The sequence below is a fragment of the Microbacterium sp. NPDC087868 genome (assembly GCF_044900755.1).
Classification (GTDB): domain Bacteria; phylum Actinomycetota; class Actinomycetes; order Actinomycetales; family Microbacteriaceae; genus Microbacterium; species Microbacterium galbinum.
In genome coordinates, this window is the sequence record NZ_JBJDNO010000003.1 from 660,603 (window position 1) to 715,001 (window position 54,399).

Genomic DNA, 54,399 nt, shown 5'->3' on the forward strand with positions numbered 1-54,399 from the left:
ATGTATCCCGTGACCGTGTTCATCTACGCGCTCGCGAACTCGAACATGAACACGTGGGCGGCGACGATGGGGGCATCCCTCATCGCGAGCCTCCCGGCGCTCGTGCTGGTTCTCGCCGCTCAGCGGTACGTCAAGGAGGGCGTCATCGCCGGCAGCGGGCGGTAGCGCTTCGGCGGCACGTGGCACTAACTCAGGAAGAATGCCCCCGAATCCGCGGAATCGGGGGCATTCTGGCGACTTCGAGGCGGTTTGTCCTGAGTTAGGTACGGAGTTCCGGGTGCACAACTCCGGAAGAAAGCCCCCGGAACGCTGGTTCCGGGGGCTTTCGCAGGCTCAAGGCCCGATTCTCAGGAGTTATGAACGCGCGAGGCGTCAGACTCCGACCGGCGCGGTGTCGCGGGCGAGCAGTCCGCCGAGGAAACTCGCGATCGTGCGCGGGCCCGAGACGGCGGCGGTGGCCTCGACGTCGGGGTTGTAGTTCGTGTTCGTGTTCACGTCGTAGGTGACGAAGCGGCCGTCGACGGTCTCGATGAACTCGATGCCCGCGACCGTGATGCCGGCGTCCTTCAAGAATGCGAGGTACTGCTGCACGAGCGGATGCTGCGCCGTGATCTCCTCGCGGATGCGGAACAGCGGCTCGGGCTCGACGCCGTCGGCGCCGGGCAGCGCGCACGCCTCGGCCGGGCACAGCTCGAAGCTGCCCGCGCTGGTGTCGACGCGCACGGCGTAGACGAACTCCCCACCGGCGAACTCGACCCGGGTGACGAACGGGGCGGCGGCGAAGAGGTTCTCCTGCAGCAGCGTGATGCCGTCGGGCGAGGCCTCGAACTCGGGGCCGTCGACCCAGGCGTCGAACTCGTCGTGGCTGTCGTGGCGGCGCACGCCGAGACCCTTGCCGCCCTGGTTGTGCTTGCTGATGAAGGGGGCGGTGAACTCGCGGGCGCGCTCCTTGAGCGCGGCGGTGCCGAAGACGGCGATGGTGCGCGGCACCTCGATGCCGGCGCGTTGCAGTGCGGCGTGCTGGGCGGCCTTGCTGACCTCGAGCTCGAGCACGGGGCTGCCGTTCACGACGGTGCGACCGGATGCTTCGAGCCACCGCAGCACGGCACGGCCGAACTCCTTCGAGTCGCCGTGGTCGCGCGTGTGGGCCGAGGCGCTCAGCCGCGACCAGAACACGCCCGCGGGCGGTTCGGCGTTGAGGTCGATCGACCCGTCGGTGAGCAGCCATTCCTGCGCGGGCACGCCTTCGGCCTCGAAGGCCGCGGCGAACGGCGGGAACCATTCGGCGTTCTCGTGGATCACGTACACGCGGGGCTCTGCAGTCATACCCTCACGCTAAATCACCCCGAAGCCCCGAGGGTCGGTCGCCGTGATGCAGCGTAATGCGCGCTACCCCTCGCCGCCGAGCTGCCCCGTCAGTCGCCCGTGGAACGCACCGCTCGCCTCGTTCAGCCCGACGAGTTCGACGGACGTGCCGTGCCGGGCGTACTTCGTCTCGATCGCGTCGAGCGCGGCGACGGTCGAGGCATCCCACACGTGCGATCGGGACAGGTCGATGACCACCCGTGCGGGGTCGGCGGCGTACTCGAACATCGTCGTGAGGTCGTTGCTCGACGCGAAGAACAGGGCTCCGTCGACCACGTAGGTCGCGACCTCGCCGTCGTCCGAGACGGTGCGGGTGACCGAGACGACGTGCGCCACCCGGCGCACGAACAGGACGGATGCCGTGATCACTCCCGCCACGACCCCGACCGCGAGGTTGTGGGTGAGCACAACGGCGACGACGGTGACGATCATGACGAACGTCTCGCTCTTCGGCATCCGCTTGAGGGTCGACGGACGGATGCTGTGCCAGTCGAACGCACTGATCGAGATCATGATCATGACGGCGACGAGTGCGGCCATCGGGATCGTCGAGACGAAGTCGCCGAACACGACCACGAGCAGGAAGAGGAAGACGCCGGCGAAGAACGTCGAGATGCGGGTGCGGGCGCCGGAGCGCACGTTGATCATGGTCTGGCCGATGACGGCGCATCCGCCCATGCCACCGAAGATGCCCGACAGCATGTTCGCCGCGCCCTGCGCCCAGGCCTCGCGGGTCTTGCGGGAGTGGGTGTCGGTGATCTCGTCGACGAGCTTCGCGGTCATCAGCGACTCCATGAGTCCGACGAGTGCGACGCCGAGCGCGTACGGCGCGATGATCGTGAACGTCTCCCACGTGAACGGCACGTTCGGGATGAAGAGTTCGGGCAGGCTGCGCGGCAGGGCGCCCTGGTCGCCCACGGTGGGCACGTTGATCGCGAACACCAGCACGACGGCGGTCACGATGACGACCGACACGAGGGGCGCCGGCACCAGCTTGGTGATCTTGGGCATGAAGATCATGACGAGGATGCCGAGCGCGACGAGCGGATACACCAACCACGGCACCCCGATGAGCTGCGGCACCTGGGCGCTGAACACGAAGATCGCGAGCGCGTTCACGAACCCGGTCATGACGCTGCGGGGGATGAAGCGCATGAGCTTCGCGACGCCGAGCACGGCCATCAGCACCTGGAAGACGCCGGCGAGGATGACGGTGGCGATGAAGTAGTCCATGCCGTACGTCGGGGCGACGGGCGCGATCACCAGGGCGACGGCGCCGGTCGCGGCGGTGATCATGGCGGGGCGTCCGCCGAGGAACGAGATCGCGATCGCCATGATGAACGACGAGAACAGACCGACGGCCGGGTCGACGCCGGCGATCACCGAGAACGAGATCGCCTCGGGGATCAGCGCGAGACCGACGACGAGGCCGGCGAGCACCTCGCGCGTCAGCAAACGGGGGCTCTTCAGCGCGGTGAGCACGGAGGGATTCGCGCGATAGCGCGCGCGGTCGTCGACGGAGGTCACGGATGCTCCAGAGGGGGTGATGGGCCCGATGGGGCCGATCCACTCTATGCCGCGGGGAGAGGCATTCAGATTGCGTCGAGATCGAGGTGCGCCTCCACTGTGCTGATGGTCTTCCCCATCGCGCGTGCGTAGTGGATTTCACGACGAGTCGCTTCTCCGATGTAGCCGCCCTCGCTCACAATACGAACGTCGTCGGCGAGGTCAATCCGCCTCAGGTGCAGCTCACCAAGAGCAGCGCGCATAGTCATCGTAATTTCGCCGCTCACTGCTTCTGGAGCGAGCACGATTATGCCGAGTGCGGTCAGTCGTCTCCGCTCGGAGTCAAACAGGTCGGGAAAGCGCAGCGAACCGCAAAGGCACACCACCCTCGGGCTCTCGATCCCCCTGCGCCTCATACGTTCAGTCTGCCCCAGAGCCACATCGGGACGGATATCCTTCCGACGCCCTAAACGACGTGGGGCCGCCCGCTCACTGCTCTCAGTGCCGATGGATTCAGTTCGTGACTTCTCCGAACACCACACCTCCCACCGCCGGGTGGCATGTCAATGCACGCGGACAACAGCAGTGGTGGGACGGAACCTCATGGGGACCGATCGCTCCGCAGCATTCGGCGCCGACACCGATCAAGACCCGAACTGCCGCGAACCTGTTGTGGCTATTTCTCGGCGGATTCGGGGCTCACCGCTTTTACCTCCGCAGGTTCAGCACCGCGTGGATGTTCCCGGTGATGGCGATCACGCAAGCGATCTTCCTCGCCAGCGGGCACCCCACGTCACGCAACATCGGACTCTGCATCCTGGTCGCGCTCGTGGGGTGGCTTTTCGTCGATCTTTTCCGCATCCCCATCCTTGTCGACAACGCCAACGGAGTCGCGCGTCCTCTTTACTGATCGCCCCACGCCTGGGGTATGCCGTCGCCAGGATTCGTCAACGCTAGATCAGAAGGCAACCAGGAGACGTAGGAACCCGAGGGGCCCTGCGGCAAGAACGACGACCAGCACGAACAGGCCACTGATCACGAGGGCGGCGAGAGCGACCCCGCGCGGCCGCGATCTCCGGACGGTCGCGATGACGCTCAGGATGAGGGCAATGACACCGACCCGCATGAGCATCAGCGCACCTACGGGGTCCAGCCATCCGTAGGGCATAAGTGACGGCAAGGACAGCAACGACAGGATCAGTGCGCTCCAGGCGAGCGCGCCCAGCGGCTTCGCCGGCCTTGCAAACTCGTCGGTTGTGTTGATCCCGCCGACCTTGACGTCACGCATCAGGCCCCCTTCAGCGGACCGCGATCGACAGCATCAGGAACAGCGCCCCAGGCCCCCGAAGAAGACGGCGAACGTGATCGTCGATACGAGGGTCAGCCACAGCCAGCCGAGCCGCTGCTCTGCGCGCCTCTGCAGAGACATCATGTTCGGGTGCGGTCATGCCCGTTCCTCTCCCCCTGAAGCTCCGAACCTAGCAGTGCCCCGACACGAACCCTCAGCGCCCTCGAAGATGGGGAGGGACCTTGCGCTGAAGAAGGTCGACCAACTGCGGGTCCATGAATTCGAAGTCATCGGGGATGTCGAGCACGACGATCCGCAGACCTCGCAGGTGCGGCATGAACCGTCTGCTGATCTCGCTCTTGTGCCGTTTCTCCATCACCAGCACGAGGTCTGCCCAGTCGAGGTCGTCGGGAGTGAGGCGTTCTTCGGCGTCGGGCTTGAGGCCTGCGGAGGCGACGCGGATGCCCGGCCAGTCACGGAAAACGTTCTCGGCCGTCGGACTGCGGAGCCGATTCCGGCTGCACACGAAGAGCACGTTCACTCCGCCAGGTTACGGCTCCGTCGGTGGTGGCCCCAGGAGGGCCTGTCCAAGCGGCGGCCGAACCGCGATGATGGCGGAATGACGACAGATCCCGAGATGATCGACGTGACGGTGCCTCCCAGCGGTACGGGGTGCGTGGAATGCGATGAGACCGGCTCGTGGTGGGTTCACCTGCGACGGTGCGCCGCATGCGGACACATCGGATGCTGCGACGACTCCCCCAACACGCACGCGACGAAGCATTGGAAGGAGACCGGCCATTCCGTGATGCAGAGCTTCGAACCCGGCGAGGACTGGTTCTGGGACTTCCGAGACGAGACCGCGTTCGATGGCCCGTCGCTCGCCGCACCGACGAGCCATCCTGAATCACAGGCCGTTCCCGGTCCGAGCGACCGTCTTCCCGCCGACTGGGCGGACATCCTCAACGGCGGCGGACGCTGAGCGGGAGCGACCGCGCCGAGCTTCTCCGGAGGGTTCAGGAGGCGGCAGTCATGAAGAACACGTAGAGGAGCAGCATCCCTCCGGCGAAGACGGCGAACATGATCGTCGACGACACGGTCAATGATGCGTAGAACCTGTAGCGGCGGTCTTCGCTGTCCACGCCCGTCATCGACTTCACGCTGGCTGTCGCCGCGAGGATTATCACCGTGATCACCCCGATACCGATGCCGAACGGCGTCTTGAACCCCCAGATCTGCGGGAAGAACCACGAGACCGTATTCGTCTCGCCGATGCCGCCGATGAGCGCGCAGATCAGTCCGATCACGTTGATCGCGGTGAGGATCTTGATCCGTCCGTGAGAGTCCGCGCGCGCGTATGCCCTTCTCGCGGCAGCCGTGCGCTCCTCTGCAGTGATGTCACCCTCTGGCGTCGTCATTCTTGCTCCCCCCTCGTCACAGCAACCTCTGAGTGTCAGAACCTAGCAGTGCCCCCACAGCCCGGCTTCGGCGATCTGCGCCGCCCGCTGACCGGCCATGTGGCTGTCCCGATGGACGTACGGCTCGCCGTAGGTGCGCTCACGGGCGTAGCCGGCGCCGATGATGATGTCCTCCGCGAGGTGGTGGTCGATCAGCACATAGCGCAGCAACCGGCCGTACCTGTCTGTGTCACCCTGCGTGCGGTCGGACATGAGCATGACCTCCTGCCCGTAGAGCAGCTCGTCCACGAACGCCCGTGATTCCTCGGCGTAGCAGTCGCTCGCTGCACCGTCGCGACCGATCTCGGGGGCGTCGATTCCGATCAGCCGCACGCGCACCTCGTCGCCGAAGGAGGTCGTGACGTCGATGGTGTCACCGTCGATCACGGCGGCCACCGTGCCCTCCTCGGTGATGACGAGGTCGTCCGCCTCAGCGCTGTCGACGGCGGGAGTGCACCCGGCCAGCAGAAGCGCGGGAATCACCAGGGCGATGCCCGGGATCGCGCGACCCATGAAACTCGAAATCATCTAAACGCCCCCGCGAATGCTCGGAGTTCCATTCTGGCCGAGAGATCGACGACTGCTAACGTCCTCGGCATGACTGAAGGCAAGCCCGGTGCGACGTCGGCCATTCCCGCAGTGCTGGGGGACTGGGGCACCGTCGACTAGCGGCATGCCGTAGAGACACGGATGCCGGTCGGGTCAAGCGAGAGCGAAGGGGTAGCGATCGGCGAGTCCGGGGGATATCCGTTCGAGGGCGTGTCGGATGACGCGATCGGACGAGCGATCGCTCGATTCGAGAACGTTCGCCATCTCGAGCCACTGCGGCAGACTCTCCACGACGAAGGCGAAGCGAGCAGCCGACCGCTGACCCTGCTCATGATCGAAGAAGTAGACCTGAGAGTCGGTGTGGAGCAGCCAGTGGTCTCCTTGGCCGCTCTCTCCGAAAATCCACCAGGCATCGGGCCGTTCGCCCCTCAGCCAGTAGTCGGCGTCGTCGAACTCGAGGTTCTCCCGCCGGGCTCTCGCCTCGCCGAAGAAGATCAAGTCCGGCTCGAGCTCTCCTTCCGACGACGAAAGCGCGTCGAGATACGCCGACGGGAGCCAGTCCGGAAGACCCGATGAGTTCGGTCGCGTTCTCCGACGTGCTGCGGGATCCGAGGAAGAAGGGGGCATCATCCGCGGCCAACGCGTAGCCAGGCCCTCGGATTCATCCTCCGATCCTAGGGTCAGCTCGCGGCGCCTACTTCATCCGCCCGAACGTCGCATCGATGTCGGCCATCTCCATCGCCGCGGTCGCCTCGATGAGCTTGCGCAGCTCGTCGTCGGCGCCCGGTGAGAACTCCTCGGGGCGCTCCGGCGAGATGTTCATCGGGAAGCCCTCGGGCGCCTGCTCGCTCGCGTCGAGCTCGGTGCCGTCGTTCGACGGCGATGCGCCCTGGAAGATCTTGCCCGCCTCGGACTGCGCCGTGAGGTCGAACGAGTAGTTCTTGCTCTGCAGACCGAGGTCGAGGAGCTTCTTCACCTCCGGGAACTGCTCGGCGTTCGTCTTCGGGATCGGCAGCGACGTCCGCCAGTTCACGCCGAGGGTCTCGAGCGCCTTCGCGTAGGCGTTCTCGTGCGCCTGGTCGCGCACGATGAGGTACGAGATCGTCGTGCGCGCGGTCTTGTTGTCGGTCATCTCGTACAGCCGACACTTCTGCAGCCGCCCCGTCGATTCGAGCATGAGGTTGTAGAGCAGGTCGAGCACGAGATTGCCCGAGTTGTACACGTAGCTCCCCGACCACGGGTTGCCCACGGCATCCACCGGCAGCGCGCCCTGCGCGCCGACGAGGTAGTGGTGGATGTTGCTGGTGTCGACGGCGATACTCAGCGGCGCCGCGCCGCCGGCACCGGGCTGATCCACCGGGTCGGTCGGCTTGCCCTGGTACTTCGGCGAACCGTCGAGGAGCCGGGAGATCGTGGTGCCGATCAGTTCGACGTGGCTGATCTCCTCGGTGCCGATCCCCTGGATGAGGTCCTTATACGGCTTGCCGTCGGGGCCGCGGAAGTTGATGCTCTGGAAGAGGTACTGCATCATGGTGCGCATCTCGCCGAACTGACCGCCGAGCCCCTCCTGCAGCGCGTTCGCCGCCGCGGGATCCGGCTCGTCCGCCGCGATCTCGTTGATGAATTCCTGCACGTGGAAATACATGGCGCGCCTCCGTCGGCTCTGTGGGGTGTGCGCTCACCGTGCGCCCCCGCGGCGACTTCACCGCGGCCCTCGACGGATGCCCCGGCACGACGTACCATGCCCCCTCATCGCGAGGTCGCCCCATCGGAGCGTGTACCGACAGGGCATCCCTCATTCGCGCGCCGCGACCTACGGTGGGTCGCATGAACCTCACCGACCTCCTCACCCTCCTGAACGCCGGGGAGACGATCCCCGGCGGATCACCCGGCCACGCGGTGATGCACGAGACGAGCCAGGAGGCGCTCCGCATCGCCGGCGAACTCAACACCGGATACCACGAGCCCAACCGTGTGCGAGAACTCCTGGGTGCGCTGATCGGCACACCCGTCGATGACACGGTCACGCTGTTCCCGCCGTTCACCGCGGACTTCGGCAAGAACATCTCGATCGGCAAGCGGGTCTTCATCAACTCCGGGTGCCGCTTTCAGGATCAGGGCGGGATCACGATCGGCGACGACAGCCTCATCGGTCACAACGTCGTGATCGCCACGCTGCAGCACGGCATCGACCCCCACCGACGTGCCGACCTCCTCCCCGCCCCTGTCAGCATCGGGCGCAACGTGTGGCTGGGCGCGAACGTCACCGTGCTCCCCGGCGTCACCATCGGCGACGATGCCGTCGTCGGCGCAGGGTCCATCGTCACGAAAGACGTGCCCGCCGGGACGGTGGCCCTCGGCTCCCCCGCCCGCGTCATCCGCACCATCGGCGAGTGAGCCGCGTCGGACAGGACGCGGGAGTCACCGATGCGCACCCGCCGGGCGCCGAGCTTGCGTCTCTCGGTGACGGCAGCCGTGGTTCGGATCCGTCGGCGGCTTCCAGAACACCGGAGCCCACCCCATCGTCGTCAGTGGGCGCTCTGGCCACTGAGGGCGTGGAGGTAGCGGAAGGCGGCGAGGTCTGCGGACGTGTGGGGGCTGAAGGTGATGATCGCGTGGGGTGCGGTGAAGATGAAGAGCATGTGCATGACGGCACGCACGGTTCCGAGCCGTGTCGACGTGAACGTGACTTCGACAGGGTGGGGCCGTCGGACGTCGAAGCGGTCCCAGTGAGATCTGACCCCGGGAACCGCATTCGCAAGTTCATCGATGATCTCGCGTATGCGTGGGCTTTCGGGGTCGCTCACGTATCGGAGCGTCGAGAGTACGTCGAGCGCGGTGTCGGTGAGCGTGGGCGGAGTGCTCATGAACGCGGTGATCATGGCAACTGCGGCACTCTCACCCACGGCGAATCCCGGCACCAGCTGTCGTGCGAGAGCATTGGCCGCGACGATGTCGAGATTCATATCGACCAGGAGAGTACCCAACTGAGACATCTCGTCGACGAGCGCGAGCGCGAACGGGCCAGCCGGCTCGTTCGCGGTTGAGGGATGCACCCCACCCCGGGCGACGAGCTGCTCGAGATAAGCCGTGGCGTCTTCGTCGAGCATCAGTGCCCGGCTCAACCCTGCGATGACCTGCGGTGAGGGGCGCGTGCCTCGCCCCTGCTCGAGTCGCAGATAGTACTCGGCGCTGATCGCGGCGAGTCGTGCGACCTCCTCGCGTCGCAACCCCCGAACGCGGCGCCCGGGCTCGCGAGCGATCCCGACGTCCTCCGGTTGGAGGGCGGATCGCCGCGCGGTCAGATAGGAGCCGAGTGCGGTCTGTTCGCGCATCAGTTCCCTCCTGCGTGTGAATGCCCGTACACGGAGGTTCTTCGGAGCGGTCCGAAGATCGGATGGGACCGACTTTCACGTCTCTACGGCGGGACCTAGCTCGCCGCGGTCGCTCGGGCGAGGGTCACCGTCCAGCGGTTCTCGCCGGCGGCATCCTGATCGGCGTTCCAGATCCAGAAGATGTCAGATGCGTGCTGAACGATGCGGGCGTACTTTCCGGCGCCGGGAGGCAGCGTGACGTCGATGAGTCCGCGCGAGTCGAGGTCCAGGAGTTTCTGCTTGCCCTTCCAGGCGCCATTACTGAAGAGCGGGGTCAGGACGGCGTAGTCGCATGACGCGGTGAGCAGGACGTGCACGCCGTGCTTCTTTCCGTCGTCGACCCCGTGAGATCCGCCCCAGACCAGAGAGGCGGAGTCACCGCTGGGACTCGTCCTGATCAGCGCGTAATAGTCCATGCCCCACTTGTTGACCGAAGTCGTCCTCCCACCGGTGGTCGAGACGAGGAGGCTGTCTGCGCGGCTGATCATCGCTTCGACCTTGGGGGGAGCGGCGTGCTCGTAGTTCTCGAGCTGGTCTGCACTCAGGCTGCCCCACGATAGCCAAGACGCTCGTTGTCGCTGGAGATCGAGGTCCAGCACAGCCCAGTGTCGGGGGTGTCCCGTGCGGCTCGTATCGTGCTCGAATGCGATTGGATATCGAGAGCTGTCGCTTGCGCTCGCGGTGGGCGCCATCACTCTCGCGCCGGCAGGGACGATCTCTCGCAGCAACCGACGGTTCTTGATGGGGAGTCTCGTCACGGGGCCTCCGAGTGTCGGATACCACAGCACCTCATCCCGATCGGCGATGACCGCGACGCCTCCCCCGTCCGCGGCCATCAGCGCGGGCTGGCTGCCGTGTTCGTGGGGAGGCACCTCGCTGAGCTCGAACCGGTGCACCCCCGCCTCGTCCACCAGGACGAGACGGTAGCGCCAGTCTTGGGTGCTCAGCACGAGGCATACCAGACGTGTCCCGTCCAGCACGACCGACGCGAGAGGCCTCCCCTCGTGAAGGAACTGCTGCATGGCAACACGGACCAGCTTCATTCGATCTCCGACATCACCCTCGGGCGCAGTCATGTGCATTCCTCTCCCCCGTGCAGGTCCGAACCTAGCAGTGGCCGCAGAGCCCGGCGTCGGCGATCTGCGCCTCCTCCCCTGCGGAGCTGGACACTGCCAGGACCCGCTGGACGATCTCACCTCGCGCCCTGCGTCACGAAACGCGCGGCACCGAGTCATGGATCGTAGTGAGGTAGTTCGGAACGCCGAGTGCAGATATGGAGAAGGCATGGCCATCGTGATCTACGAGGTCGATCGCCCCGTCGACCGCGCCCTCGGCGATGCACAAGTTCAGCAGGTCGGACGACTGCTCGCAGGTCGGGCCGACATCTCACGAGTGTGGGTGTCCGCGATCGATGAGGAGACGGCACGCGCTCATGCGTCAGTGCTCTTCGCCGTCGACGCGATCGACCTGGTCGATGCCGCGCGCATCGCGCAAGCGGCGGCGCAGCAGATCGAGACCGACCTGCAGATTCCCTGCGTCGCGCACCCCGCGAGTCGGACAGGACACGATGCGGTGCCGAACGATCTCGCTGACATGCTGGGTTTGCAACTGCTTCCGACCACCGCCGTCCTGATCACGCTGATCAAATGACCTCACTCGACCCCTGACCCGAAAGATCATGAGCTTCTCGCCCCACGCACCCTTCGCGCAGTTCGACGCGGCTCTCGGCGACAACACGACCGGGAGCTACCTCCCTGCTCGAGCCGAGGTGAGCAACGGGTTCGTGTCGCTCTGGGTCGCGTCACCCGCCGGTTGGACGCAGTACTTCAGCGTGCCCGCCCACGAGGTCGTGGTGAAGTCCGCCGCTCAGCGGATCACACTCGTCGTGCGCGGACGGAGTTATCCGCTGCTGGCGGACCCCCGAGCGGTCGACAGAGCCATCCACCACGGCATCGCCGGTGGGGTCGCGGACATTCTGGACAAGCCCCGGTTCGAGATGGGCGTCGACCTCGCTCGCGGCGTGAGCGTCGCCGGTGGCGCGTACTCGTTCCACCTCGGCGGCGGCCCTGCCTTCATCGCCGCAGCCCAGCAATCCGGCGCCCGCACATCCCGCCTGGGCTACGGCCCTCTCCTGGCGATCGGATGCGGCAGCGGCCTCGCGGTCGTGATCGTGGTGACTCTCGTCACCGTGCTCATGCTCAGCCTCTGAAGCGCATCCGTCAGCCGAGCGGCTCGGGGTCGAAGTCGTAGAGGCCCCCGTAGGGAAAGGCGTCGTTCCCCGTGTCACGGGGGTCGTGCTGCACCGTCTCGGTGGAGATCACGACGCGGGAGCTCGGGGTGATGAGAACCTTCACCCGCCGATTCCCCACGACGACGAACTCGACGAACGCCGCGGGTCCGTTCGCGGCCGTCTCGATCTGCCGCAGGAGCGCGACGAGGTCTTGTTCCTGGGCGAGGTACGCGCTGACTCCGTCGATCAGGATCTCTGTTCTCTCCATCGTTCGCATGCCGTCCATCCGGGCACGATAAGCCCACGCCGACCCGAGCGCGACCGGGGTTGCGCGCGCACGGATGACCTGCAAGAGACGACCGGCGAGGACGTATGGTTGCTCCATGGGAACCCTGGAGTACAACAGCGCCCGCCCTCCGGTCGAGATCGATGATCGGACGCTGGCGCATCTGAAGATCGTGATCGGCACGAAGTTGCGTCGCCAGGAGAGTTTCATGATGACGTGGCTCCCCGAGGCGAAGAACCCGGCCGGCCGGTTGACCATCTGGATGCATCCGAGCATCCCTCTGGTCTTCGCGTTCGATGAGGCTGCGCTGCCGCCGATCGACGGCCGTCGCATCGAGCGTCTGATGGAGTCGCTCAATTCGCGAGGAGAACTGGTCCTCGACCAGCTCGAGGACTGACCCCGCCGAACCACCCCTTCACGAACGAGCCACCCCCTTCCGCACGGCGCGGAAGGGGGTGGCTCGCACTGAGAGGGGTGGCTCAGCGCCAGGGACGGATGCCGTTACGACTGACGCATCCGGCGGCGCACCATCAGCCCCGCGCCGACCAGCAGCGCCAGAACCGCGGCCCACACCGCCGGCATCAGGATCTCTCCACCGGTCTGGGCAAGCGCATCGCCACCGGCATCCGCACCCGCACTCGGCGCCGCGGTCACGGTGACGGCGGCGGTCACCTCGGTGCCGTCCGGCAGGATCACGACGAGCGTGTGCGCTCCGGCCGGAACGGATGCCGGGATCGTGACGGTCGTCGAGAAGGCTCCCGCGTCCGACGCGGTCACCGTACCGAGAGCGACCGGCGTGGAGCGCAGCTCGAGCTTCAGCTGAGCGCCCGCCGCGAAGCCCGCGCCGCTGACCTTCAGGCTTCCGCCCGCGACCACGCTCGACGATCCGAGCACCACCGCCGGAGCATCCGAACCGGGCACCTCCGCAGCGGTCACGGTGACCGCAGCACTCGTCGCCTCGGCCGGGACGTATCCCTCGAGAGTCCCGCCGACGCGCACCGAGAGCGCACGACCTGCGAAGTCCGCCGGGATCGAGAAGGTGGCCGAGGTCGCACCCTCGATGGCCTCGCCATCCGCCAGCCACTGGAACGAGAACGCGGTGCCCTCGGTCCACTCGCCGGTCACCGCGGTGACCTCGGCGCCGACCGTCGCCGTTCCGGTGATCGACGGCGTGCCGACGACGAGCTCGCCGAGCTCGGGCTCCGCCGCCTGGCAGGCCTCGCCGCAGATGACGAAGTCGGACTGCAGGCCCTTGTGGTCGCTGGTCCACAGCGTCTGCGGGGTGAAGATCTCCTCGTCCGAGACGGGCAGGGCGCGGGCGCCGCGCACGATGTCGCCCTTCGGTCCGACGATGCGCGTGCCCGTCAGGGTGAGGCGGTCGTCCGGAGCGAAGAAGATGTAGTCGATGCGGTCGCGCTCGTCGGCCTCGGGCGCCCACGCGAGCTGCGAGACGCTGACGTTGGGGGTGTCGGCCGGCCACGTGAAGCCCGGGTGGGTCACTGGGTCGGGGTACACGGCGCGGTACGCGTCGACGAGACCGCCGTCGCGGAGGATGCGGGAGGTCTGCCACGGGGCGACGACCCCGTTGTGGTCGTAGAGGTTCGCCGTGCTCTCGGTCCAGTCGAGCACCGACGGCTCGTTCATGTCGGCGCCCATGATGGTGAGGCGTCCGGCCTCGCGCTCGTTCGCCATGTCGGCGGTGAGGGCCGCAGCGGATGCCGGTCGCCCGGATGCCTCGTTCGCCGCGAGGATCTGCGGCACATCGGTCACGGGACCGCTCAGCTTGTTCCACCCGCGCCACTCGGCCGGGAACCCGGAGCCGAGCACGTCGCCCGCGTATCCGCGGGGAAGGTAGGTGGCGTAGTAGCGGTACTCGAGGTGGCCTCCGTACGCGGCGATCTGGGTATCGCCCACCTGCACGATCGCCTTGGTCCATCCGCCCTGGGTGCCGGGCGTCGTGACGACGCCCACGTCGACGATCGGATAGCGCGAGATGACACCCGCACTGCCGCCCGTGGAGTGGAAATCGAAGCCGAGGTCGCGGGCGACGGCTGCTGCCGCGCTCTGCGCCTCCTCGACGAAGATCAGGTCGGCGCCGATCTCGGCGAGCATCGTCGCGTCGCTGGTCTTGCCCCAGACGTTGAGCTGCACGACCGACAGGTCGATCGGCTTCGTCGGGTCGACCTCCGGGCCCTCACCGGGCTCTCCGGTGCCCGGCTCTGCCGCGATGGTGAACGTCGCCGGCTCGCTGACGCGGGAGTAGCCGTCGTTGTAGAGGTACTCGACGCGGTAGTTCCCCGCGGCCAGCGGGTTGCCCGCACGGTCGTTCGTGGGCAGCTGCACCGTGCCGGTCGCGCCGGGCGCGTAGGCCCAGGCCATGCCGCAGGCATCGCAGGGCTCGGGTCGGGACTCGGGGTAGATCGCCAGCCAGTTCGTGGCCGTCGGGCGATCGGTCGAGTAGGCGACCGAGAGGGTATCCCCGACGGCGACGTCGGAGCTTTCGAGGGTGATCTCGGATGCCGCGGCGGCGGTTGCGGGCGACGCGGCGAGCAGCGGCGACACGAGGAGCGCCCCTGCTGCGGCGAGTGCGGCGAGCAGGGACGCGCTCCGACGACGGCGCACCACGGGGGGAGGTGACGAGGACATGTCTGACGTGATCCTTCCGGGAACAGTGTCGGCGTCCCCGACGGGACGCCCATCGGAGGTCGTGATCGCCTCCTGTAGCGACAGAACAGCCGCAAGATGACCGGTCGATGAACGCGATTCGTCCGAACGGCGACGGCTGCGGCATCCGCTCCGAATCCGGGAGCCCACGATGCACAGTTGTACAGCCAGGCCCACGGATGCCGTGGGCCGAGGTCGAGCCGCTCAGCCCAGCTCGCGCGTGAGCGAGTATCCCTGCAGCGACGCCTGCATCTGGAACGACATGACATCCGGGAGGTAGCGGTCGTCGCCCGCCTCGATCGCACGACCGTCGGCGGAGTAGCTGACGCGATTCACGCGCAGGAGCGGGCTCGAACGACGCACATCGAGCAGACGGGCGTCTTCGCTCGGAGCCGCGATCGCGTCGATCGACTGCTCGCCCGAGACCATGCGCACGCCGCGCGATTCCAGCGCACCGACCACGGACGGCTCGTCGGGCGACAGCTCCTCGACGATCGGGGCGATCCACGACGGATAGGCGGTGCGCTCGAGCATGACGACGCGCCCGTTCAGAGACCGCAGACGAACGACCTCGAGCACCTCGCCGATGCCGCGACCTCCCCGGAAGCGGCGCACCTCGGTCGCGGTCGCCGGGCGGCGCTGCTGCGTGAGCACGTGCCCGCCGGGTTCCATGCCGCGGCTTGATGCCCACTGCGCGAACGACCGCATCTCCGAGAACCGCTGGCTCTGCACCGTCGTGCGCACCAGCCAGCCCGAACCGCGTCGCGGGGCGATCGCGCCCTGCCGCGCCATGAGCACGAGCGCGTTGCGCACGGTGCCGCGCGAGACCTCGTAGTCGGCCGCGAGATGAGCCTCCGAGGGCAGCATCCCGGTGGCGTCGAATGCGCCCTCGGCGATCTGGATCGTGAGGTCGCGGGCGATCTCGCGATATCGATGCACGAGGCCGCCTCCACTCCGTGGCACCCTCTCCCGAAAGGTACGCTCCGTCGGTCGTCAGCCTATCCATGCGTGAGGGACTCGTCATCACCCGATGATGAGGATGCACCGCACCGTCGCGTCAGAGAATGACGAGGTCGCCGTCTCGATCCTGGACGGCGAGATACTTCGCCAGGTGGCTCACGTCTCGCCGATTTCCTTCGTCATCGACGATGCGAAGGACCCCGCGGCACGACAGTTCCTCGGCCCCGGCCCGTAGAAGATCGATCGCATCCTGAGCCATGCGCGCGGTCAAGCCGTATCTCTCGGGCAGCAGGGCGACGACGGTGAGGCACTCCCCGGAATCGTCGTCGAACGACGTGAACGCGGAAGCGAAGTCACCAGGAAGAGTGGCGACCACCGCCGCGTCGACGTCGGGCTGCACCGATGCGGGTTTGGGCGAGCAGCCGGCCAGTGTCGCGGCAATGGCCAGCACGGCCGCAATCCGCAGACGTCGAGATGTGAGTCTCATCTGTCCAGTGAACCACGGGGCGCTCACGGCGGCGTCTCCGTCAGGAGGCCACCGGCGGCGCGGACTGACCCGAGGCCGACCGACGGGCGCGGGCGATACCACCGGTTCTGACCGGGTGCGTCGGCTCAGCTCACCTCGAACCCCGCCCCGAGCAGCACCTCGACCCGCGACGAGGGGCCGACGAGCAGTTCGAACTCCCCCGCCTCGACCACACGCACGCCCGCGGCATCCACGATGGTGCAGTCGGCCACCGGCACCTCCACCCGCACACGTTCAGACGCACCGGGTGCCAGGTCGACCTGGCGATAGGTCTTGAGCTCGCGATCGGTCCAGCTGACGCTCGTCACGGCATCCCGCACGTAGACCTGCACCGTCTCGCGAACCGGCCGCGAACCCGTGTTCGTCACCGTCACGTGCCCGACGACGATGTCGCCGAGGCCGAGCGACGAACGCTCCAGCGCGAGGTCCGAGTACGCGACCGTCGTGTACGACAGCCCCTCGCCGAAGCCCCAGGCCGGCGCCTGCGTGAGGTCGGCGTAGCGATCGCCGTGCTGCCCGCGGATCTGGTTGTAGTACGTCGGCTGCTGGCCGACGTGCCGGGCGAACGAGATCGGCAGACGGCCCGACGGCTCGACCTCGCCCGCGATGATCTCGGCGATCGCACGGCCGCCCTGCATGCCCGGGCTCGCGGCCCAGATCACGGCGGCGGCCTGCGAGACGGATGCCGGCAGCACGAGCGGCTTCGACGCCATGAGCACCACCACCACGGGTGTGCCGGTCGCGATCACCGCGTCGAGCAGGGCGTTCTGCCCGCCGATGAGTTCGAGCGTGGCGGTCGAACGGCCTTCGCCGACGAGTTCGATGCGGTCTCCGACGACGGCGACCACGACATCGGCGGCCTCTGCGGCGGCGACGGCCTCGGCGATCAGCGCCTCGTCGGGGGCGCACGGCTTAACGATGCGCGGGCGCGGCTGCCCGTCGGGGAACAGCGCTCCCTGCGGGTCGTCCTCGAGGGTGAGGATGTCGGCCCCGCGCGCGTGCGAGACCTCCCAGCCCCCGACACCCGAGAGCCCGTCGAGCACGGTCGTGATCATCTCGCGCGGCTGACCGTCGAGCCATCCGGCCTGGCCCGACCCTCCGGCCCAGTCGCCGAGCTGCGTCTGCGCATCGTCGGCGAGCGGGCCCACGACCGCGACCTTCGTCGGCGCCGCGGCATCCAACGGCAGCACGCCGTCGTTCTCGAGCAGCACGATCGACCGGCGCGCGATCTCGAGGTTCAACTCGGCGTGCGCGGCGCTGCCGACGATCTCGTCGAGGTCGTCGCGCGGCAGACGCGGGTCCTCGAACAGCCCCAGCTCGAACTTGAGGGTGAGGATGCGCGCGGCGGCGGCGTCGAAGGCATCCGCCGGCAGCAACCCGCGCTCGACGGCCTCGAGCGCGCCCTCGAAGAAGCGCGGCGTCGTCATGATCATGTCGTTGCTGGCGCGCGTCGCGGCGGCCGAGGCGTGCGCATAGTCGGGCTGCACGTGCTGCTCCCATACCATCCGACCGACGTTGTCCCAGTCGGTGACCAGGGTGCCGGTGTATCCCCACTCGCCGCGCAGCACGTCGGTGAGCAGCCAGTCGTTGGTGGTGATCGGGATGCCGTCCATCGTCTGGTATCCGAGCATGAACACCCGGCAGCCCTCGCGGGCGACCCGCTCGAACGGCGGCAGGAACCACGAGCGCAGCTTGCGGCGCGAGATGTCGGCCTCGCTGGCGTCGCGCCCGCCCTGCGTCTCGGAGTAGCCGGCGAAGTGCTTCGCGGTCGCGAGCACCGCGGTCGGGTCGTCGAGACCGTCGCCCTGGTAGCCGCGCACCATCGCCGAGGCGAGTTCGCCGATGAGGAACGGGTCCTCGCCGAACGACTCGTCGACACGGCCCCAGCGCAGGTCGCGGGCGATGCACAGCACGGGGGAGAAGGTCCAGTGGATGCCGGTGACGGCGACCTCCTCGGCGGTGGCGCGGGCCACGCGCTCGACGAGCTCGGCATCCCACGAGGCGGCCATGCCGAGTTGGGTCGGGTAGATCGTCGCCCCCGGCCAGAACGAGTGGCCGTGGATGCAGTCCTCGGCGACCAGCAGCGGGATGCGCAGGCGGGTCTGGGCGGTCAGGTCGTTCGCGCGCAGGATGCGCTCGGGCGACGTGTGCAGGATCGACCCGGCGTGACGGCGCAGGACGTGGTCGTCGAGATCGTCGCGCGCGTCGAGCTGCAGCATCTGCCCGACCTTCTCCTCGAGCGTCATGCGCCCGAGGAGGTCGGCGACGCGCTCGTCGATCGAGAGGGCGGGGTCCTGGTACGGCAGAGCCGTGGTGAGGGTGGGAGAGGTCATCACTTCGCGTTCCGGGTCAGGATGGTCGAGGAGTTCTGCGTGTTCGTATCGTCTCGGGTCGAGCTGGGCGGAGCATCCGTATTCGCCATCGGGATGCTGCGCACCGCCGTGACGGCGTCATTCACGTCGAGCCCCTTCTTCTTCATCGCGCGCGCCCGCTCGCCCGCTGAGCGCAGGCGCGGGTTGACGTACTCGTCGATGCCGAAGTTGATGAGCGACAGGGCGACGCCGATGATCGCGATGCAGAGCCCGGCGGGCACGTACCACCACCACAGGCGCGGGAACGCGCCGTTCTGCTGGGCCCAGAACAGGATCGTTCCCCAGTTGAGGTTGTTCACCGGGATCACCCCGATGAACGCGAGCGTCGTCAGGCCCAGGATCGCGGCGGTCACGGTGCCGACGAAGCTCGACGCGATGAGCGCCATGAGGTTCGGCAGCATCTCGACCGTGATGATCCGGCGCAGAGGTTCGCCGTTGGCGCGCGCCGCCTGGATGAAGTCGCGGTTGCGCAGCGACATCGTCTGCGCGCGCAGCACACGCGCACCCCACGCCCAGCCGGTGAGGCCGAGCACCGCGGCGATGAGGATGATCGGCGGGTTGTCGAACTGCGAGGCGATGATGATGATCAACGGGATGCCGGGGATCACCAGGAACACGTTCGTCAGCGCCGACAGCGACTCGCTCTTCCAGCCGCGCACGTAGCCGGCGATGACGCCGATCGTGATCGCGATGACCGTGGCGATCGCGGCCGACAGGAAACCGACCACGATGACGCCGCGGGTGCCGAAGATGATCTGGCTGAGCACGTCCTCGCCCATGTGCGTCGTGCCGAGCCAGTGCTCGAACGACGGCGGTTGGCGCAGCGCCGAGCGGTCCTTCTGGGTCGGGCCGTAGGGCGCGATCCAGTCGGCGAGGATCGCGATGAGCACGAAGATGCCGAGGATGATGAGCCCCGCGATCGACTTGCGGTTGCGGAACATCGCGAACGCCTGCGCGAGCTGCGACCAGAAGGTCTTGCGTGTATCGGTCATCTCAGGCCTCCGTCTGGCGGGTGCGCGGGTCGAGGTACGCGTAGACGACATCGGCGAGGATGTTGGCCGCGAGCACCGAGAGCGTGATCACCAGGAAGACGCCCTGCATGAGCGCGAAGTCCTTGGCGTTGGTGGCGTCGAGCAGCAGCTTGCCGAGGCCGGGGTAGCTGAAGACCATCTCCATGACGATCGTGCCGCCGACGATGAAGCCGATCGAGAGCGCGAAGCTCTGGATCTGCGGCAGCACCGCGTTGCGCGCGGCGTACGCCCAGAGCACGCGCCGGTTCGGCATGCCCTTCGCCTGCGCGACGGTGATGTAGTCCTCGTCGAGAACGGTCAGCATCATGTTGCGCATGCCGAGCATCCATCCGCCGAGCGAGGCGACGATGATCGTCATCGCGGGCAGCGTGCCGTGCATGATCACCTGGCCGATGAAGTCGAGGCTCCACTCGGGAGACTGGCCCTTGTCGTAGGCGTGCGACGACGGGAACCACTTCAGCGTCGACGAGAAGATCGCGATCGCGATGAGCCCCAGCCAGAAGTACGGGATCGTGTTGAAGAAGGTCGTGATCGGGATGAGCGCGTCGAGCCTGCTCCCCCGCTTCCAGCCGACGATCGCGCCACCGACGGTGCCGATGAGGAACGAGATGATCGTTGCGAGGCCCACCAGGCCCAGCGTCCACGGCAGGGCGGCGGCGAGCACCTCGCCCACCGGCCGCAGCCCGTGCAGCGTCGAGATGCCGAGGTCGCCGCGGAACAGCATCCCCCAGTACTCGACGTACTGCTGCCAGATCGACTTGTCGCTGTCGATGCCGAGAAGGATGCGCAGCGACTCCGCCGCCTCCGGGCTGACGTTGCGGTTGCGCGCGAGGTACGAGCTGACCGCGTCGCCCTTCATGAAGCGCGGCAGGAAGAAGTTGATCGTGATCGCGGCCCAGAGGGTGAACAGGTAGAAGCCCGCGCGCCCGAGGAAGAAGCGCCAGGCGACCGGGCGTCGCCCGCGCTCGGCCGTCGTCGCGGTCGTGCCGACCTCGAGCGCGTCCTGCTGGATGAGGTCGTTGTCGTCGAGCTGGGGGAATGCGGTGCTCACAGCGCGCCTCCGTTCGCGGATGCCGAGGCGAAGTGCTTCTCGGGATCGGGGGATGCCGCGCGCAACTCGCGCGTGTACGGGTCCTGCGGGTTCAGGATGACGTCGTCGGCGGTGCCGTACTCGACCACGCGCCCCTGGTTGAGCACCATGATCTCGTCGCTGAAGTGGCGAGCGGTGGCGAGGTCGTGCGTGATGTAGAGCACGCCGAGCCCCTCTTCGCGCTGAAGGTCGGCGAGCAGGGTGAGCACGCCGAGGCGGATCGAGACATCGAGCATCGACACCGGTTCGTCGGCCACCAGGATCGACGGACGCGAGGCCAGCGCGCGGGCGATCGCGACGCGCTGGCGCTGGCCGCCCGACAGCTCGTGCGGGCGGCGATCGATCACGGCATCCGCATCGAGCCGGACCCGCGCGAGCAGCCGCCGAACCTCGTCTTCGGTGTCCTTCTTCGGCACGACGTCGTCGAGGCGGATCGGCCGCTCGAGGTGGTAGCGGATCGAGTGGTACGGGTTGAGCGAGGCGAACGGATCCTGGAAGACCATGCGCAACTGCTGACGGTATCGCCGCAGGCCCTTGCCGCGTCGCGGCACGGGTGCGCCGTCGAGCAGCACCCGACCGCTCGTGGGGGTCTCGAGCTGCGTGAGGATCTTCGCGATCGTCGACTTTCCGCTGCCCGACTGACCGACGAGGCCGAGCGTGCGCCCCGAGTCGAGGGTGAAGCTCACGTCGTCGAGCGCGGTGATCTGCCCGGCGCCGCGCACCGTGTAGGTCTTGGTGATGTTCTGGAACTCGAGGGTGGTCATCGCACCAGCACCCCTCTCTCCCCGGTGAGCCGGGGAAACGACGACAGCAGCGTGCGTGTGTACTCCTGCTGCGGCTGCCGCCAGATCTGCTCGGCGGTGGCGAGCTCGATGATCTCTCCCTCGCGCATGATCGCGATCCGGTCGCTGATCTCGAGCAGCAACGGCAGATCGTGGGTGATGAAGATCACCGAGAAGCCGAACTCGTGCCGCAGCTGCGAGATCTGCTTGAGGATCTCGCGCTGCACCAGAACGTCGAGTGCGGTGGTCGGCTCGTCCATCACCATCAGCTGCGGACGCAGCGCGAGCGCCATCGCGATCATCACGCGCTGGCGCATGCCGCCCGACAGCTCGTGCGGGAACGAGCGCACCCGCTGCCGCCCGACCTTCACGATCTCGAGCAGCTCCTCGGCCTCGGCCCGGCGCTGGCGGCGGTTCATGTCGGGGCGGTGGATCTCGAACACGTCCTCGAGCTGCGACCCGATCGTCGCCACCGGGTTCAGGGCGTTCATGGCGCCCTGGAACACCATCGACACCTTGTCCCAGCGGAAGCGCTGCATCGCATCGACGTCGAGGGAGTTGATGTCGACATCCACACCGGAGGCGTCGTGGAAGGTGACGTCACCACCGGTGATCACGGCCGGCGCCCGCAAGAGACGCTGCACGCCGTACGCGAGCGTGGTCTTGCCGCATCCGCTCTCGCCGGCGAGACCGAGGATCTCGCCGCGCTGCAGTTCGAGGGTGACGTTCTTGACCGCCGCGACGGGCGGATCGACGTCGTACACGACCGAGAAGTCGCGCACGGTGAGGAGGGGGTCTGGCATGGGGGTTCCTTCGTGGGGGTGTCCTTCGTCTCGTCGCTCCGCTCCTCGCTCAGGAACCGGTGCATGGCGACCGGTCCCTGAGCGAGCGGAGCGAGACGAAGGGCTACTCGGCGGGCTTCAGCTTCGTGAGGATCTGCACGATGTTCTGCTGCGTCGGGTCACCCGAGGCGTAGGGGTCCTCCTCCGACGGCCAGCCGACGTAGTTGCGCGTGTTGTACTCGCCCAGCAGCGGGTGCGCACCGAGCGGGATCGCCGGCACCTGCTCGACGAAGATCTTCTGCAGCGTGTCGAGCGATGCGGTGCGCTCCTCGTCGGAGGAGGCGTTCGCGTAGGTGTTCAGCGCCTCGGTCGCGGCGGGGTCCTCGAACCGGCCGAAGTTGAAGCCGGCGATGCCCTCCGGGGAGATCCAGCGCGGATCCATGGTCGAGGTGTACAGGCCGTAGGCCGTGCCGCTGTCCTCGAGCCAGTGGATGATCGCCGAGAACGTGCCGTTGTCGCGCGGGTCGGCCCAGCCGCCCCAGTCGGGCATGTCGATCTTGACCTCGGCGCCGATGGACTCCTTGACGTCTTCGGCGATGAGCTCCTGCGCGGTGTTCCAGTCGCTCCAGCCCGAGGGCACCGAAAGCGTGAACGAGACGGGCGTGCCGTCGGGGTCGACGAGCGCGTCGTCCTTCCACGTATAGCCCGCGCCCTCCAACAGGTCGCGCGCCTTCTCGGCATCCACCTCGTAGTTCTGACCCGCGAACTCGGGCTGGATCTCGTCCTCGAGGATCGACGACAGACCGGTCACCGACCACACGGGCTCGCTCGCGCCCTCGCGGGCGATGTCGACGTAGGCGTCGCGGTCGATCACCCAGGCGAGCGCCTGACGGAACGCCGGGTCGTCGAACGGCTTCTCCTGCAGGTTCATGAACAGCGTCGCCGATCCCGTGGTCGGGGCGACGAAGAACTTGTTGTGCTCGGGGTCGGCCGAGAGGAACTGCTCTTCGATCTGCGGGATGAAGGCCTGCGCCCAGTCCGCCTCGCCCTGCGCGAGGGCGGTGGTCAGAGCGGTGTTGTCGCCGTACGAGACGTAGTGCAGCTCGGGCACGGCGAGGTCGCCGCCCCAGTAGTCGTCGCGGGCCTCGAGGGTGACCGACTCGGTCGACCAGTTCGAGAGGACGTAGGGGCCGGTGCCCACGAGGTCGTCGCCCGTGACCGGGTCGGTGGCCGGCTCGTCGAGGTTCTCCCAGATGTGCTTCGGCACGATCGGCACGTGCAGCACGCGCGCCTGGTTGACGTACTTCGACTCTCCGAAAGTGAGGGTCACGGCGTCGCCGTCGACGGTCGCCCCCTCGAACTTCAGGCCGGCGGTGTCGAGCGCGGGGGTCGAGACGAGCTCGTAGGTGAAGACGATGTCGTCGGCGGTGAAGGGTTCGCCGTCGCTCCAGGTGACGCCCTCACGCGGCACGACCGTGAGCTGCGTGTAGTCGTCGTTCCACTCGATGCTCTCGGCGAGCCACGGGGTGACGCCGCGGTCGCCGGTCTGGTTGACGAGCCCGAGGGTCTCGAAGATGACCTTGCCGTACCCGTACTTCGAGGCGGCGGAGTCCCCGACGTAGGGGTTGTTCGACTCGGTGGTGATCGCGCCGTCGGGCTTGGCGATCGTGAGGGCGGCGGAGCCGGCGCCGTCACCGGCATCCGATGATCCACCGGACGAGCATCCGGCGAGCGCGGTGGTGCCGAGCGCGGTGACCGCCGCGAGGGCGATCAAGGACCTTCTGAGCTTCATTGCTTCTCCTTGGGGGGCACGGGTCATTGTGCTGCGTTGCCGTCGAGCGGTCGGTCGATCGACGGCGTCGTGATTTGCTTACTGGCGAGAAAGTAAGCTTTCGTGAGGTTACCTACTGGTGAGTAAGATGGCAAGCCTGAACACCAACGACGGGGGTCCCGTGAACGAGAGCAGCGAGAAGTCGCGGGTGCGCCCGGCGACCCGCGCCAAGCGCGAGCTGATCCTCCAGGCCGCCGTCGAGATCTTCGGCAACAAGGGATCGACCAACGGCACCCTCGCCGATGTCGCCGAACAGGTGGGCATGACCCACGCCGGCGTGCTCCACCACTTCGGCTCGAAGCAGAAGCTGCTGCTCGAAGTGCTCGCCTATCGCGACCAGGCCGACGTCGCAGACCTCGCCGAGAAGCACATCCCCGACGGGCCCGAGCTGTTCCTGCACCTCGTGCGCACCGCGTTCGCCAACGAGCTGCGCCCCGGCATCGTGCAGGCGTACACCGTGCTCTCGTCGGAGTCGGTCACCGACCACCACCCCGGACGCGAGTACTTCGAGGAGCGCTACACGACCCTCCGCCGCGAGGTGACCGCCGCGTTCCACGAGCTCTGCGCGCAGGAGGGCGTCACCGCACCCGACACGATCGCCGCGGCATCCGCCAGCATCCTCGCCGTCATGGACGGCCTGCAGCTGCAGTGGCTGCTGCACCCCGACCTCATCGAGCTCGGCGAGACCAGCGCCTTCGCCATCCAGGCGATCGTCACCGCGGTGCTGCGCCCCGGCCCCGCCCTCGAGACCTACGTCGCGGGCGCCTGACCCGGGCGACCCCGTGCACTGATCGGTGCGAAACGCCGGTTCTGGAGGCTCACTCCCGACGTTCTGCACCGATCGGTGCACCAGGCGCGACCCGCTCGCCGCCGGATAGGCTCGGGCCATGACGATCGATCTCGAAGCGCTCTACGTCGACCTGCACCAGCACCCCGAACTCTCCTTCCAGGAGACCCGCACCGCCGGCATCGCCGCCGGCCACCTGCGCGACCTCGGACTCGAGGTGCACGAGGGCGTCGGGGTGACGGGCGTGGTCGGCATCCTGACCAACGGCGACGGCCCGGTCGTGTGGGTGCGCGCCGACATGGACGCACTGCCCGTGGGCGAGCAGACCGGCCTCGCCTACGCGAGCACCGCGACCGGCATCGACCCCGCCGGCAACACCGTGCCCGTCATGCACGCCTGCGGCCACGACATGCACGTGACCGCGATGATCGGTGCCGTCGAGAAGCTCGTCGCCGAGCGCGCCGAGTGGTCGGGCACGCTCGTCGTGCTCATCCAGCCCGCCGAGGAATATGGCGCCGGCTCCCGCGCGATGCTCGACGACGGGCTGCTCGACATCGCCCCGAAGCCCGACATCGTGCTCGGCCAGCACGTCACCCCGCTGCCCGCCGGCACGATCGGGGTGCGCCCCGGCACGCAGATGGCGGCATCCGACGGCCTCACCGTCATCCTGCACGGACGCGGCGGGCACGGCTCTCGCCCGCACTCCACGATCGACCCGATCGTGATGGCCGCGGCCACCGTCATGCGCCTGCAGACCATCGCCTCGCGCGAGGTTGACCCGCGCGATGTCGCCGTCGTGACCGTGGGCTCGATCCACGCCGGACTCAAGAACAACATCATCCCCGCCGAGGCGAAGCTCGAGCTCAGCCTGCGATACCCGAACGACGAGATGCGCGACCGCGTGCTCGCGAGCGTCGAGCGCATCGTGCGCGCCGAGGCCGCGGCATCCGGAGCCGAGCGCGAGCCCGAGATCCGCACCGACCACACCCTGCCGCCCACGATCAACGATGCGGATGCCACGGCCCGCGTCACCCGAGCGCTGCAGAGTGTTCTCGGGGAGGCATCCGTCGTCGATCCCGGCATGTTCACCGGCAGTGAGGACGTCTCCTGGTTCGCCCGTGACACCGGCGCGCCCCTCGTGTTCTGGTTCTGGGGCGGCGTCGACCCGGCGACGTTCGCGGCGGCGATGGCCGGCGGCACGCTCGACAAGGACATCCCCACCAACCACTCGCCGTACTTCGCGCCGGTCATCCACCCGACGATCGAGGTCGGGGTCACCGCGATGTCGGCCGCCGCGCGGGAGTTCCTGGGCTGAGGCGGCGGCGGGCCCGTGCACTAACTCAGGAAGAACAGGTCGGATTGCCCGTTCGAGCCCGGTTTCAGCGCGTTTCGACGAGTTCTTCCTGAGTTAGGGCCACCCGCCCGCGCGTAACTCCGCGGAGAACCGCCCGCTCAGCCGCCGATCGCGTTCATCCCCCGGGCGGGCTGCAGGAACGACGGGTCGTCGATCGCATGGCCCGGCAGTTTTCCGAGGATGCAGGACCGCAGCAGGTCGGCGATCCGGTCGTCGCGCTGTCCGGGAACGGATGCTTCGCCCCGCAGCAGCGTCGTGAGGTCGTACTCGTCGTTCGAGAAGAGGCAGTTGCGCAGCTGCCCGTCGGCGGTGAGCCGCAGGCGGTCGCAGGCACCGCAGAACGGGGCGGTGACCGAGGCGATGACGCCCACCTCGTGGGGTCCGCCGTCGATGCGCCATTTCTCGGCGGGCGCTCCCCCGCGTCCGGGAACGGGCTCGAGCGACCACCGCTCACCGAGGGCTTCGAGGATCTCCTCGCGCGTGACCATCGTCGCGCGATCCCAGGTGTGCCCCGCGTCGAGCGGCATCTGCTCGATGAAGCGCAGCTGCGCGCCGACGCCCATCGCGAACGCCACGAGGTCGGCGAGCTGGTCGTCGTTGACGCCGCGCATGGCGACGGCGTTGAGCTTGAGCGGTCGCAGTTCGGATGCCGCGGCCGCCGCGATGCCCTCGAACACGTCGTCGAGCCGGTCGCGTCGGGTGAGGTCGGCGAAGCGCTGCCGGTCGATCGTGTCGATGCTGATGTTCAGGCGCGTGAGACCCGCGTCGATGAGTGCGGGGAGCTTCTGGGCCAGGCTGATCCCGTTGGTCGTCATCGCGACCTCGACCGGGCCGTCCTCCCCCTGGATGCGCGAGATGCGCCGCACGACGTCGACGATGTCGGGCCGCAGGAGCGGCTCGCCACCGGTGAGACGGAACGTGCGGATGCCGAGGGCGGCGGCCACCTCGGCGACCTCGACGATCTCGTCGGTCGAGAGGATGCTGGTGCGGGCGAGCCACTCGTTGCCCTGCTCGGGCATGCAGTAGGTGCAGCGCAGCGAACAGCGGTCGGTGAGGGAGATGCGCAGGTCGCGGTGCACGCGGCCGTGGCTGTCGACGAGTCCGCGCGGGTCGACCGCCGCCCGCTCACGGGACTCGGCAGCGGGCGCTCGGCGGCCGATCACGACCGGTACGGCCGTCATCGCTCCCCCTCGATCCCCGTCATCCTCCGAGAATAGCCGCTGGAATACCGGTCAGGGCGGGCGCGTCGGCGATCGACGGGGGATTGCCAGGGCGAGGCGGTCGGCCCGCCCGAACGGATGCCGCCGCCGACTCAGTCGACGGCCACGAACCGCACGGCAGCCGGATCGACGCTCACCCGCACCGTGCTCCCGACCGCCAGCCCCCCGGCATCCGCCAGCGGCACGTCGACGACGCCGATACCGGTCCGCGCCCGCACTCCGGAGAGGGTCTGCTCCAGATCCGCGATGGTGGTGGCCCAGGCATCCCCGCGCGCATCCACCGCTTCCCCGACCAGCCGCGCATCCTCCGGGCGGAACACCGCGGCCAACGCGGCCCCGTCGACCGCGGCGAGCGCCCGCGACGCGGCATCCGCACTCGCGAGTCGCACCTCGCCGGCCACCCAGTCCCCGCCGTCCGCGGCGCCGACCAGGCGATTCACCCCGCCGATGCTGGCGACGAAGTCCGACGCCGGCTCGCCCAGCACCTCACGCACCGGTCCGCTCTGCGTGACCCGCCCCGCCTCGATGACGAGCAGCCGGTCGGCGAGCGCCACCGCATCGGCGGCATCGTGGGTGACGGCGACGGTCGTGACGCCGGCGAGCTGCTCGCGCAGCATTCTGCGGATGCCGGCCGCCGTGTCGGGGTCGAGGGCGACGAGCGGCTCGTCGAGCAGCACGGCCCGCGGCGAGGCGGCGAGCGCGCGGGCGACGGCGACGCGCTGGCTCTCGCCGCCCGACAGCTCGTGCGGCATCCGATCGCCGGCGCCGGGGAGGCCGACGCGTTCCAGCCAGGCATCGGCGGATGCCCGGGCCTGGCGAGCCGCGACGCCGGCCGACCGCGGGCCGAAGGCGACGTTCTCGCGCACGGAGAGGTGCGGGAAGAGGCGGGCGTCCTGTCCGAGCAGCACGATTCCTCGGTGCATGGGGGCGACCTGCACCCGGGGCGCGGCGGTGCGGTCGACGACCTGCTCGCCGATGGAGATCTCGCCGCCGCCGAGTGACACGAGCCCGGCGAGCGCCTGCAGCAGCGTCGACTTTCCTGCGCCGCTCGGGCCCATCACCGCGACCGTCTCACCGGCGGCGACGGCGAGGGCGACGTCGACCGCGAAGTGCTCGCGCTCGACGACCACATGCGCCCGCAGCGCCGTCATCGCGCCGCCCCCGGCCGCCAGCCCCGCACGAGCAGGAGCACCGCGATCGCGGTCGCGAGCAGCAGCAGCGCGAGGGCCACCGCCGCGCCCTGCGAGACGCCCGCACCGTTGAACGCGGTGTAGATCGCCAGCGGCATGGTCTGCGTGACCCCCGGCCGGTTGCCCGCGAAGAGCGCGGTCGCCCCGAACTCGCCGATCGCCCGGGCGAAGCACAGCACGACGCCCGCGACGATGCCGGGAGCCGCGAGGGGGAGGGTGATCCGGCGCAGGATCGTCCAGCGTCCGGCACCGAGGGCAGCGGCCGTGCGTTCGTGATCGACCCCGGCGGCGCGCACGGCTCCCTCGACGGCGAGCACGAGGAACGGCAGGGCGACGAACGACTGCGCCAGCACGACCGCGGGAGTGCTGAACGACAGGCCGAGCCCGCCGAGCCACCCCGCGCGCCCGAAGAGGTAGAGGAGCGCGACGCCGCCGACCATCGGCGGCAGCACGAGCGGCACGGTCACCACGGCGCGCAGCACCGCCGCGACGCGGGGGCCGGAGCGCGCGATGAGCAGGGCGAGCGGCACACCGACGACGATGCAGAGCAGCGTGGCGACGAGTCCCGTGCCGAGCGAGAGAACGAGTGCGGAGCGCGCGGCATCCGAGGTCACGTCGTCGAGGAACGTCGCCCACTCGACCCGCGAGATCAACGCGATCAGCGGCAGCAGCAGGAAGACGAGCCCGATCGTCGCGGGGATCGCGAGTGCGCGCGGGGCGTACCCCGGCACGCGGGCGGCGCTCACGGCTTCCCGAATCCGAACTCCGCGAGGATGGCCTGTCCGGCATCCGACAGCACGAAGGTGACGAAGGCCTGCGCGGCATTCGGGTTCGGGGCATCCGCGAGGGCGGCGATCGGATAGTGGTTCACGACGTCGTCGGCGTTCTCGGGCACGACGCCCTCGACGTCGTCACGGCCGATCACATCGGTGGCGTAGACGAGGCCGGCGTCGGCCTCGCCGGTCTCGACCTTCGTGAGCACCGCGGTGACGTTCTGCTCGAGGCTCGCGGCCTCGATCGTGACGCCGGCCGCATCGAGGAGCTTCGAGGATGCCGCACCGCACGGCACCTCGGTCGCGCACAGCACCGTCGTCACGTCGGCGAGATCGGCGAGGTCGGCGATGCCCTTCGGATTGCCGGCGGGAACGGCGATCACGAGGGTGTTCGAGGCGAACAGCTCCGGATCGACGGCGGCATCTCCGGCCTTGTCCATGTTGGCCTCGTCGGCCGAGGCGAACACGTCGGCCGGGGCGCCTTCGAGGATCTGCGTCACGAGGGTGGAGGAGCCGTCGTACACCGGCACCACGGTCACGTCGGGGTGCTCGGCCGTGAACGCCGTGGCGATCTCGTCGAACGCGCCCGCCAGTGAGGCCGCGGCGTAGACGGAGACCTCACCGTCGAGGGTGTCGGCCGCGGCATCCGTCGACGATGGGGCGGGCGCCGCGTTCGCGCACCCCGCGAGCGCGAGTGCGAGCGCGGCGATGCCGACGGCGGTGGAGCGGCGCAGGGAGCGGTGCATGGTCACCCCTTCGGGACTTCGATGACGACCTGGGTCGCTTTGACGGAGGCGGTGGCGAGCGAGCCGACCTCGAGCCGCAGGTCGCGCGCGGCCTCGGCCGACATGAGCGACACCACCCGATGGGGCCCGGCCTGGATGTCGATCTGCGCCATCAGTCCCTCGATCTGCACGCGCGTGACGATGCCGACGAAGCGGTTGCGGGCGCTCGAGAGGGAGTCGCTCTGCGCGGTCGCCTCGTCGGCGAGCTCGAGGGCGCGGGCGGCGAGGGCATCGCCGGGGATCTCGGCGGGCGTGGAGTCGGTCACGGGCAGCAGACCCTGATCGACCCAGCGGCGCACCGTATCGTCGCTGACCCCGAGAAGCTGGGCGGCTCGTGCGATCCGATACGTCTGCATAGACACGAATCTACCGCACATGCGGAGATTCCGAACCCAGAAATCCGCACAAACGGAGAGTAGATCTTCACCCGCAACCGATCTCTCCGTGAGGGGTCACCACACGCCGGATGCGGGCCACGTGTCGCGGCGTGTCTTGACCCCTCACGGGCCTCCGGAACGGCGAGCGCACGGCATACCCTGAACCCATGGACCCGCTCGTCGCCCCCGCACCGACCCTCGACCCGACCGAGCTCGTGCGCACCGCGCGTCACGCCGTGCTCGGCGGTATCGGCGAAGAGGGGCAGCGTCGCCTCAGCGCCGCGCACGTCGCGGTCGTCGGCGCCGGCGGCCTCGGCTCGCCCGCCCTGCTCGCGCTGGCCGCGGCCGGCATCGGTACCCTCACCGTGATCGACGACGACGTGGTCGAACTCACGAACCTGCAGCGTCAGCTCGCCCACCGCGTCGACGACATCGGCACCCCGAAGACCGCCTCTGCGGCGCGCGCGATCACGGCCCTCGCCCCGCAGACCACCGTCGTGCAGAGCCCCGAGCGCCTCTCCCCCGACAACGCCGAGAGGCTGCTCGCGGGCGCCGACATCGTCGTCGACACGAGCGACTCCTTCGAGACGCGGCGGGCCGTCGCCGCGGCATCCGAAGTCCTGGGCGTCCCCCTCGTCTGGGGCGCGGTGCAGGAATGGCACGCGCAGGTGACGGTGTTCTGGTCGGATCCGCCCGCATCGGATGCCGTCGTGCTGGCCGACCTCTTCCCGATCGGCACCGAGGGCGAACCGCCCAGCTGCGCGCAGGTCGGCGTGCTCGGCGCGCTGTGCGTGCAGGTCGGCGGGATGCTGGCGGGCGAGGTCGTGAAGCTCGTCACGGGTGCCGGCGACCCGCTGCTGGGTCGCCTGGCCGTGATCGACGCCCTCTCGGCGCGGCAGCACGAGGTCGCGATCCGCCCCGCGGGCCCGGCCCGCGTCGCGACGGAGGTCACGGCGTGAGCGCCGCACCCGGGGGCCGCCGCACGGTCGAGGAGCAGCTCGCGCGCGTGCTCGACGCGGTGCGTCCGTTGCCGTCGGAGACCCGCGCGATCCGCGACGCCTCCGCCCGCACCCTCGCCGCCGATGCGACCGCCGCGCACGACATCCCGCTCTTCGACAACTCCGCGATGGACGGCTTCGCCGTGCGGTACGCGGATGTCGCGACGGCATCCGCCGATGCCCCCGTCACCCTGCGCGTCGTCGCCGATCTGCCTGCCGGGGTCTCGGACGACCCGGCGCTCGCCCCCGGCGAGGCTGCCCGCATCATGACCGGTTCGCCGGCGCCGACCGACGCCGACGCGATCGTCCCCTTCGAAGACACCGCAGGCGGCCTCGCCGACTCTCTCAGCGAGGTGCGGGTGCTGCGCGCGCCGGCGAAACCGGGCGTATTCGTGCGACGCCGGGGAGCCGACCTCTCCGCCGGCGACCCCGTCGTGCGCGCCGGGGAACGGCTCGGCGCGTTCCAGATCGCCGCGGCCGTCGCCGCCGGGATCGCCGAGGTCGCCGTGCGCCGCGCACCGCGCGTGGCGGTCGTGTCGACCGGCAGCGAGCTGCTCGCCCCCGGCGATGCCGTCGTGCGGGGGCGCATCCCCGATTCGAACGGCCCGCTCCTCGAACAGTTGGTCGGTGGGGCGGATGCCGAGGTGGTGCTGGTCGCCCGCGTGGCCGACGAGGCGGATGCCGTGCGCGCGGTCACGGCCGAAGCGGTCGCCCTCGGCGCCGACGTGATCGTGTTCACGGGCGGTGTGAGCGCCGGAGCCTACGAGCCCGTGCGCGGGGCGTTCGACGGCGGCGGCGAGGTCGAGTTCGCGAGCGTGTCGATGCAGCCCGGCAAGCCGCAGGCGTTCGGCGTGCTCGATTCCGGCACGCTGGTCTTCGGCCTGCCCGGCAACCCGGTGAGCGTCGCGGTGTCGTTCGAGGTGTTCGTGCGGCCGGCGTTGCTGGCGATGCAGGGCCGGGCCGCGATCCACCGGCCGCTCGCATCGCTGACCGCGGATGCCGCGTGGACCACCCCTCCGGGCCGGCGCCAGTATCTTCCGGCCGTCGTCGACCTCGTCGCCGGCACCGTGCGTCCCGCGACCGCGGGAGGGTCCGGCTCGCACCTGGCGGGAGGACTCGCACGGGCGCAGGCGTTCGCGATCGTCCCGGCCGAGGTGGAAGCCGTCGCCGTCGGCGATCGGATCGATGTCATGCTGGTGGAATGAGCTTCACCCACCTGGATGCCGCCGGTCACGCGCACATGGTCGACGTCACTCTCAAGCAGCCGACCGTCCGCACCGCCACCGCTCGGGGATTCGTGCGCTGCAGCACCGACGTGGTCGCCGCTCTGCGTGACGGCACCACCCCGAAGGGCGACGTCATCGCCGTCGCCCGCATCGCGGGTATCCAGGCTGCGAAGTCGACGGCATCCCTGCTGCCCCTCGCCCACGTGATCGGCGTGCACCGGGCGAGCGTCGACCTCGATATCGTCGACGACGGCGTGCAGATCGAAGCCACCGTCGGCACCGCCGACCGCACCGGCGTCGAGATGGAGGCGCTCACCGCCGTCTCGGTCACGGCGCTCGCGGTCGTCGACATGGTCAAGGGACTCGACCGCTCGGTCGTGATCGAAGACGTGCGCATCACCGCCAAGTCGGGCGGGCGCTCGGGCGACTGGGTGCGGCCCGGCGAGTCCGGTCCCGGCGAGGCATCCGCATGACCCGCGTGCGCTACTTCGCCGCCGCCGCCGAAGCCGCGGGGACGGATGCCGAGGAGCGCACCGAGCCCACGTTGGCCGGGCTCCGGGCCGCGGTCGTCGCCGACCACCCGGCACTCGCCGACATCCTGCCGCGCTGCGCCGTGATGGTCGACGGCGTGCGCAGCGATGAAGATCGCTCTCTCGACGGGGTCGAGCTCATCGACGTGCTCCCACCCTTCGCGGGCGGCTGATCGATGCTCTCGCGTGGCGATGCGGGCGTGTGGACGGCGAGAGACACACCGTGACGGGCGAGATCCCCGATGGGCTACGGTCGTGCCCGGAGGACGGGATGATCGTGATTGCCGGCAAGTCTCCCGAGGTGTCGGTTCTTCCTCGCGATCCCCAGAAGACGTCGATCGGAGAGTACGACTTCCAGGGATTCGAGCAGCGCGACGGAACCGCATCCTTCACGGTCACCTGTCCGTAACCCTCGCGGCTTCTCGAGATTCGGTGGCGAGAACGGAACTCACCTGGACTGAATCAGAATCCGGTCCGGGGTGTCACCCGATCGCTAAGGGGTGCCGTCGTTCGCACCAGGGCAGATGTCGCCGAGTTCAGCGAGTGCAGTGGTGGTGGCCTCATCGGCGGCTGCGATATCGGCGGTCAGAGTTCCATCCGCCCACGTGTCGGGATCCTCGTGTGCTCTCTCCCAGATCGGGATGAACCGTGCAGCGGCGTCACGCACGGCGAGAACGGCGTCTTTCACCTCGGTGTCATCGAGCTTCCCCGCAACGGCCGCCAGCTTCTCATCGGCCCCGGTGTGGAACGAGAGCATCGTGGACGGGCCGTAGGTGGTGAGGCCATCTGCACTCTCAGCGAGCTGGGCGGTGTACTCCGGGAGCTCGTCGACGACGATCTGGCAGGACGCCTCTCTCTGGGAAGCGTCGGATTCGTCTGCCGTCTCAGCCGTCGTGCCGACGCACCCGGAGAGCGGAAGTACGGCCAGCAGAGCGACGCTGGCGAAAACGCGGGTCTTCATGATGTCCATCCTTGCGAGAACTGGTGGAGGTCAGCCGCCGATACCCTTCCACGACGAGGTGCCGTCGGACTCGTGCTGGCGCTTCCACACCGGAAGGTCGCGCTTGATCGCCTCGATGATCTCACGGCACACGGCGAAGGCCTCGGCCCGGTGCGCGGATGCCACCGCGATCACGACGGCGGCGTCCCCCACGGCCAGCTGACCGATGCGGTGGCTGACAGCGACGAGTGCGCCGGTGCCACCCTCGGCCCCGCCCTCGGCCTCCGCGGCGATCCGCCGCAGGGTGACGGTGGCGTCGGGGTGGGCGCTGTACTCGAGTCCGATCACCGGGGTGTCGGCATCCGGGTCGTTGTCGCGCACGCGCCCGACGAAGGTCGTCACCGCGCCGAGGCGCGGGTCGTCGACCGCGGCGAGGTGCGCGTCGAGGTCGAGCGGGTGCTCGACGATCGCGGCGATGCGGACGTCGTTCATCCGTGGTCCCCGCCGGCGAGCTGGTCGACGATGTGCGCGGCGACCGTGAGCACGATCGGGATGCCGGACGAGACGGCGTTCGTGGAGCCGGGCAGGTTCACCAGGAGCGCGCCGAACGGGTCGACGACGCCGGCGAGGCCCCGCGACAGCACCGACTTCGGGGTGTCGGCGAGACCGTGACGACGCAGCTCCTCGGCGAGCCCGGGAAGCTCGCGCGTGATCACCGGACGGGTGCCCTCGGGCGTCTCGTCGCGCGGAGCGATCCCCGTGCCGCCGGTCGTGATGATCAGCTTCGCACCGCGGGCCAACGCGCGTCGCAGAGCGTCGGAGACGGAGTCGGCGCCATCGGCGACGATCTCGGCATCCGGGCAGTGCCATCCCGCTTCTCGGAGCAGCCCGACGGCGATGGGGCCGCCGCGATCCTCGCGCTCTCCCGCGAACGATCGGTCGGACACGGTGATCACACAGGCGGAGGGCGAGGTCATGCGTCCACCCTAGGACGCGCCGGGGCCACCCGCACCGATCAGTTGACCCGCACGAGCGAGCGCTGCCAGCCCGACGAGCCGTTCGGCGCGATCGGCGCGCGCTCCTCGATCTGCGTGTCGCCGTTCTTGTTGATCGCCCGCACCGCCACGTAGTGGGTGCCCGGGGTCGCGTCCCATTCCATGAACCACTGCACCCAGGTGTCGTCGTTGATGGCCTTCGACAGCGTCACCGGGGTCCATTCGCCGTTGTCGATGCTGACCTCGACCCGGTCGATGCCCACCGACTGCGCCCAGGCGACCCCGGCGATCGGAATGCGTCCGGCCTCGACCGCCTCGCCGAGCTTCGGGGTGTCGACGCGCGACGAGAACTTGATCGGCGCCTCGGCGCTGTACCCGCGCGGGGTCCAGTAGGCCTCGTCGTCGGCGAAGGTGGTGACCTTGAGCTCGGTGAGCCACTTCGTCGCCGAGACGTAGCCGTAGAGGCCCGGCACGACCATGCGCACCGGGAACCCGTGCTCGAGCGGCAGCGGCTCGCCGTTCATCGCCACCGCGAGGATCGCATCGAGGTTGTCGTCGGTCAGCGACGCCAACGGCGTGCTGGCGGTGTAGCCGTCGACGCTGCGCGAGAGAACCATGTCGGCACCGGACTTCACGCCGGCCTTGGCGAGCACGTCGCGGATCGGCACGCCGAGCCACTTCGCGTTGCCGACGAGTTCGCCGCCGACCTCGTTCGACACGCAGGTCAGGGTGATGACGTACTCGTCGAGCCCCATGTCGAGCAGATCCTGGAAGCTCATCTCGACCCGCTCGTCGACCATGCCGTCGATCACGAGGCGCCAGGTGTCGGGGTCGATGGTCGGAACGGTGAGCGCCGTGTCGACCCGGTAGAAGTCCTCGTTCGGGGTGAAGAGCGGACTGATCCCCGGCACGTCGAGCTCGGCGCCGTCGGGGATGGTGACGGTGCTGTTGGGGGTGGGGAGCTTCAACGCCTTGCGGATGCTCTCCACCGACGAGACCGTCATGCTCACCGCGCGTGATGCCACCCCGACGACGACGGCCGAGATGCCGGCGATCGCGGCGAGGCCGAAGAACCCGCGACGGCTGACGCCGACCTTCGTGTCGGCGGTGGCGAGGTCGGTGGGAGACGGCTTGGTGATCGGGGGGGTCGAGGGGGCGACGGCGGGCTTCTTCGCCGCGGCCGGAGCCAGGGCGGCCTCGCGCCAGCGGCGCAGGCGGCGGATCAGCAGCACGAGGATGACGGCACCCGCGACCGTGCCGAGCACGGGAGGCAGGAAGGCCAGGGGCGTCACCCCGGCGCGCGTCATGATCGCCGCGGTCGACAGCACGCCGGCGATGCCGAGTGCGATCACACCGAGCGGGGCGCGCACGAGCTGCAGGATGCCGGCGATCGCCGAGGCGATGACCACCGCCAGTCCGAGACCGGCGAGCAGGGCGATCTTGTCGTACTCGCCGAAGGTCGCGATCGCGAACTCCTTGAACGGCTGCGGCACGATGTCGATGACGAACCCGCCGACGGCCAGCACCGGGCTCGCCGCGCGGGCGACGAGCAGGGCGAACAGCTCGGCGACGGCGAGGAACACCGCGCCGCTGATCAGGCCGGCCAGCGCCGCCCACGCGATGAACCGCTTTCCACTACGCCGATCGGCCATGATGCCCTCCTCGTCCACCGGTGACGGTGCTCCCCGGTTCTTCGGAGCGGACGACCGATCGGATGGCGCCGAGGCTACACCTCGACGATGCGCGGCGGGGGAGGCGGGGCGAGCTGGCGCTTCGGCACCCCGTGCGCCTCGCGGTGCAGCCGCTCCATCCGGGTGTCGAGTTCGGCGGCGGCCTCGGCCGCATCGCTCAGGCTGTCGACGAGATGCGAGGGCACCTGGTTCGAGAACTTGTAGTAGATCTTGTGCTCGAGGCTGGCCCAGAAGTCCATTGCGATCGTGCGGAACTGCACCTCGACCGGCACCGACAGCGCACCGGTCGAGAGGAACACCGGCACCTCGATGATCGCGTGCAGGCTCTTGTAGCCGTTGGGCTTGGGGGTGGCGATGTAGTCCTTCACGACCCGCACGGTGATGTCGTCCTGCGCGGTGAGCAGATCGAACAGCCGGTAGACGTCGGCGACGAAGCTGCACGTGACGCGGACGCCCGCGATGTCGGTGATCTCGGAGCGGATGAGCTCGAAGTCGGGCTCGTCGATGCCCTTGCGCGCGAGCTTCTCGACGATGCTGTCGGGAGACTTCAGCCGGCTCTTGACGTGCTCGATCGGGTTGTACGCGTGGTCGTGAGTGAACTCGTCGCGCAGGATCGAGATCTTCGTCTCGACCTCGCGCATGCCGAACTCGTACTCGCGCAGGAACCGCTGGAACTGGTCCCGCAGGGCCTTGGTCTCCTGGATCGAGATCTCATCGACGGGGAGGGTGGTCATGATGTCGACGTTATCCACCCGTGATCGGAAACGGCTGTGCATCCGTCCGCCCGCCGCGTGAGGATTTCGTGAGGGCGCCCGCCCGGGCCGTAGGGATTCCGTGAGGATGCCGTCAGGATGCCGTTCGGCAGGAGTAGTGTCGCCGGACGTGTCGGAAGAATTCAAAGAGGGCGGCGATGCGCCGGCGGTCAAGCGCATCCTCATCGGCGAACCCCTGACGAGCGCCCAGGTCGACGACCAGTTGCTGCCGAAGCGCATGGCCCTGCCGATCTTCGCGTCGGATGCCCTCAGCTCGGTCGCCTACGCCCCGCAGGAACTCGTGATGATCCTGCTGATCGGCGGGCTCACGTTCCTCTCCTTCACCCCGCTCGTCGCGGTGGCGGTCGTGGTGCTGCTGATCGTGGTCGTGCTCAGTTACCGCCAGCTCATCAAGGCGTATCCCTCGGGCGGCGGCGACTACGAGGTCGCCTCGAAGAACCTGGGCGAGATCCCCGGCGTGATCGTGGCGGCCGCCCTGCTCGTCGACTACGTGCTGACGGTCGCGGTGTCGGTCGCGTCCGGTGTCGACAACATCATCTCGGCACTGCCCGGCCTCGACCCGTTCCGCGTGGAGCTGGCGGTCGGGTTCGTGATCCTCATCATCATCGTGAACCTGCGCGGAGTGCGCGAGGCATCCCTCGTCTTCGCGATCCCCACCTACGTCTTCATCGGCTCGGTCGGGTTGATGATCGTGACCGGACTGGTGCGCACGTTCCTCGGCGATGCGCCGGTCGCCTCCAGTGCCGACTTCTCGGTGCAGGCCGAGAACCTCAGCCAGGCCGCGGTGATCCTGCTGATCCTGCGCGCCTTCTCGAGCGGATGCTCCGCCCTCACCGGCGTCGAGGCCGTGTCGAACGGGGTGCCCGCCTTCCGCGCGCCGAAGGTGCGCAACGCGCAGTCCACGCTGGTGCTCATGGGCACGATCGCGATCTGCCTGTTCTCCGGCCTCACCGCCCTCGCGCTCATCACCGGCGTGCACTACGCCGAGAACCCCTGCGATCTCATCGGCTTCGACTGCACGAACCCGCAACCCAGCCTCATGGCGCAGATCGCTTCCGCGACGTTCGGCGGTGGAAGCATCCTGTTCTTCGTCGTGCAGGCCGCCACCGCGTGCGTGCTGCTGCTCGCGGCCAACACCGCGTTCAACGGATTCCCGCTGCTGGGCGCCGTGCTCGCACGCGACGGCTACGCCCCGAAGTCGCTCAATACCCGCGGCGACCGCCTGGTGTTCTCGAACGGCATGATCCTGCTGGGCATCGCCGCGATCGTCGTGCTCGTGGTGTTCCAGGCGAAGCTGACGACGCTGATCCAGCTGTACATCATCGGCGTGTTCGTGTCGTTCTCGCTCGGCCAGATCGGCATGGTGCGGCACTGGCGGCGCGTGCTGCGCGGGCACGGTGCGGCCTCTCACGACGGGGCCGAGGCATCCGATCGCCGATCCGCCCGCGTGGGCCTGGTGATCAACTCCGCCGGCGCGACGCTCACCGTGCTGGTGCTCCTGATCGTCACGATCACCAAGTTCACGCACGGCGCGTACCTGGTGTTCTTCGCCATCCCGATCCTCGCGTTCCTCATGCTCGGCGTGAAGCGGTACTACCGCGACGTCGACCACGAGATCGCGATCGACGACACGACCCGGTTCGGGGCGTCCGGCGACGTCGCCATCGTGCTCGTCAACCACCTGCAGAAGCCGGTCATGAAGGCGATCGACTACGCGATCGCCGCGAAGCACGACAAGACCCTGGCCGTGCACGTGGCCGTCTCGGCGGATGCCGCCGCCGCCGTGCAGAAGGACTGGAAAGACCACCTCGTGCCGATCCCGCTGGTGATCGTCGAGTCGCCGTACCGGTCGTTCGCGCAGCCGGTCACGCAGTTCATCACGCAGTACCGCGAGAAGCACGGCTCGTCGGTGGTGACCGTCTACCTGCCGCAGTACATCGTCGGGCACTGGTGGGAATCGTTCCTGCACAACCGCCGCGCCCGCCGTCTCGCGAACCAGCTCATGCTCGTGCACGGCGTCTCGATCACCCTCGTGCCGTGGCTGCTCGACTCGTCGGAGCTCATCTACGGACGCCGCTCGCGCCCGCTGCCCGGGCAGGAGCGAGCCGGTCGCCCGGTCGCCCCGGTGGTCGTCTCGGGTCGCCGTGCCCACCGGCCGGAGGGTCCGCCGCAGGAGTAGGTCGCGTCTCTTCGGAGGCGGAGCTCTCGGCGTTGGGCGGAGTTCTCGCCGTTGGGCGGAAGAATCGGACGAGAACATCCGCCTGACAGGGAGTTCTCCGCCCATCGACGTGCGACTCAGGCCACCAGCAGCAGCGCCAGTACCGCCACCGCGACGGTCGGGATCGCGGCGATCGCGCCCCACATCATGAACCGGCCCCAGCGGATCTCGACGCCGAGAGCAGTGATCCGGTGGTGCCACAGCAGGGTCGCGAGCGATGCCCACGGCGTGATGAGTGGACCGAGGTTCACCCCGATCAGCAGTGCCATGAGCGCGACGGGGTCGCCGGCCGCGGGCTCGAGCACGAGATACGCCGGCAGGTTGTTGATCGCGTTGGCGCTGACCGCGCCGAGAGCGGCGAGACGGAAGAGGTCGCCAGGACCGTCGCCGGCGATCGGGGTCGTCAGGAAGTCGAGGATGCCGCGGGCGTGGAGCGTCTCGACGATCACGAACAGGGCCCCCGCGAGCGCGAGCGCCTGCCAGGGCACGAGACCGAGCCGCAGCGCGCGGCGCCGGCGAACGGCGAACAGCACGATCAGGGCGAGAGCGGCGACGGATGCCGGGATCCACACGTCGTGCGTGAGAGCGAGCAGCGGCATCAGCACGAGCAGGATGCCGGTCGCCGACCAGAAGAGAACGGGGTCGGCCGCGCGCCGGGGCGGCGGCACCTCGTAGGCGGAGAACACCGTGCGCCGATGCACGAGGGTGAGGATCGCCACCGGGATCAGGATGCCGACGAGGGTCGGCGCCCAGCTCAGCGCGAAGAACGCCCCCGGACCGCCCATCTGGGACGCCGCGAGCAGGTTGGTGAGGTTCGACACCGGCAGAGCCAGCGATGCGGTGTTCGCGAGCCACACGGTCGCCAGCGCGAAGGGGATCGGCGGCACCCCGATGCTCTGCGCCAGCACCACCACCACGGGCGTGACGATCACGGCGGTCGTGTCGAGCGAGAGGAACACCGTGCTCACGACGGCGAGCGCGATCACGAGCCCCCAGAGCAACAGAACTCGACCGCGACCCCAGCGGGCGAGGCGCTGGGCCACCACGTCGAACACGGCGGCGTCGCGGGCGAGCTCGGCGACGATCGTGATCGCGACGACGAACCCGAGCACGGGGGCGATGCGCTCGCCGAGGGCACCGGCATCCGCCCCCGGCAGAATGCCGGCGAGCACGCACACGACCGCGGCGACGACGAGCCCGCCGACGATCCACGCCCCCGCTCCGACCCGCCGCTTCGTGTCTCCCACCTCGTGAGCATAGATCTCCCGAGCCCCGGAGGAGCGGATGCCGTTGGGGAAGCGCATGTATCGGAGCGAGCACCGTAGGGGAACCGTCAGGATCGTCGAAACGCCGCGCGCCGAGGGCTTGTATCGATGACGTGCTCGACATCCTCTACCTCGCGCTGACTCTCGCGCTGTTCGCCCTCGTCTCGTTCGCCGCGAAGGGGGTGGAGAAGCTGTGATCGTCTTCGAGATCATCGCCGCGGCCCTCGCCGCCGCGGCCGTCGTCTACCTCGTGATCGCCCTCGTCGCGGCGGAGCGCATCTGATGGGCGCCGAGATCTGGTTCGGCGTGCTGCAGGCCGCCGTCCTCATCGTCGCCCTCGTGCTGCTCTACCGCCCGCTCGGCGACTACATCGCGCACGTCTTCACGAGCCCGCGCGACGCCCGCATCGAGCGCGGCGTGTACCGCGTGATCGGCGTCGACCCGGCATCCGAGCAGACCTGGCGGGCCTACGCCCGCAGTGTGCTGGCGTTCTCGGTCGTGGGCCTGCTGCTCGTCTACGGACTGCAGCGGCTGCAGGCGTTCCTGCCCGAGTCGCTCGGCCTGCCCGCCGTGCCCGAGGGCCTCGCGTTCAACACCGCGGCGTCGTTCGTGGCCAACACCAACTGGCAGTCGTACTCGCCCGAGCAGACCATGGGCTACACCGTGCAGCTCGCGGGCCTCACGGTGCAGAACTTCGTGTCGGCGGCGGTGGGCCTCGCGGTCGCGGTCGCGCTGATCCGCGGCATCGCCCGCCGCGGCTCGACCACGATCGGCAACTTCTGGGTCGACCTGATCCGCGGACTCGGACGCCTGCTGCTGCCGATCTCGATCCTCGCGGCGCTCGCCCTGCTCGCGGGCGGTGTCGTGCAGAACTTCGCCGGCTTCACCGACATCACCACGGTCGCCGGGAACCCGCAGACGATCCCGGGCGGACCCGTCGCCTCGCAGGAGGCCATCAAGCTGCTCGGCACGAACGGTGGCGGCTTCTTCAACGCCAACTCCGCGCACCCCTTCGAGAACCCCACCGGGTTCACCAACCTGCTGCAGATCCTGCTGATCCTCGCGATCCCGTTCGCGCTCCCCCGCACGTTCGGCCGCATGGTGGGCGACCACCGCCAGGGCTACGCGATCGCCGCCGTGATGGGCACGATCTTCCTCGTCTCGACGTTCGCGCTCTCGGCCCTCGAACTCGCCGGCCGCGGCACCGCCCCTGAGCTCGCCGGAGCCGCGATGGAGGGCAAGGAGGTGCGCTTCGGCATCCTGGGTTCGACCCTGTTCGGCAGCGCGAGCACCCTCACCTCCACCGGTGCGGTCAACTCGATGCACGACTCGTACACGGCGCTCGGCGGCATGATGCCGATGCTCAACATGATGCTCGGCGAGGTCGCCCCCGGTGGCGTCGGATCGGGCCTGTACGGAATGCTCGTCCTCGCGATCCTCGCCGTCTTCGTCGGCGGGCTGCTCGTGGGCCGCACGCCCGAATACCTCGGCAAGCGCATCGGCCCGAAGGAGATCAAGCTCGCGAGCCTGTACATCCTCGTCACGCCGACCCTCGTCCTCCTCGGCACGGCGCTGAACTTCGCGATCCCCGGCATCCGGGCGGACGTCGAGGCCACCAGCATCCTGAACCCCGGTGTGCACGGCATGAGCGAGGTGCTCTACGCGTTCACCTCGGCGGCGAACAACAACGGCTCGGCGTTCGCCGGTCTCACCGCCAACACCCCGTGGTTCAACACCGCACTCGGCGTGGCGATGCTGCTCGGGCGCTTCCTGCCGATCGTTCTCGTGCTCGCCCTGGCAGGTTCCTTCGCCGCGCAGGAGAAGGTGCCCGAGACCGTCGGCACCCTGCCCACCCACCGGCCGCAGTTCGTCGGCCTCCTCCTCGCCGTGACGGTCATCGTCACCGCGCTCACCTATTTCCCGGTGCTCACCCTGGGCCCGCTCGCCGAAGGACTCGTCTGACCATGACACTCATCACCACTCGAGAAGCGGATGCCACGGCATCCGCGCCGTCCACCGAAAAGGCGCCGCGCACGTTCGGCTGGCCGCAGCTCGGCGCCGCCCTGCCCGGTGCGCTGCGCAAGCTCAATCCCGCCGCCCTCGTGCGCAACCCCGTGATGCTGATCGTCTGGGTCGGCGCCGCGTTCACGACCGTGCTCGCGATCGCCGAGCCGTTCCTCGGCGGCCCCGGAGAGTCGGGCGGCACCCCCGTGCCCGCGCCGTTCACCGCCGGGATCGCCGTGTGGCTGTGGCTCACCGTGCTCTTCGCGAACGTCGCCGAGTCGGTCGCCGAGGGCCGCGGCAAGGCTCAGGCCGCGAGCCTGCGCAAGACCCGCACGAGCACCATGGCGCGACGGGTTCTCGCGGGGTGGGACCCTTCGACAGGCTCAGGGACCCAGCTTCTCGACGCGGAGACGGCGACCGAGAGCGTCTCGTCGGCCGAACTGCAGCGCGACGACCTCGTGATCGTCCAGGCGGGCGAGCTCATCCCGGGCGACGGCGACATCGTCGCGGGCATCGCGACCGTCGACGAGTCGGCGATCACGGGCGAGAGCGCCCCGGTGATCCGCGAGTCGGGCGGCGATCGCAGCGCCGTCACCGGCGGTACGCGCGTGCTGTCCGACCGGATCGTCGTGCGCATCACCTCCCAGCCGGGCGAAACGTTCGTCGACCGCATGATCGCACTCGTCGAGGGTGCGAGCCGTCAGCGCACTCCGAACGAGATCGCGCTGAACATCCTGCTCGCGAGCCTGTCGATCGTGTTCGTGATCGTCGTGCTCGCCCTCAACCCGATCGCGTCGTACGCGGCGTCGCCGGTCAGCATCCCGGTGCTCATCGCCCTGCTCGTGTGCCTCATCCCGACGACGATCGGCGCGCTGCTCTCGGCCATCGGCATCGCCGGAATGGACCGCCTCGTGCAGCGCAACGTGCTCGCGATGTCGGGCCGTGCGGTCGAAGCCGCCGGAGACGTCACCACGCTCCTCCTCGACAAGACCGGAACGATCACCTACGGCAACCGCCGCGCCCACGAGGTGCTGCCGCTGCCCGGCGTCGACGCCGACGAGCTGCTGCGCGTCGCCGCTCTCGCCTCGCTCGCCGACCCCACGCCCGAGGGCGCGTCGATCGTCGATCTGGCGGCGAGCCGCGGCATCCGCATCGACGAGCAGACGGATGCCGTCGTCGTGCCGTTCACGGCGCAGACGCGCATGAGCGGCCTCGACCTCGCCGACGGCACGCAGATCCGCAAGGGCGCCGGCTCCGCGGTGCGGGCGTGGCTCTCCGAGGGCTCCGCCCAGACGGATGCCGAGGTGATGAGCCGCACGGATGCCGTCGCCTCCAGCGGCGGAACGCCCCTCGTCGTCGCGGTGAAGGGCCCTTCGACAGGCCCAGGGACCGGCAAGGAGGAGATCCTCGGCGTCGTGCACCTGAAGGACATCGTCAAGGACGGCCTGCGCGAGCGGTTCGACGAGCTGCGCAGCATGGGCATCCGCACCGTCATGATCACGGGCGACAACCCGCTCACCGCGAAGGCGATCGCCGCCGAGGCCGGGGTCGACGACTTCCTCGCCGAGGCGACCCCCGAAGACAAGCTCGCCCTCATCCAGCGCGAGCAGGAGGGTGGTCGTCTCGTCGCGATGACCGGCGACGGCACGAACGACGCTCCGGCGCTCGCGCAGGCCGACGTCGGCGTGGCGATGAACACCGGCACGTCGGCGGCGAAGGAGGCCGGCAACATGGTCGACCTCGACTCCGACCCGACCAAGCTCATCGACATCGTGCGCATCGGCAAGCAACTGCTCATCACGCGCGGCGCCCTCACCACGTTCTCGCTCGCGAACGACATCGCCAAGTACTTCGCCATCATCCCGGCGATGTTCATGGGCGTCTTCCCCGGCCTCGCGGTGCTCAACGTCATGCAACTGCACTCCCCGGCATCCGCCGTGACCAGCGCGATCATCTTCAACGCGATCGTGATCGTGTTCCTCATCCCGCTGGCGCTGCGCGGCGTGAAGTACCGCCCGGCGAGCGCCTCGCAGATCCTGCAGCGCAACCTGCTCATCTACGGGCTCGGCGGCGTGATCGCCCCGTTCATCGGCATCAAGCTGATCGACCTCGTCGTCAGCCTCCTCCCCGGCTTCTGAAAGGCCCCCTCATGTCGTCCACCCGCACCACCGTCCGCACCGCGGGCGTCGCCGTCCGCGCGATGCTCGTCCTCACCCTCGTGCTCGGCGTCGGTTACACGCTCGTCGTCACCGGCATCGGCCAGCTGATCCTGCCCGCGCAGGCGAACGGCTCACCCCTCGCCGACGACAGGGGCAGCGCGCTGATCGGCCAGTCCTTCACGGATTCCGACGGCGACGCGCTTCCCGAGTACTTCCAGTCCCGCCCTTCGGCCGCCGGCGACGGCTACGACGGCGCGGCCTCCAGCGGCAGCAACCTCGGCCCGGAGAACGCCGACCTGATCGCCGCGATCGAGGAGCGCAGAGCCACCATCGCCGAGCGCGAGGGCGTGAGCCCCGCCGAGGTGCCGGCCGACGCGGTGACGGCATCCGGCTCGGGACTCGACCCGCACATCAGCGTCGCGTACGCCCTGCTGCAGGTGCCGCGGGTGGCGGCAGCGCGCGACCTCGACGAAGGCACGGTGCGCCAGCTCGTGGAGTCTAGGATTCAAGGGCGGGATCTGGGATTCCTCGGCGAAGAGCGCATCAACGTCGCCGAACTCAATCTCGCGCTCGATGAGCGGGAGGGCGAATGACACGAGAGCGGCGGGGCCGTCTCCGCGTTCTCCTCGGCGCGGCCCCCGGCGTCGGCAAGACCTTCGAAATGCTCGCCGAGGGGCGGCGCCTGCTCGACGACGGCCGCGATGTCGTGATCGCGGTCGTCGAGACCCACGGCCGTGCCGCGACCCTCGCCCAGACGATCGGTCTGCCCGAGGTGCCGCGGCGCACCACCGAGCACCGGGGCATCGCCCTCACCGAGCTCGACGTCGACGCCGTGATCGCCCGCCGGCCCGAGATCGCCCTGGTCGACGAGCTCGCGCACACGAACGTTCCGGGTTCGCGGCATCCGAAACGCTGGCAGGACGTCGAGGCGATCCGGGATGCCGGGATCGACGTCGTCACGACCGTGAACGTGCAGCACATCGAGTCGCTCAACGCGGTGGTCGAGAAGATCACCGGCATCGCGCAGCAGGAGACGATCCCGGATGCCGTGGTGCGGGCCGCGGACGAGATCGAGGTCGTCGACCTGGCCCCGCAGACCCTCCGCGACCGCCTCTCGGCGGGTCTGGTGTACCCGGCCGAGCGCATCGACGCCGCTCTCTCGAACTACTTCCGGCTGGGCAACCTCACGGCGCTGCGCGAACTGGCCCTGCTGTGGCTCGCCGACGAGGTCGACAGCGCCCTGCGCAGCTACCGCGCCGAGCAGGGCATCGAGGGCACCTGGCAGGCCCGCGAGCGCGTGGTCGTGGCGTTGACCGGAGGCCCGGAGGGCGAGACCCTGCTGCGTCGCGGTGCCCGCATCGCCGCACGTTCGGCGGGCGGCGAACTGCTCGCGGTGCACATCTCCACGCAGGACGGCCTGCGCGACGAGACCCCCGGCGCACTCGCGGCGCAGCGCGCGCTGGTCGAGTCGCTCGGCGGCAGCTTCCACCAGATCATCGGCGACGACATCCCCGGCGCCCTCGTGGAATTCGCGCAGGGAGCGGATGCCACGCAGCTCGTCATCGGCGTGAGCCGGCGCGGGCGGCTGATGGCGGCACTGACCGGACCGGGCATCGGCTCCGAGGTCATCCGCCGCTCGGGCGACATCGACGTGCACATCGTCACGCACGCCGCCGCCGGTGGACGCATCGCCCTCCCCCGGATCACCGGCGGGGCACTCGGCTGGCGACGGCAACTGCTCGGCTTCGCGGTCGCGCTCGCCTTCGGGCCGCTGCTGTCGTGGATCATGTTCGCATTCCGCAGCCCCGAGTCGATCACCTCCGAGGTGCTCGCTTATCAACTGCTCGTGGTCGTGGTGGCCCTGATCGGCGGCATCCGTCCCGCCGTGTTCGCGGCCGTGCTGTCGGGCATCACCCTCGACTTCCTCTTCGTCGCGCCGCTGTTCACGATCACCGTCGCGCACCCCCTGCACGTGCTCGCCCTCGCGCTCTACGTCGTGATCGCGATCCTCGTGAGCATCATCGTTGACCAGGCCGCGCGCCGTGCCCGCACCGCGAAACGAGCGACCGCCGAGGCCGAACTGCTCGCGGCCGTCGCCGGCAACGTGCTGCGCGGGGACAACGCCGTGCTGGCGCTCGTCAGCCGCACGCGCGAGGCGTTCGGGCTGAGCGGCGTGCGACTGCTCACGGCCGAGGGCGAGGTGCTGGCCAGCGACGGCGAGCCGCTCGCCGACGGTCGCACCACGACGGTCGAGGTCGGCGCGTCGCACGCCGTGCTCGAACTCAGCGGCGATGCGCTGGACGCCCCGGCCCGGCGCCTGCTCGACGCGATCGTGGCGCAGCTCTCGGCCGCGATCGAGCACACCGGGCTGCGCGAGACGGCGAAGGAGGCCGCCGCACTGGCCGAGACCGACCAGGTGCGCAGCGCCCTGCTCTCGGCGCTCAGCCACGATCTGCGCCGCCCGCTCGCCTCGGCGGTCGCGGCGATCGGCGGACTGCGCGGAGCCCACGACCTCTCCCCCGACGACCGCGCCGAGCTGCTCGCCACGGCCGACGAGAGTCTCTCGACCCTCTCGACCCTCGTCACCGACCTGCTCGACGTCAGCCGGGTCGAAGCGGGCGTGCTCGCAGTCTCGTCGACGCGCCTCGATGCCACCGGCCCCATCCTCGCCGCCGTCGACGAACTCGGTCTCGGGCCGGCCGACGTCGAGCTCGCCCTGGATCCGGCCCTCCCCGCCCTGCGGGCCGACCCGGTGCTGCTGCAGCGCGTGATCGTGAACGTGCTCGCGAACGCGCACCGCCACTCCCCCGCCGGAACCCGCGTGCTCGTGTCGACGAGCGCCCTGGGAGAGCGGGCCGAGATCCGCATCATCGACCGCGGCGAGGGCGTGCCGGTGGAGCGACGCGACAGCATCTTCCAGCCGTTCCAGCGCTTCGGCGACACCGACAACACGACCGGCCTGGGTCTCGGACTCGCCCTGTCGCGCGGTTTCACCGAGGGCATGGGCGGTAGCCTGACTCCCGAGGACACCCCCGGGGGCGGCCTCACGATGGTCATCTCACTGCCGCTGGCCGGCGCCGACACGGAGGACACGGAGTGAAGCTCCTCATCGCCGACGACGATCCGCAGATGGTGCGGGCGCTGCGCATCACGCTCGCCGCACACGGATACGAGGTGGTCGTCGCGGCCGACGGTGCCGCCGCGGTCGCCGCCGCCGCCCAGACCCACCCCGACCTCATCATGCTCGACCTCGGCATGCCGCGACTCGACGGCATCGAGGTGATCCAGGCCCTGCGCGGCTGGACGAACGTGCCCATCATCGTCGTCTCGGGACGCACGGGCTCCGCCGACAAGGTCGAGGCGCTGGATGCCGGAGCCGACGACTTCGTTACCAAGCCGTTCCAGGTCGACGAGCTCCTCGCCCGCCTGCGGGCGCTGTCGCGGCGCGCGGTTCCAGCCGGCGGCGAGTCGACCGTGACGTTCGGCGATGTTGTCGTCGACCTCGCGACCAAGACCGTCACGCGCGGAGGATCGCGCGTGCACCTCACCCCGACGGAGTGGCGGATGCTCGAGCATCTGTCTCGGCATCCGGGAGCCCTCGTCACCCGCCAGGACCTGCTGAAGGAGATCTGGGGCAGCGAGCAGGTCTCCGACTCCGGCTACCTGCGGCTGTACATGTCGCAGCTGCGCAAAAAGCTCGAGCAGGAGCCCAGTGCGCCCGTGCACCTGCTCACCGAGTCGGGGATGGGCTACCGCCTCGTCGTCTGAGCCGCGTTATCGCGGGGTGACGGTCACCTGAACCTCGTCGCCGATGTCCTTGCCGAGTGCCTTGCGAACCTTCGCGCTCAGCGAGACCATGTGACCGCCGGTTCCCGTGACCATCGCACCGACGTTCTCCAGGATGAGGTCGTCGACCACGGCATCGACCCTGACGGTCTTCCCCGTGCCGAAGAACTCGGCCGAATCCGGGATCTCGACGCAACTCCACGTCTCGCCCTTGACGTCGACGCCGATCGCCGTGGTGAATGTCTTCTTCTCGGTGGCCATGCGCACACGATACCGAAGTGATGTCTCAGCGAGCCGCCCGCCCCCGCACGACCCCGATCACGCCCGCGAGCACGAGCACGACGGCGACCACGAGGGCCGCGATGCCGGTCGGCACGCTCTCCGGGGCGTCGGTGAAGCGTCCGACGGCGAGCCAGACGAGGCCCCATGCCGTCGCGAGGGCCGGGGCGATGCGGCCGGTCACGAGTGCCGCCGCGACACCGATGACCGCCACCACCACGAGCACGGCGACGGCCCAGACATCCGCCTGATCGGCCCAGTCCGCCGGGGCGATCTGCGTGAACCACGCTGCGGTGTTCGCCACGGTCGCGATCGTGACCCAGCCGAAGTGCAGGCCGTTGGCACCGTCGGTGAGGATGCGGTCGGCGAGGTTCTTCGCGGGGAACCGCCCGAGCAGCACGATCACCCGGGCGAGCACCGCCACCAGCAGCGCGATCACGATCACCGTGAGCCACAGCGTCAGGAACCGCGCGGTCACCAACCAGAGGCCGTTCAGCACCATCGAGGCGGCGATCCACCCGCCGACGGCCTGTTGCCGAGCATCCGCCCGTTGCGCGGGCAGCGCCTGCCACACCGTGTACGCGAGCAGGCCGATGTAGATCAGCGACCAGATCGAGAACGCGGGGCCGGCGGGCGCGAGGTACGACCCCTGCGCCGAGAGTGCGCCGTCCTGCAGATCGTCGACGGATGCTCCGCCGAACGCTCCGGCGCCGACGGCGGCCGCGATCAGCATGAAGGATGCCGCGGCGATGATCAGGCTCTGTCGGGCGATGCCCTTCGTCTGTGACTCCATGCCCCGGACGATACCGAGGGGTCGGCGCCGCCGCAGGGGCCTTGACTCTCGCCTGGCAATTGTCTAGCCTGGCTAGCGAATTGGGTCGGCCGCGCTGCGCTTCGAGAATCGGCCGGAGTCAGGCCGCAACCGCCGCGTCGATCAGCACCTCGGCGGCACCCCGCGCCTGAGCCGCGACCGCCGCGTCGCCCGAGATGGCCGCCGTGCTCTGCGCACCCTCGGCGAGGATCGACAGCTGCGCGGCGAGGAGGGGCGAGGCGCCCGTGCTCGCGACGAGGCCCGACATGTACTCCTGGAACGAGGCCTTGTGCGAGCGCACGAGCTCGGCGACCTCGGGATTCGTGCCGCCGAGCTCGCCGAACGCATTGATGAACGCGCAGCCGCGGAAGTCATCCGTGCAGAACCAGTCTTCGAGGTACCCGTAGACGGCGAGCAGGCGGGCGCGGGGGTCGCCCCCGGCATCCGTCACGGCGGCCGTCAGGCCGGACTCCCACTCGCCGTGCTTGCGCTCGAGCACCGCCGCGACGATGTCGTTCTTCGCGGGGAAGAGACCGTAGAGGCGGCGCAGCGACACGCCGGCGGACTGGCGCAGCTCGTCCATGCCGACGGCCGCGTATCCCTTGCGGTAGTAGAGCTCCTCGGCGGCGGAGAGGATGCGTTCGCGTGCCTCGTCTTCGGTCATGCCAGAAGTCTACTTGACATGAGAACGATCGTTCTCTAGATTGATCACATCAGGTGAGAACGATCGTTCTCACCGAACCGAAAGGATCAGGATCATGGGTTACATCACCGTCGGGAACGAGAACAGCACCCCGATCGAGCTCTACTACGAAGACCAGGGTTCGGGTCAGCCCGTCGTCCTGATCCACGGCTACCCGCTCGACGGCCACAGCTGGGAGCGCCAGACCCGCGAACTCCTCGCCCAGGGCTATCGCGTCATCACGTACGACCGCCGCGGCTTCGGCGGATCGTCGAAGGTCAATGTCGGCTACGACTACGACACCTTCGCCGCCGACCTCAACACTGTGCTCGAGACCCTCGACCTGCGCGACGTCGTGCTCGTCGGCTTCTCGATGGGCACAGGAGAGCTCGCCCGCTACGTCAGCCGCTACGGCTCCGACCGCGTCGCGAAGCTCGCCTTCCTCGCCTCGCTCGAGCCCTTCCTCGTGCAGCGCGACGACAACCCCGAGGGTGTGCCGCAGGACGTCTTCGACGGCATCGAGGCCGCTGCCAAGGGCGACCGCTTCGCCTGGTTCACGCAGTTCTACAACGACTTCTACAACCTCGACGAGAACCTCGGATCGCGCATCAGCCAGGAGGCCGTCACCGGCAGCTGGAACGTCGCGATCGGCAGCGCGCCCGTCGCCGCCTACGCCGTCGTCCCGTCGTGGATCGAGGACTTCCGCTCCGACGTCGAGGCCGTGGCCGCCGCCGCGAAGCCCACGCTGATCCTGCACGGCACGAAGGACAACATCCTCCCGATCGACGCCACCGCCCGCCGCTTCCACCAGGCGGTTCCCGCGGCCGAGTACGTCGAGGTCGAGGGTGCCCCGCACGGCCTCCTCTGGACCCACGCCGACGAGGTCAACGCGGCGCTGAAGGACTTCCTCGCGAAGTAACCCCGCCGCACGGCATCCGTCCGGCCCAGCGAAAGTCCCGCCGCCCATCCGGGTGGCGGGACTTCTGCATCGATCGGTGCGAAACGTCGGTTCTGGGCCGCCATATCCGACATTTCGCACCGGTCGGCGCGCTAGGCGGGGCGACCTCGCGAACTCAGCCGCGCATGGCGACGCCGCGGCGCCAGTAGCCCATGAACGCCACCTGGCCGCGGTCGATGCCGAGGTCCTTGACGAGGTGACGGCGGAGGGTCGTGACCACACCGCTCTCGCCGGCGATCCAGAAGTACCGATCGCCGGGGGCGTCGGATGCCGCGATCTCCTCGCCGAGCCCCGAGTACGCCGGCGTCTCCCACAGCAGGTCGTCGCTCTCGATGTCCTTCACCGCGATCTCGTCCGAGGCATCCGCGTCTCCGAGGTGCGCGAGCACCGCCGGAATGACCCGGAGCCCGTGGGCCTGGTCGGCGTCGCGCGCCAGCCAGTGCACCTCGACCCCGGCGGGAGCGTCGATCGCGAGCTCGTCGGCCGCCGACGGCACCTCGATGAACGCCGTGCCGCGCAGGTCCCGCGGGGCGTCTTCGAGGATGCGCGCGATCGCGGGGGCCGCGGTCTCGTCACCCACCAGCACGACCGAGGGCGCATCGCCGGGCCGGTACTCGGTGCCGCCGCCCGCGACCACGCCGCGACGCGGTCCGATGATGATGAGCTCCTGCCCGGCCTGGGCCGCGCTCGCCCACCGCGATGCGGGACCGGTGAGCCCGGGCGCGAGGTGCAGCACGAAGTCGATGTCGACCTCGGTGTCTCCCGAGGCCGGATCGACCCGCAGGTCGCGGATCGAGTACGTGCGCATGGTTCCGCGCTCGTCTTCGGGCACGGCCAGGAACGACGCCCACCAGTCGGGGGCGTCGCGCTCCAGCGGGGGCAGGATGCCGGATGCCGGCGGGAAGATCAGCTTGATGCGGGCGTCGAACACCCCACCCGGCGTGCCGAACTCGTCGAGGTCCGCGCCACCGAAGGTCACCCGCACGAAGTTGGGCGAGACGCGTTCGACCCGGCGCACCTCGGCACGGGCGAGGATGTACGCCGGCTTCTCGGTGGTGGTGGTCTCAGCGGACATGGTGCCTCCCGATGGGTGTGACCATCGGCTTGCCGGAGACCGGGTCGATGGTGATCTGATTGGCGAGGCCGAAGACCTCTTCGACGAGTTCGGCGGTGACGACCTCGGCCGGGGCGCCGATCGCGTGCACGCGCCCCTCCTTCATCGCCACGAGCTCGTCGGCGTAGCGCGCGGCGAGGTTCAGGTCGTGCAGCACCATCACGATCGTGGTGCCGCGGGCGACGCTGAGGTCGGTGAGCAGGTCGAGCACCTCGACCTGGTGGGCGACGTCGAGGAACGTGGTGGGCTCGTCGAGCAGCAGGATGTCGGTCTCCTGCGCGAGTGCCATCGCGATCCACACGCGCTGGCGCTGTCCGCCCGACAGTTCGTCGACGCTGCGGTCGGCGAGCTCGGTCACCCCGGTGGCGTCGAGCGCATCGGCGACGACCTCGTAGTCGTGGGCGCTCCAGCGGGCGAGCGTCTTCTGATGCGGATGCCGCCCGCGCCCGACGAGGTCGGCGACGGCGATCCCCTCGGGCGCGACCGGCGACTGCGGCAGCAGACCCAGGATGCGGGCGACCTCCTTGGTCGGTCGCGCATGCACGGACTTTCCGTCGAGCACGATCTGCCCGGCGGCCGGCGAGAGCAGGCGCGCCAGCGAGCGCAGGAGCGTCGACTTGCCGCATCCGTTCGCCCCGACGATCGTCGTGATCTTGCCGGGCGCGACCGTGAGGTCGAGGCCGTCGATGATGGTGCGGTCGCCGTAGGAGAGGGTGACCCCTTCGGCCGACAGGCTGTGCGAGACGGTCACAGCGATCCTCCCGAGCGGTTGGTGCGGATGAGCAGGTAGATCAGATACGGAGCGCCGAGCACGCCGGTGACGACGCCGACCGGGTAGCGGGTGCCGAGCAGGAACTGGGCGATCAGGTCGCTGCCGAGCACGAGCACGGCGCCGACGAAGGCGCTGGGCAGCAGCAGGTTCGCGCCCGGGCCGGTGATGCGCGCAGCGATCGGACCGGCCATGAACGCGACGAAGGCGATCGGCCCCGTCGCGGCGGTCGCGAAGGCGAGCAGGGTGACGGCTCCGAGGATGAACAGCAGGCGGGTGACGTTCACGCGGATGCCGAGGCCGGACGCCGAGTCGTCGCCGAGCTGCAGGGCACCCAGCGCCCGCCCCTGCGACAGCATCAGCGGGACGATCACGGCTGCGGCGATCGCCATCGGCAGCACCCGCTCCCACGAGGCGTTGTTGAGGCTGCCGGTGAGCCACTGCATCGCGGTCTGGATGTCCCAGTTCGCGGCGCGCGACAGCATGTACGAGATGAGGCTCTGCAGCATGGCCGCGACGCCGATGCCGATCAGGATGAGCCGGGTGCCCGCGAAGCCGCCCTTGATCGAGAGCAGGTAGATCACGAGCGCGGTGAGCACGGCGCCGGCCAGCGCGAAGACCG

Annotated in this window: 60 protein-coding genes (2 of these 60 running past the window's edge); 22 read left to right on the forward strand and 38 right to left on the reverse strand. The window is 69.3% G+C overall.

Annotation, left to right across the window (positions count from 1 at the left end):
* Positions 1–165 carry the final stretch of a carbohydrate ABC transporter permease gene (locus tag ACI2JZ_RS13310; protein WP_404597984.1) on the forward strand. The gene continues 663 nt to the left of window position 1, outside the view, so 165 of the gene's 828 nt are visible here — the last part of the coding sequence; its start codon lies beyond the left edge, outside the window; the stop codon is at positions 163–165.
* 207 nt (positions 166–372) lie between these two features.
* On the opposite strand, the gene ACI2JZ_RS13315 is transcribed toward ACI2JZ_RS13310, so the two are convergent.
* From ACI2JZ_RS13315 to ACI2JZ_RS13325, 3 genes are all read right to left on the reverse strand, one after another.
* Positions 373–1,326 (reverse strand): RimK family alpha-L-glutamate ligase, encoded by a 954-nt coding sequence (locus tag ACI2JZ_RS13315; protein WP_247957516.1) that lies wholly within the window; start codon positions 1,324–1,326, stop codon positions 373–375.
* A gap of 63 nt (positions 1,327–1,389) precedes the next feature.
* On the reverse strand, positions 1,390–2,892 hold the full coding sequence (locus ACI2JZ_RS13320; protein ID WP_247633112.1) for a SulP family inorganic anion transporter: 1,503 nt from the start codon (positions 2,890–2,892) through the stop codon (positions 1,390–1,392).
* Between the two features lie 65 nt (positions 2,893–2,957).
* Positions 2,958–3,287 carry a hypothetical protein gene (locus ACI2JZ_RS13325; RefSeq protein ID WP_404597985.1) on the reverse strand — a complete coding sequence of 110 codons (330 nt, stop codon included), beginning with the start codon at positions 3,285–3,287 and terminating at the stop codon, positions 2,958–2,960.
* A gap of 104 nt (positions 3,288–3,391) precedes the next feature.
* On the opposite strand from ACI2JZ_RS13325, the gene ACI2JZ_RS13330 reads away from it, so the two are divergent.
* A complete protein-coding gene (locus ACI2JZ_RS13330; protein ID WP_404597987.1) occupies positions 3,392–3,781 on the forward strand; it encodes an NINE protein in 390 nt (129 codons plus the stop codon).
* Positions 3,782–3,829: 48 nt separating this feature from the next.
* On the opposite strand, the gene ACI2JZ_RS13335 is transcribed toward ACI2JZ_RS13330, so the two are convergent.
* Together ACI2JZ_RS13335 and ACI2JZ_RS13340 are read right to left on the reverse strand one after the other, a co-directional pair.
* Positions 3,830–4,159 carry a hypothetical protein gene (locus ACI2JZ_RS13335; protein ID WP_404597988.1) on the reverse strand — a complete coding sequence of 110 codons (330 nt, stop codon included), beginning with the start codon at positions 4,157–4,159 and terminating at the stop codon, positions 3,830–3,832.
* Positions 4,160–4,373: 214 nt separating this feature from the next.
* Entirely contained in the window at positions 4,374–4,700 is a 327-nt protein-coding gene (locus ACI2JZ_RS13340; RefSeq protein WP_404597989.1) for a low molecular weight protein tyrosine phosphatase family protein, read from the reverse strand.
* Between the two features lie 78 nt (positions 4,701–4,778).
* On the opposite strand from ACI2JZ_RS13340, the gene ACI2JZ_RS13345 reads away from it, so the two are divergent.
* A complete protein-coding gene (locus tag ACI2JZ_RS13345) occupies positions 4,779–5,141 on the forward strand; it encodes a UBP-type zinc finger domain-containing protein (protein WP_404597991.1) in 363 nt (120 codons plus the stop codon).
* A gap of 34 nt (positions 5,142–5,175) precedes the next feature.
* Here the strand turns inward: ACI2JZ_RS13345 and ACI2JZ_RS13350 are convergent, their stop codons facing one another.
* The 4 genes from ACI2JZ_RS13350 to ACI2JZ_RS13365 all read right to left on the reverse strand — a co-directional run bounded on the left by ACI2JZ_RS13350 (position 5,176) and on the right by ACI2JZ_RS13365 (position 7,810).
* On the reverse strand, positions 5,176–5,577 hold the full coding sequence (locus ACI2JZ_RS13350; RefSeq protein ID WP_404597993.1) for a hypothetical protein: 402 nt from the start codon (positions 5,575–5,577) through the stop codon (positions 5,176–5,178).
* Between the two features lie 42 nt (positions 5,578–5,619).
* Entirely contained in the window at positions 5,620–6,129 is a 510-nt protein-coding gene (locus ACI2JZ_RS13355; RefSeq protein WP_404597994.1) for a thermonuclease family protein, read from the reverse strand.
* Positions 6,130–6,318: 189 nt separating this feature from the next.
* Positions 6,319–6,663, reverse strand: a complete 345-nt coding sequence (locus ACI2JZ_RS13360) for a hypothetical protein (protein ID WP_247623687.1) — start codon at positions 6,661–6,663, stop codon at positions 6,319–6,321.
* A gap of 196 nt (positions 6,664–6,859) precedes the next feature.
* Positions 6,860–7,810 carry a manganese catalase family protein gene (locus ACI2JZ_RS13365; RefSeq protein WP_404597995.1) on the reverse strand — a complete coding sequence of 317 codons (951 nt, stop codon included), beginning with the start codon at positions 7,808–7,810 and terminating at the stop codon, positions 6,860–6,862.
* A 182-nt stretch (positions 7,811–7,992) separates the two neighbouring features.
* Here ACI2JZ_RS13365 and ACI2JZ_RS13370 point away from each other — a divergent pair, with 182 nt between their 5' ends.
* On the forward strand, positions 7,993–8,562 hold the full coding sequence (locus ACI2JZ_RS13370) for a sugar O-acetyltransferase (protein ID WP_404597997.1): 570 nt from the start codon (positions 7,993–7,995) through the stop codon (positions 8,560–8,562).
* A 131-nt stretch (positions 8,563–8,693) separates the two neighbouring features.
* On the opposite strand, the gene ACI2JZ_RS13375 is transcribed toward ACI2JZ_RS13370, so the two are convergent.
* Both ACI2JZ_RS13375 and ACI2JZ_RS13380 read right to left on the reverse strand, forming a co-directional pair.
* Positions 8,694–9,500 (reverse strand): helix-turn-helix domain-containing protein, encoded by an 807-nt coding sequence (locus tag ACI2JZ_RS13375; RefSeq protein WP_404597998.1) that lies wholly within the window; start codon positions 9,498–9,500, stop codon positions 8,694–8,696.
* A gap of 95 nt (positions 9,501–9,595) precedes the next feature.
* Positions 9,596–10,027: a hypothetical protein gene (locus tag ACI2JZ_RS13380; protein WP_404598000.1), complete on the reverse strand. Its 432-nt coding sequence runs from the start codon at positions 10,025–10,027 to the stop codon at positions 9,596–9,598.
* 796 nt (positions 10,028–10,823) lie between these two features.
* Between ACI2JZ_RS13380 and ACI2JZ_RS13385 the strand changes: the two genes are divergently transcribed.
* Positions 10,824–11,189: a hypothetical protein gene (locus ACI2JZ_RS13385; protein WP_404598001.1), complete on the forward strand. Its 366-nt coding sequence runs from the start codon at positions 10,824–10,826 to the stop codon at positions 11,187–11,189.
* A gap of 28 nt (positions 11,190–11,217) precedes the next feature.
* Positions 11,218–11,748 carry a hypothetical protein gene (locus ACI2JZ_RS13390; protein ID WP_404598003.1) on the forward strand — a complete coding sequence of 177 codons (531 nt, stop codon included), beginning with the start codon at positions 11,218–11,220 and terminating at the stop codon, positions 11,746–11,748.
* 10 nt (positions 11,749–11,758) lie between these two features.
* Here the strand turns inward: ACI2JZ_RS13390 and ACI2JZ_RS13395 are convergent, their stop codons facing one another.
* A complete protein-coding gene (locus ACI2JZ_RS13395; protein ID WP_404598004.1) occupies positions 11,759–12,055 on the reverse strand; it encodes a hypothetical protein in 297 nt (98 codons plus the stop codon).
* A 97-nt stretch (positions 12,056–12,152) separates the two neighbouring features.
* Here ACI2JZ_RS13395 and ACI2JZ_RS13400 point away from each other — a divergent pair, with 97 nt between their 5' ends.
* On the forward strand, positions 12,153–12,452 hold the full coding sequence (locus ACI2JZ_RS13400) for a hypothetical protein (RefSeq protein ID WP_404598005.1): 300 nt from the start codon (positions 12,153–12,155) through the stop codon (positions 12,450–12,452).
* A 104-nt stretch (positions 12,453–12,556) separates the two neighbouring features.
* Here ACI2JZ_RS13400 and ACI2JZ_RS13405 read toward each other — a convergent pair whose 3' ends face one another.
* From ACI2JZ_RS13405 to ACI2JZ_RS13445, 9 genes are all read right to left on the reverse strand, one after another.
* Positions 12,557–14,701, reverse strand: a complete 2,145-nt coding sequence (locus ACI2JZ_RS13405; RefSeq protein ID WP_404598006.1) for an endonuclease/exonuclease/phosphatase family protein — start codon at positions 14,699–14,701, stop codon at positions 12,557–12,559.
* A gap of 222 nt (positions 14,702–14,923) precedes the next feature.
* Entirely contained in the window at positions 14,924–15,658 is a 735-nt protein-coding gene (locus ACI2JZ_RS13410; RefSeq protein ID WP_404598008.1) for a GntR family transcriptional regulator, read from the reverse strand.
* 118 nt (positions 15,659–15,776) lie between these two features.
* Entirely contained in the window at positions 15,777–16,130 is a 354-nt protein-coding gene (locus tag ACI2JZ_RS13415) for a hypothetical protein (RefSeq protein ID WP_404598009.1), read from the reverse strand.
* A 161-nt stretch (positions 16,131–16,291) separates the two neighbouring features.
* Positions 16,292–18,538: a glycoside hydrolase family 3 N-terminal domain-containing protein gene (locus ACI2JZ_RS13420; RefSeq protein WP_404598010.1), complete on the reverse strand. Its 2,247-nt coding sequence runs from the start codon at positions 18,536–18,538 to the stop codon at positions 16,292–16,294.
* Positions 18,538–19,569 (reverse strand): ABC transporter permease, encoded by a 1,032-nt coding sequence (locus ACI2JZ_RS13425; RefSeq protein ID WP_404598011.1) that lies wholly within the window; start codon positions 19,567–19,569, stop codon positions 18,538–18,540. The genes ACI2JZ_RS13420 and ACI2JZ_RS13425 overlap by 1 nt, the downstream gene beginning before the upstream one ends.
* Position 19,570: 1 nt before the next feature.
* Positions 19,571–20,659 (reverse strand): ABC transporter permease, encoded by a 1,089-nt coding sequence (locus ACI2JZ_RS13430; RefSeq protein WP_404598013.1) that lies wholly within the window; start codon positions 20,657–20,659, stop codon positions 19,571–19,573.
* The gene (locus tag ACI2JZ_RS13435; RefSeq protein ID WP_247633128.1) at positions 20,656–21,462 is read right to left on the reverse strand and encodes an ABC transporter ATP-binding protein; all 807 of its coding nucleotides are present in this window, start codon (positions 21,460–21,462) and stop codon (positions 20,656–20,658) included. The genes ACI2JZ_RS13430 and ACI2JZ_RS13435 overlap by 4 nt, the downstream gene beginning before the upstream one ends.
* A complete protein-coding gene (locus ACI2JZ_RS13440; RefSeq protein ID WP_247633129.1) occupies positions 21,459–22,283 on the reverse strand; it encodes an ABC transporter ATP-binding protein in 825 nt (274 codons plus the stop codon). The genes ACI2JZ_RS13435 and ACI2JZ_RS13440 overlap by 4 nt, the downstream gene beginning before the upstream one ends.
* 103 nt (positions 22,284–22,386) lie before the next feature.
* Entirely contained in the window at positions 22,387–24,054 is a 1,668-nt protein-coding gene (locus ACI2JZ_RS13445) for an ABC transporter substrate-binding protein (protein WP_247957500.1), read from the reverse strand.
* 127 nt (positions 24,055–24,181) lie between these two features.
* Between ACI2JZ_RS13445 and ACI2JZ_RS13450 the strand changes: the two genes are divergently transcribed.
* The gene (locus ACI2JZ_RS13450) at positions 24,182–24,862 is read left to right on the forward strand and encodes a TetR/AcrR family transcriptional regulator (protein WP_247957573.1); all 681 of its coding nucleotides are present in this window, start codon (positions 24,182–24,184) and stop codon (positions 24,860–24,862) included.
* Positions 24,863–24,980: 118 nt separating this feature from the next.
* A complete protein-coding gene (locus tag ACI2JZ_RS13455) occupies positions 24,981–26,195 on the forward strand; it encodes an amidohydrolase (RefSeq protein WP_404598016.1) in 1,215 nt (404 codons plus the stop codon).
* 137 nt (positions 26,196–26,332) lie between these two features.
* Here the strand turns inward: ACI2JZ_RS13455 and moaA are convergent, their stop codons facing one another.
* From moaA to ACI2JZ_RS13480, 5 genes are all read right to left on the reverse strand, one after another.
* Positions 26,333–27,415, reverse strand: coding sequence for a GTP 3',8-cyclase MoaA (gene moaA, locus ACI2JZ_RS13460; RefSeq protein ID WP_404598017.1), 1,083 nt, complete (start codon positions 27,413–27,415; stop codon positions 26,333–26,335).
* Positions 27,416–27,546: 131 nt separating this feature from the next.
* Complete coding sequence (locus ACI2JZ_RS13465; RefSeq protein WP_404598018.1) at positions 27,547–28,605, reverse strand: ABC transporter ATP-binding protein; 1,059 nt, start codon at positions 28,603–28,605, stop codon at positions 27,547–27,549.
* Positions 28,602–29,390, reverse strand: coding sequence for a molybdate ABC transporter permease subunit (modB, locus tag ACI2JZ_RS13470; protein WP_247633135.1), 789 nt, complete (start codon positions 29,388–29,390; stop codon positions 28,602–28,604). The genes ACI2JZ_RS13465 and modB overlap by 4 nt, the downstream gene beginning before the upstream one ends.
* The gene (modA, locus tag ACI2JZ_RS13475; protein WP_404598019.1) at positions 29,387–30,163 is read right to left on the reverse strand and encodes a molybdate ABC transporter substrate-binding protein; all 777 of its coding nucleotides are present in this window, start codon (positions 30,161–30,163) and stop codon (positions 29,387–29,389) included. The genes modB and modA overlap by 4 nt, the downstream gene beginning before the upstream one ends.
* Before the next feature lie 2 nt (positions 30,164–30,165).
* Complete coding sequence (locus ACI2JZ_RS13480) at positions 30,166–30,558, reverse strand: molybdopterin-binding protein (RefSeq protein ID WP_404598021.1); 393 nt, start codon at positions 30,556–30,558, stop codon at positions 30,166–30,168.
* Positions 30,559–30,746: 188 nt separating this feature from the next.
* Here ACI2JZ_RS13480 and ACI2JZ_RS13485 point away from each other — a divergent pair, with 188 nt between their 5' ends.
* The 5 genes from ACI2JZ_RS13485 to ACI2JZ_RS13505 are packed head-to-tail and all read left to right on the forward strand — an operon-like array spanning position 30,747 to position 33,742.
* On the forward strand, positions 30,747–31,538 hold the full coding sequence (locus ACI2JZ_RS13485) for a HesA/MoeB/ThiF family protein (protein WP_404598022.1): 792 nt from the start codon (positions 30,747–30,749) through the stop codon (positions 31,536–31,538).
* A complete protein-coding gene (glp, locus tag ACI2JZ_RS13490) occupies positions 31,535–32,782 on the forward strand; it encodes a gephyrin-like molybdotransferase Glp (protein WP_404598023.1) in 1,248 nt (415 codons plus the stop codon). The genes ACI2JZ_RS13485 and glp overlap by 4 nt, the downstream gene beginning before the upstream one ends.
* Complete coding sequence (moaC, locus tag ACI2JZ_RS13495) at positions 32,779–33,276, forward strand: cyclic pyranopterin monophosphate synthase MoaC (protein ID WP_404598025.1); 498 nt, start codon at positions 32,779–32,781, stop codon at positions 33,274–33,276. Before glp ends, moaC begins: the two co-directional genes overlap by 4 nt.
* Entirely contained in the window at positions 33,273–33,506 is a 234-nt protein-coding gene (locus ACI2JZ_RS13500) for a MoaD/ThiS family protein (protein WP_336641158.1), read from the forward strand. The genes moaC and ACI2JZ_RS13500 overlap by 4 nt, the downstream gene beginning before the upstream one ends.
* A 50-nt stretch (positions 33,507–33,556) precedes the next feature.
* Positions 33,557–33,742, forward strand: coding sequence for a hypothetical protein (locus ACI2JZ_RS13505; RefSeq protein WP_404598027.1), 186 nt, complete (start codon positions 33,557–33,559; stop codon positions 33,740–33,742).
* Between the two features lie 84 nt (positions 33,743–33,826).
* Here ACI2JZ_RS13505 and ACI2JZ_RS13510 read toward each other — a convergent pair whose 3' ends face one another.
* The 5 genes from ACI2JZ_RS13510 to ACI2JZ_RS13530 form a co-directional block, all read right to left on the reverse strand.
* Positions 33,827–34,294, reverse strand: coding sequence for a hypothetical protein (locus ACI2JZ_RS13510; RefSeq protein WP_404598029.1), 468 nt, complete (start codon positions 34,292–34,294; stop codon positions 33,827–33,829).
* Between the two features lie 30 nt (positions 34,295–34,324).
* Positions 34,325–34,765 (reverse strand): molybdenum cofactor biosynthesis protein MoaE, encoded by a 441-nt coding sequence (locus tag ACI2JZ_RS13515; RefSeq protein ID WP_247633143.1) that lies wholly within the window; start codon positions 34,763–34,765, stop codon positions 34,325–34,327.
* Complete coding sequence (locus ACI2JZ_RS13520) at positions 34,762–35,250, reverse strand: molybdenum cofactor biosynthesis protein B (protein WP_404598030.1); 489 nt, start codon at positions 35,248–35,250, stop codon at positions 34,762–34,764. Before ACI2JZ_RS13520 ends, ACI2JZ_RS13515 begins: the two co-directional genes overlap by 4 nt.
* A gap of 38 nt (positions 35,251–35,288) precedes the next feature.
* Positions 35,289–36,920, reverse strand: a complete 1,632-nt coding sequence (locus tag ACI2JZ_RS13525) for a molybdopterin-dependent oxidoreductase (RefSeq protein ID WP_404598031.1) — start codon at positions 36,918–36,920, stop codon at positions 35,289–35,291.
* Positions 36,921–36,994: 74 nt separating this feature from the next.
* On the reverse strand, positions 36,995–37,693 hold the full coding sequence (locus ACI2JZ_RS13530) for a GTP pyrophosphokinase family protein (protein WP_247623715.1): 699 nt from the start codon (positions 37,691–37,693) through the stop codon (positions 36,995–36,997).
* Between the two features lie 136 nt (positions 37,694–37,829).
* On the opposite strand from ACI2JZ_RS13530, the gene ACI2JZ_RS13535 reads away from it, so the two are divergent.
* Entirely contained in the window at positions 37,830–39,911 is a 2,082-nt protein-coding gene (locus ACI2JZ_RS13535; protein WP_404598033.1) for an APC family permease, read from the forward strand.
* A gap of 116 nt (positions 39,912–40,027) precedes the next feature.
* Here the strand turns inward: ACI2JZ_RS13535 and ACI2JZ_RS13540 are convergent, their stop codons facing one another.
* Positions 40,028–41,197 carry an SLC13 family permease gene (locus tag ACI2JZ_RS13540; RefSeq protein ID WP_404598034.1) on the reverse strand — a complete coding sequence of 390 codons (1,170 nt, stop codon included), beginning with the start codon at positions 41,195–41,197 and terminating at the stop codon, positions 40,028–40,030.
* Between the two features lie 211 nt (positions 41,198–41,408).
* Here ACI2JZ_RS13540 and ACI2JZ_RS13545 point away from each other — a divergent pair, with 211 nt between their 5' ends.
* Genes ACI2JZ_RS13545 through ACI2JZ_RS13570 form a run of 6 tightly spaced genes read left to right on the forward strand, consistent with a single transcriptional unit; the run spans position 41,409 to position 49,146 of the window.
* Positions 41,409–41,498 (forward strand): potassium-transporting ATPase subunit F, encoded by a 90-nt coding sequence (locus ACI2JZ_RS13545; RefSeq protein WP_247623718.1) that lies wholly within the window; start codon positions 41,409–41,411, stop codon positions 41,496–41,498.
* Positions 41,498–43,177 (forward strand): potassium-transporting ATPase subunit KdpA, encoded by a 1,680-nt coding sequence (kdpA, locus tag ACI2JZ_RS13550; RefSeq protein ID WP_404598036.1) that lies wholly within the window; start codon positions 41,498–41,500, stop codon positions 43,175–43,177. Before ACI2JZ_RS13545 ends, kdpA begins: the two co-directional genes overlap by 1 nt.
* A gap of 2 nt (positions 43,178–43,179) precedes the next feature.
* Entirely contained in the window at positions 43,180–45,357 is a 2,178-nt protein-coding gene (gene kdpB / locus ACI2JZ_RS13555; protein ID WP_404598038.1) for a potassium-transporting ATPase subunit KdpB, read from the forward strand.
* An 11-nt stretch (positions 45,358–45,368) separates the two neighbouring features.
* Entirely contained in the window at positions 45,369–45,971 is a 603-nt protein-coding gene (kdpC, locus tag ACI2JZ_RS13560) for a potassium-transporting ATPase subunit KdpC (protein ID WP_404598040.1), read from the forward strand.
* Positions 45,968–48,478, forward strand: a complete 2,511-nt coding sequence (locus tag ACI2JZ_RS13565) for an ATP-binding protein (RefSeq protein WP_404598042.1) — start codon at positions 45,968–45,970, stop codon at positions 48,476–48,478. The genes kdpC and ACI2JZ_RS13565 overlap by 4 nt, the downstream gene beginning before the upstream one ends.
* Positions 48,475–49,146: a response regulator gene (locus tag ACI2JZ_RS13570; protein ID WP_308194251.1), complete on the forward strand. Its 672-nt coding sequence runs from the start codon at positions 48,475–48,477 to the stop codon at positions 49,144–49,146. The genes ACI2JZ_RS13565 and ACI2JZ_RS13570 overlap by 4 nt, the downstream gene beginning before the upstream one ends.
* Positions 49,147–49,152: 6 nt before the next feature.
* On the opposite strand, the gene ACI2JZ_RS13575 is transcribed toward ACI2JZ_RS13570, so the two are convergent.
* From ACI2JZ_RS13575 to ACI2JZ_RS13585, 3 genes are all read right to left on the reverse strand, one after another.
* Entirely contained in the window at positions 49,153–49,425 is a 273-nt protein-coding gene (locus tag ACI2JZ_RS13575) for a DUF1905 domain-containing protein (protein WP_247623723.1), read from the reverse strand.
* Between the two features lie 25 nt (positions 49,426–49,450).
* A complete protein-coding gene (locus ACI2JZ_RS13580) occupies positions 49,451–50,236 on the reverse strand; it encodes a tryptophan-rich sensory protein (protein ID WP_247957483.1) in 786 nt (261 codons plus the stop codon).
* Positions 50,237–50,354: 118 nt separating this feature from the next.
* Positions 50,355–50,918, reverse strand: a complete 564-nt coding sequence (locus ACI2JZ_RS13585) for a TetR/AcrR family transcriptional regulator (protein ID WP_404598043.1) — start codon at positions 50,916–50,918, stop codon at positions 50,355–50,357.
* A gap of 94 nt (positions 50,919–51,012) precedes the next feature.
* Between ACI2JZ_RS13585 and ACI2JZ_RS13590 the strand changes: the two genes are divergently transcribed.
* Positions 51,013–51,855, forward strand: a complete 843-nt coding sequence (locus tag ACI2JZ_RS13590; RefSeq protein ID WP_404598044.1) for an alpha/beta fold hydrolase — start codon at positions 51,013–51,015, stop codon at positions 51,853–51,855.
* Between the two features lie 154 nt (positions 51,856–52,009).
* On the opposite strand, the gene ACI2JZ_RS13595 is transcribed toward ACI2JZ_RS13590, so the two are convergent.
* The 3 genes in view from ACI2JZ_RS13595 to ACI2JZ_RS13605 are tightly spaced (each overlapping or abutting the next) and all read right to left on the reverse strand, a layout consistent with a single transcriptional unit that may run on beyond the window.
* A complete protein-coding gene (locus tag ACI2JZ_RS13595) occupies positions 52,010–52,969 on the reverse strand; it encodes a siderophore-interacting protein (protein ID WP_404598045.1) in 960 nt (319 codons plus the stop codon).
* Positions 52,959–53,759 carry an ABC transporter ATP-binding protein gene (locus ACI2JZ_RS13600; protein ID WP_247623728.1) on the reverse strand — a complete coding sequence of 267 codons (801 nt, stop codon included), beginning with the start codon at positions 53,757–53,759 and terminating at the stop codon, positions 52,959–52,961. The genes ACI2JZ_RS13595 and ACI2JZ_RS13600 overlap by 11 nt, the downstream gene beginning before the upstream one ends.
* Positions 53,756–54,399, reverse strand: the 3' portion of a protein-coding gene (locus ACI2JZ_RS13605) for an iron chelate uptake ABC transporter family permease subunit (RefSeq protein ID WP_247623729.1). The gene runs 475 nt beyond the window's last position; the window shows 644 of its 1,119 coding nt (coding positions 476–1,119); the start codon falls outside the window, past its right edge; its stop codon occupies positions 53,756–53,758. The genes ACI2JZ_RS13600 and ACI2JZ_RS13605 overlap by 4 nt, the downstream gene beginning before the upstream one ends.

Excerpts from the sequence above, each read along its gene's own strand:
- ACI2JZ_RS13315 (WP_247957516.1), bottom strand. The coding sequence starts at position 1,326 with ATGACTGCAGAGCCCCGCGTGTACGTGATCCACGAGAACGCCGAATGG.
- ACI2JZ_RS13325 (WP_404597985.1), bottom strand. The coding sequence starts at position 3,287 with ATGAGGCGCAGGGGGATCGAGAGCCCGAGGGTGGTGTGCCTTTGCGGT.
- ACI2JZ_RS13335 (WP_404597988.1), bottom strand. The coding sequence starts at position 4,159 with ATGCGTGACGTCAAGGTCGGCGGGATCAACACAACCGACGAGTTTGCA.
- ACI2JZ_RS13345 (WP_404597991.1), top strand. The coding sequence starts at position 4,779 with ATGACGACAGATCCCGAGATGATCGACGTGACGGTGCCTCCCAGCGGT.
- ACI2JZ_RS13350 (WP_404597993.1), bottom strand. The coding sequence starts at position 5,577 with ATGACGACGCCAGAGGGTGACATCACTGCAGAGGAGCGCACGGCTGCC.
- ACI2JZ_RS13355 (WP_404597994.1), bottom strand. The coding sequence starts at position 6,129 with ATGGGTCGCGCGATCCCGGGCATCGCCCTGGTGATTCCCGCGCTTCTG.
- ACI2JZ_RS13365 (WP_404597995.1), bottom strand. The coding sequence starts at position 7,810 with ATGTATTTCCACGTGCAGGAATTCATCAACGAGATCGCGGCGGACGAG.
- ACI2JZ_RS13370 (WP_404597997.1), top strand. The coding sequence starts at position 7,993 with ATGAACCTCACCGACCTCCTCACCCTCCTGAACGCCGGGGAGACGATC.
- ACI2JZ_RS13375 (WP_404597998.1), bottom strand. The coding sequence starts at position 9,500 with ATGCGCGAACAGACCGCACTCGGCTCCTATCTGACCGCGCGGCGATCC.
- ACI2JZ_RS13380 (WP_404598000.1), bottom strand. The coding sequence starts at position 10,027 with ATGATCAGCCGCGCAGACAGCCTCCTCGTCTCGACCACCGGTGGGAGG.
- ACI2JZ_RS13385 (WP_404598001.1), top strand. The coding sequence starts at position 10,824 with ATGGCCATCGTGATCTACGAGGTCGATCGCCCCGTCGACCGCGCCCTC.
- ACI2JZ_RS13390 (WP_404598003.1), top strand. The coding sequence starts at position 11,218 with ATGAGCTTCTCGCCCCACGCACCCTTCGCGCAGTTCGACGCGGCTCTC.
- ACI2JZ_RS13395 (WP_404598004.1), bottom strand. The coding sequence starts at position 12,055 with ATGGACGGCATGCGAACGATGGAGAGAACAGAGATCCTGATCGACGGA.
- ACI2JZ_RS13400 (WP_404598005.1), top strand. The coding sequence starts at position 12,153 with ATGGGAACCCTGGAGTACAACAGCGCCCGCCCTCCGGTCGAGATCGAT.
- ACI2JZ_RS13405 (WP_404598006.1), bottom strand. The coding sequence starts at position 14,701 with ATGTCCTCGTCACCTCCCCCCGTGGTGCGCCGTCGTCGGAGCGCGTCC.
- ACI2JZ_RS13420 (WP_404598010.1), bottom strand. The coding sequence starts at position 18,538 with ATGACCTCTCCCACCCTCACCACGGCTCTGCCGTACCAGGACCCCGCC.
- ACI2JZ_RS13425 (WP_404598011.1), bottom strand. The coding sequence starts at position 19,569 with ATGACCGATACACGCAAGACCTTCTGGTCGCAGCTCGCGCAGGCGTTC.
- ACI2JZ_RS13435 (WP_247633128.1), bottom strand. The coding sequence starts at position 21,462 with ATGACCACCCTCGAGTTCCAGAACATCACCAAGACCTACACGGTGCGC.
- ACI2JZ_RS13440 (WP_247633129.1), bottom strand. The coding sequence starts at position 22,283 with ATGCCAGACCCCCTCCTCACCGTGCGCGACTTCTCGGTCGTGTACGAC.
- ACI2JZ_RS13445 (WP_247957500.1), bottom strand. The coding sequence starts at position 24,054 with ATGAAGCTCAGAAGGTCCTTGATCGCCCTCGCGGCGGTCACCGCGCTC.
- ACI2JZ_RS13450 (WP_247957573.1), top strand. The coding sequence starts at position 24,182 with ATGGCAAGCCTGAACACCAACGACGGGGGTCCCGTGAACGAGAGCAGC.
- ACI2JZ_RS13455 (WP_404598016.1), top strand. The coding sequence starts at position 24,981 with ATGACGATCGATCTCGAAGCGCTCTACGTCGACCTGCACCAGCACCCC.
- moaA (WP_404598017.1), bottom strand. The coding sequence starts at position 27,415 with ATGACGGCCGTACCGGTCGTGATCGGCCGCCGAGCGCCCGCTGCCGAG.
- ACI2JZ_RS13465 (WP_404598018.1), bottom strand. The coding sequence starts at position 28,605 with ATGACGGCGCTGCGGGCGCATGTGGTCGTCGAGCGCGAGCACTTCGCG.
- modA (WP_404598019.1), bottom strand. The coding sequence starts at position 30,163 with ATGCACCGCTCCCTGCGCCGCTCCACCGCCGTCGGCATCGCCGCGCTC.
- ACI2JZ_RS13480 (WP_404598021.1), bottom strand. The coding sequence starts at position 30,558 with ATGCAGACGTATCGGATCGCACGAGCCGCCCAGCTTCTCGGGGTCAGC.
- ACI2JZ_RS13485 (WP_404598022.1), top strand. The coding sequence starts at position 30,747 with ATGGACCCGCTCGTCGCCCCCGCACCGACCCTCGACCCGACCGAGCTC.
- moaC (WP_404598025.1), top strand. The coding sequence starts at position 32,779 with ATGAGCTTCACCCACCTGGATGCCGCCGGTCACGCGCACATGGTCGAC.
- ACI2JZ_RS13500 (WP_336641158.1), top strand. The coding sequence starts at position 33,273 with ATGACCCGCGTGCGCTACTTCGCCGCCGCCGCCGAAGCCGCGGGGACG.
- ACI2JZ_RS13510 (WP_404598029.1), bottom strand. The coding sequence starts at position 34,294 with ATGAAGACCCGCGTTTTCGCCAGCGTCGCTCTGCTGGCCGTACTTCCG.
- ACI2JZ_RS13515 (WP_247633143.1), bottom strand. The coding sequence starts at position 34,765 with ATGAACGACGTCCGCATCGCCGCGATCGTCGAGCACCCGCTCGACCTC.
- ACI2JZ_RS13520 (WP_404598030.1), bottom strand. The coding sequence starts at position 35,250 with ATGACCTCGCCCTCCGCCTGTGTGATCACCGTGTCCGACCGATCGTTC.
- ACI2JZ_RS13525 (WP_404598031.1), bottom strand. The coding sequence starts at position 36,920 with ATGGCCGATCGGCGTAGTGGAAAGCGGTTCATCGCGTGGGCGGCGCTG.
- ACI2JZ_RS13530 (WP_247623715.1), bottom strand. The coding sequence starts at position 37,693 with ATGACCACCCTCCCCGTCGATGAGATCTCGATCCAGGAGACCAAGGCC.
- kdpA (WP_404598036.1), top strand. The coding sequence starts at position 41,498 with ATGGGCGCCGAGATCTGGTTCGGCGTGCTGCAGGCCGCCGTCCTCATC.
- kdpB (WP_404598038.1), top strand. The coding sequence starts at position 43,180 with ATGACACTCATCACCACTCGAGAAGCGGATGCCACGGCATCCGCGCCG.
- kdpC (WP_404598040.1), top strand. The coding sequence starts at position 45,369 with ATGTCGTCCACCCGCACCACCGTCCGCACCGCGGGCGTCGCCGTCCGC.
- ACI2JZ_RS13565 (WP_404598042.1), top strand. The coding sequence starts at position 45,968 with ATGACACGAGAGCGGCGGGGCCGTCTCCGCGTTCTCCTCGGCGCGGCC.
- ACI2JZ_RS13575 (WP_247623723.1), bottom strand. The coding sequence starts at position 49,425 with ATGGCCACCGAGAAGAAGACATTCACCACGGCGATCGGCGTCGACGTC.
- ACI2JZ_RS13580 (WP_247957483.1), bottom strand. The coding sequence starts at position 50,236 with ATGGAGTCACAGACGAAGGGCATCGCCCGACAGAGCCTGATCATCGCC.
- ACI2JZ_RS13585 (WP_404598043.1), bottom strand. The coding sequence starts at position 50,918 with ATGACCGAAGACGAGGCACGCGAACGCATCCTCTCCGCCGCCGAGGAG.
- ACI2JZ_RS13590 (WP_404598044.1), top strand. The coding sequence starts at position 51,013 with ATGGGTTACATCACCGTCGGGAACGAGAACAGCACCCCGATCGAGCTC.
- ACI2JZ_RS13595 (WP_404598045.1), bottom strand. The coding sequence starts at position 52,969 with ATGTCCGCTGAGACCACCACCACCGAGAAGCCGGCGTACATCCTCGCC.